Source organism: Phocaeicola sp. RTP21198st1_B8_RTP21198_201120 (assembly GCF_040929485.1).
GTDB lineage: Bacteria > Bacteroidota > Bacteroidia > Bacteroidales > Bacteroidaceae > Phocaeicola > Phocaeicola dorei.
In genome coordinates this window covers 57,672-102,228 of the sequence record NZ_JBCOCI010000008.1, presented here as the reverse complement: position 1 = coordinate 102,228, position 44,557 = coordinate 57,672, and the positions used below count along the sequence as shown (strand labels likewise).

The window sequence follows — 44,557 nt, the reverse complement described above, 5'->3', positions numbered from 1 at the left end:
GACGGAACAGCGGGTTAAATCTTGCAATATACATTGCTGTTTAACAATCAATTACGTGACTTTTCAGGTCACACCCAGGTGCGATTGAGGTTGAGCATTATCGTATAGCTCGCCTCGTACGCATCGGAAATGTCCGTCATAAATTCCGGATTGATAGGATTGCATCGGTGAGACCTGCGCGGATCGTCGAAATTTATGACATAGAACCGGGGCTTGACCTCGTACTTGTCCATATTCTTCAACAAAGAATTATAGGCTATGGTGGACAGGTCATCAAACTTGTAATCGTAGATGTAAATCGCAAAGCCCTTGGCTATAAGCTGGCGTATGTAACTGTTGACTATCGCATAGGACTTGCCGCTACCCGGTGTTCCGATAACCATGCAGGCACGGAAAATATTGACAATATTGACAAATCCGTTATTCCAGCGTTTTTTATAATAGAATCTCGTCGGGAGATTTACCGAATACTCATTCTCCATCAGTCGGGTTTCCTGCATGAAACTCTCATTTTCCATATTGAACACATCTTCCATGAGGTTGTGCCTGTAAAGGCGGCTCATCCATAGCCCCGACATCAGCAGGGCGAGATAGCCTGCCGTAAGAGTAAAAATATAGAATGCGGTATTTGCCGCGTGCGGCAATGGCAGCTCAAGCAACCACCAGTTCAGAAAGAACAGTGCGCATCCTGCCACCAGCGCCGCATAAATTTTAGGCCAGGTTATCTTTTCACCTTTGACCCCGTGCGTACCCAGACAGGAAACGGCCAGCAGAAGCACTGCCAACAGTTTGCTCCAGAGAATACAGTTGAAAATCCCGGTCGTATTATTGAAATTCACCAGAATCCTGTCCATCACCGCAAGGTTCAAGTTCCACGCGGTGATACTCGGATAACAATACACATAGACGTGTACCACCAAAAGAAAAATACTCACGGCCCTGCCAAATTCCATGATTTTGGCAAGCGCCCTCAAATCGTCTTCCTGCTGCATAAGAATTGTATATAAATGGGTTGATACTTGTTTTGTCTAAATGCCACGTTTGCGTCCGGTCTTCTTCTTTTTCTTCATGCGGCGTGCAAAGGCTTCCTCCTCATAGTCACGCGGGTTGGTTTCCATCGAAAGAATGCCCGCCGCCAGTTCGAGCGTGCTGCCGGATTCGTGGCGGTGATGCTGCCGAAGTTCTGTAGCGGAATGTCCGCCCCGTTCCTTTTCGGGTATGTTTTCCAACCATTGGAAATAGTCGTTGAACACATTGGCGGAAAACTCCTTGCCCATGCGTGAACCGTTGAAAACCTCCCGTCGGTTGTGGTCAATGAAGGTGACACCGTAGATACGTCCCCGCTCATTCTCACGGAACACCACATCGATATTTTTTTGCCCCAGCAGTTCCACAAACCGTTTCCGTGAATCCGCCTGCCGCAAGGCACGGGCGATGTCCGCCTGTATGGAGGGTGTCCATTTCCCCTCTTTAAGAGCTTTCAGATTCATCAACATCCGCTTTTCCAACAGCTCATTCCCGAAGCGTTTGCCGAAACGGGAACTCTTGAACGGCGGACTGACCACCTTGCCGGTATCATCCGTGGCAGAATAGACAATGCCGGTGTAGGGTACGCCGTTGTACTCCCCCCTGACCTGTTTCGCCTCGATGTTGAGTGTGGAAAGCAGTGCGCTGTATTCCCCGAAAGTTTGGAAACGGTAGCTTTCCAGTACGGCTTTAAGGGTGTTGCCTACCTGATGGCGGACATCCCCCAAGGAAGCATCCACCTTTTTTAGTTCCGCTTTCGGATTCCGCCTTTCCGTGTCCGCTCCGTTGCGCAAGCCGAAATCCGTTTCCAGTTCCCGACAGGCGGTCATGGAACGGCGGTGCTCGTAGGCGTCACTGATCTTTTTTCCCTGTCCGTCCACACAGACACTGACGATATGAATGTGGGCATTATGGGTATCGGCATGTTTGTAGGCTATGTACGGCTGATTCCCATAGCCCATTTTCTGCATATACCGTTCCGCCAACTCTACCAATTGCCCATCAGTCAGCCAGTCTTCCGGTGCCGGAGAAAGGGAGATATGCAGGACGGGCTTCTCCGTATTGCGGTTTGCCAGCAGGTAGTTCTCAAAAGAGAGCAATGCCAGACGTATGTCCTCACTGGGCAATCCCAATCTGTCGGAAATCATGCGGTTGCCCGAAAGAATCTCGGCGGTACCTGCCGTTACCTTGTCGTAGTTATAGGCAAGTGCTCCGTAAAGGCTTGTTCCGTGACTTATTTTTGCAACCATTTCCGCTCGTATTCCTGGGTTAGCACTATGACTTTTTTACAGACAAGCATCAGTTCGATGCTCAGTTTCTCCAACCTGTAGAGTAATGCCATCGCACGTTTTTCCCCGAAATTGTTCTTCAAAGTCCGGACAACCTGATTGTAGTTGTTTCCGACGGCCTGAAACTGCCTGTGGAATTCGGTCAGTTTGATGTAGTAGTCCATTGTCGCCTTGTCGATTTTCACAACTTTAATGCGACCTCCAAAAATGGATTTCTTGATGAATCCCGCTTTTTCTTTCATGCCGGATTCAGAGAATGCCGCTTCAAAGCGTACGTTTTCTTCATTTGTCAACTTGATGCCGTAACGATGTATGGCCGGATCTGCTTTGGGCTTTCGTCCCATTTTTTTCCTTGAGCTTTCTTTCATGCACTTTAGGGATTTTATGATTTGACTTTTTTCCAGATTTTTCGACTTTGGAGAAAAATCCCCCGGCTTTTGCCGGGCAAGTTGGTTTTGGGATGCCCGAAAAGTTTCGGGCTGCCGAAAACACAACTTGCTCTGTTCGCTTGAACAGAGAATCCTCCTTCGTCGGATTGCTGCGCGACGTTCACGGAACGCTGTGGTCCGACGAAGTCAGTTCTTTTCCATCGTCTGATTCCGATTTTGCAAAATTAGACAGTGATAACCGATTGGTAAACAGCGTTTGATATGACATTTGATGACATCTGACGACATCTGATGTCAGGTAGGGGAAATGTTGGTGGAAGTTTCAAAAATAGCCGCTACTTTTGGCACAGTGCATGAGGGCATACATTGAAACATTGTCCTGTAAGGGGTATTGCTTGCCTGCCACAGGTGGTGCATGATGTGAATGCGGCATCATCCCTATATGTGCAATGCCATATATGCTGCACAACAATTCTGCATGACGGAATACATTGCATCCGTGCAATGCAGTATGGGATACATTGAACCCCATATTGCATGAATGCAATGCACCTTATATGGCAATGCCCATCGGCAACCGGTTTTACACTGGTGCAATATGGTATGCAATGTATTCATGCAAACCGGCAAACAATGCGTCATTGCCATATACCAACGGATGCATTGCCGTGTGATGAAACGAAAAAATCCGGACAGATATGAAACAAATTATACACTCTAAATTCAAGCCTATGAAGAAAGAACCTTTATTTGTCGCTTTGAGCAACCAGAAAGGCGGTGTGGGAAAATCCACGTTCACGGTATTGCTCGCCAGTTACTTCCATTACCTGAAGGGGTATAACGTACTGGTGGTGGATTGTGATTATCCACAGCACAGCATCAGTACCATGCGGAACTGGGAAGTGGGAAACATTGAAAAGAACGTGCATCTGCAAAACCAGCTGGTGGAACAGTTCGGAGCAAGCGGCAGGAAAGCCTACAGCATCCTGAACTCCACTCCGGAAGAAGCCCGGGAAACGGCCGGACGCTTTCTTGAAAAGTCGGAGCTGGATTATGACCTTGTCCTTTTTGACCTTCCGGGCACCGTAAATGTGCCAGGTGTATTCCAGTCCGTAATCAATATGGATTATGTATTCACCCCCATCACGCAGGAAAGAATGGCAATGCGGAGCAGTATGTCTTTTGTCCTTGCCATCCGGGAATACATGCACCGGCATAAGGATGTACCCTTGCGTGGTATCCATATGTTCTGGAACCGGATGGACAAACGTGTTTCCAAAGACCTGTATAACGGCTATACTGAAATTTTCCGTTCGCTGAAATTGCCGGTACTGGAAACCGTCATTCCCAGTGCAGAACGTTACAAAAAAGACTCCGGAATGAAAGGGCCTCTGTTCCGCAGCACTTTGTTCCCTCCATCTTCCTCCGCAATGAAAGGAAGCAGTCTGGACCTGCTGGCAGCGGAAATAGAAACCATACTGAAACTTCAATAAAAACAATTATGACCACCAAAAGAAGAACGGATTACCAAGTGGACGAGGAGGCATTGAAACGCATGATGGCAGGAGATGTGACCGCTTTGGAAAGAACGGTTCCTCCGGAAGAGGAGCCGGAAATAAAAAGTCAGGCTGGACCTTGTCCGGAGAAACAGGAGAAGAAAAACGGTTCTTCCAGACAGCAAATAAAAAAAACACCGGATGGAGCGGCTGATTCAGATGAATACCGGAGCCGGTTTCTGAAAGTGAAACTATCGGGAGCAAGAAGGCAGACCTATATTAACGATACATTGTACAGGACTGTTGCCAAAGTATTGCCGGTCATTGCACCGGAAATGTCTGTCCCCATGTTTTTAGGGAGTGTACTGTCAGACCATCTGGAAAGGTATCAGCATATCATCAATGAAATATATAATCAAGAAGCAACTCAAAAGCCAATAGAATGGAAGAAATAGTTTATTTATCAATACGGTTCGGCTGTACCGCTTATCTGTTATATAAGGTATGGAAACAAAAAGAGAGAATAGGTAAAATCTGTGATCTGCTTTATACTCCCCGCAATCGGCCACAAGCAGAAAAAGACAACGGTGAACCGGGAAATGCACAGGATGTGATGGGAGCTACCCGATTTGTCTATCTGGACGAGAATGCCGGGAAGACCGTCGCTCCTTACATGAGCCAGCAACTGGAAACCGGAAGTGATTTTATCGGAGCGGATAAGGATATTCCGGAAGATGAAGTGGAATGCAAACTGCCTTTGGAGGAGATGAGAATGCTGAAAGAAGAACAGGAGGAACTGGACAGCCGCTCTCCCGAAACGGAAGCCATTGCTCCGATGGTTACTCCTGCTGACCTGCTCAATGTAGGCGACGTGCTGCTTAACCTGAATGGCGCCGGCTCGGACGAGAACAAATCATACAGGGCGGCCATGACACTGCATTCCATCCGGGAAACGGACATGTTTGAACTGTTCTCCTCCCAGGTGGAGAACAAGAAGCTGATTGAGGAACTGATGGGGAAGTATGTGGATAAGGAGGGGAATGCGTTGCCTTTGAAAAGAGAGAGGAAAGAAAGCAAACATGTTACTGACTGGAGGAATCTGGTCTGAAAAGGCAATATTTGTCATGTTCGGAAAATCCTGTATGCGTTAAAGTATATGGGATTTTTTATATGATGTACCCATTTAACGAAAACATGCAACAGGCATTCTTCCAAAGTGGAGGAAACCTGTTTTTTCTTTTTCATCCGTTGTACGGCAAGGACATCTGATGACATTTGATGACATCTGATGACACCTCTGAATCATAGCGCATTATCCCCATTTATCTTTGTTGTCGAATTCAAATTTATGTCTTACCCAAACGATTCGACAATGAAAAGAAGAATCCTTTTTTCTGTGATGTGTGCGGTCATCGCCGCAAACACCTTTGCGCAGGGCCAGGGCCTTGCGGGTATCAACGAGGCAACCAGCCTCATGACCTCGTATTTCGATCCCGCCACCAAACTATGCTATGCCATCGGTGCGGTGCTTGGTCTGGTAGGCGGTATCAAGACCTATGGCAAATTTTCCAGCGGAGATCCTGACACTTCGAAAACCGCCGCAAGCTGGTTCTTTGCCTGTATCTTTCTGATCGTAGCCGCCACCATCTTACGTTCCTTCTTCCTCTAAAGCCTATGGAATATCCGGTAAACAAAGGTGCCGGCAACCCCGTCGAGTTCAAAGGGCTCAAGTCGCAATACCTGTTCGTCTTTGCCGGAGGGCTTGCGATGGTGCTCCTTATGGTAGTCTTTCTTTACCTGACGGGGGTGGACCAATGGATATGCTTATCCTTCGGGATCCTGTCCGGCAGCCTGTTGGTGTGGGTGATATTCCGTTTGAATGCCCGTTACGGTGAACACGGGCTGATGAAGCTGCTGGCTGAAAAACGACATCCACGCTATCTGATTCACCGCAAGAGAGTTTTCAGATTATTCACAAGAAGAAGAAAAAAACAACAATCATGAGAAATGTATTAAAGGCGGAAACGCTGGAACGCAGATTCCCCCTGCTGTCGGTAGAAAACGGCTGTATCGTGAGCAAGGATGCCGACCTGACCGTGGCTTTCGAAGTGGAACTGCCCGAACTGTACACGGTAACGGCAGACGAGTATGAGGCCATGCACTCCTCCTGGATCAAAGCCGTGAAGGTATTGCCGGAACATAGTGTCGTCTGCAAACAGGACTGGTTCGTCAAGGAAACCTACCGTCCGAAGACCGATGACGGAGAACAGAGCTTCCTGACACGCAGCTATGAGCTGCATTTCAATGAAAGACCTTACCTGAATCACAAATGCTACCTGTTCCTGACGAAGACAACCCGCGAACGCAGCCGCCGGAAGAGTGACTTCAATACCCTTTGCCGGGGATTCCTGTTGCCCAAAGAGATAACCGACAAGGATGCTGCCGCCCGCTTTCTTGAGGCGGTGGAACAGTTCGAGCGTATTATGAATGATTCCGGACATATAAGGCTTCGCCGTCTGGAAACAGACGAAATCACCGGTACGAAGGAACGTCCCGGACTGGTGGAAAAATACTTTTCCCTCTCGCTGGAGGATGAGACCGCCGTATTGCAGGACATCTGCCTCAAGCCCGGCAGGATGCGCATCGGCGACAAACGCCTCTGCCTGCATACCCTTTCCGATACGGAAGACCTGCCCGGCAGACTTTCCACGGACATGCGCTACGAGAGGATGTCCACGGACCGCAGCGACTGCCGCCTCTCCTTTGCCGCACCCGTAGGACTGCTGCTGTCATGCAACCACATCTATTCGCAATACGTGTTCATCGACGACGCACAGGAAATCCTGCAGATGATGGAGAAAAACTCGCGCAATATGCTCTCGTTGTCAAAATACAGCCGGAGCAATGCCGTTAACCAGGAGTGGACGGAGATGTATCTTGATGAGGCACATACCAAAGGAGTGCTTCCCGTCAGATGCCACTGCAACGTCATCGCCTGGGCGGAGGATGCGGAAGAGTTCCGCCGCATCAGGAACGACACGGGCAGCCAGCTGGCCATGATGGAATGCACGCCAAGGTATAACACCATTGACACACCGGTCATCTATTGGGCGGGAATCCCCGGAAATGCAGGCGACTTTCCATCCGAAGAATCCTTTTATACCTTCCTGGAACAGGCCGTATGCCTCTTTGCCGGAGAGACCAATTACAGGAGCTCGCCCAGTCCGTTCGGAATCCGGCTGGCAGACCGCCAGAACGGGATACCGGTGCATGTGGATATTTCAGACCTGCCCATGAAGCGAGGAATCATCACCAACAGAAATAAGTTCATCCTCGGGCCTTCGGGCAGCGGAAAATCCTTTTTCACCAACCACCTTGTCCGCCAATACTACGAACAGGGAGCGCATATCCTGCTGGTGGACACTGGAAACAGCTACCAAGGGTTGTGCAGGATGATCCATGACCGTACCAACGGGAAGGACGGGATTTACATCACGTATGAAGAGGACAATCCGATATCCTTCAACCCGTTCTACACCGAATCCGGAAAATTCGATGTGGAGAAGCGTGACAGTATCAACACGCTGATACTGACCTTGTGGAAACGGGAGGACGAGTCGCCGAAACGTTCGGAGGAGGTCGCTCTTTCCGGAGCAGTGAACGCCTATATCCGAAAGATTTCGGAGAACCGGAACATCAGACCGGACTTCAACGGTTTCTATGAGTTTGTCGCCGATGACTACAGAAGAATGATTGAAGAGAAAAAGGTGCGTGAGAAGGATTTTGACATTGACGGTTTTTTGAATGTCCTGGAACCGTTCTACCGAGGCGGAGACTATGACTTCCTGCTGAACTCCGACAAGGAACTGGACCTGACAGGCAAACGGTTCATCGTATTCGAACTGGACAATATCAGCAGCAACAAAGTGCTTCTTCCGGTGGTGACACTGATCATTATGGAAACTTTCATCGCCAAGATGCGCAGGCTCAAAGGTATCCGTAAGATGATACTGATAGAGGAATGCTGGAAAGCCCTGATGTCCGCCAATATGAGCGAATATATCAAGTATCTTTTTAAGACCGTCAGAAAATATTTCGGCGAGGCTGTGGTGGTGACACAGGAGGTGGACGACATCATCAGCTCCCCGATTGTGAAGGAGGCCATCATCAACAACTCAGACTGCAAGATCCTGCTTGACCAGCGGAAATACATGAACAAGTTCGAGCACATCCAGCGGCTGCTCGGTCTGACCGAGAAAGAGAAAGGGCAGATTCTTTCCATCAACCAGGCGAACCATCCCGGACGCTTCTACCGGGAGGTATGGATAGGGCTTGGAGGAACCTGCTCGGCAGTATATGCCACGGAAGTGAGCGAGGAAGAATACTTCACGTTCACGACCGAGGAGTCGGAGAAACTGGAAGTACAACGGATTGCCGGAGGGCCGGAGGGCAGTCTGGAAGGAGCCATCCGCCGTCTGGCGGAGAAAAAGCGAGAGGAACAGAAACAGGTATCAAACCCGAAATGAAAACGATTATGAGAAACAGACCCCTTATGAGGCTGGCGGTATGTCTGATAAGCATGGCCGCCATGATATTGCAGAGCTGTTCGGAAAGCGGTATCGACCGCGACAAGATCTGCGGAACGTGGACCAGCGTGGAAGGCAGACCTGACGTGCTGGTATACAAGGAAGGAGAATGCTATAAGGTGACGGTGTTTTCCCGTAGCGGGAGAACCCGAAAGCTGAAGCCGCAGACTTACCTGCTGGTGGAAGAAAACGGAAACCTGTTTGTCAATACGGGCTACCGTGTCGATGTGTCCTACAATGAGGCAGCCGACGTGCTGACATTCTCACCGGGCGGAGACTATGTAAGGAAGGAGGAACGGGCATGAAGGCAAGAACGCTTCTGATCGGAACGGCATTTGTACTGGGCGTTACCGGAGCACGCGCCCAATGGGTGGTGACAGATCCCGGCAATCTGGCCCAAAGCATCATAAACATGTCGGACAATATCGCCCATACCTCAAAGACGGCAGTCAATACGGCAGAAAGCTTTGCCGAGACAGTAAAGATCTATGAGCAGGCCAAGAAATATTACGACCAGCTGAAATCGGTCAACAACCTGATACAGGATGCCCGCAAGGTGCGTGACATCATCCTGATGGTGGGCGACGTGTCCGACATCTATGTAACCAACTTCGGCAAGATGATGAACGATGAAAACTTCTCACCGCGCGAACTGGACGCCATCGCCTTCGGTTACACCCGCCTGCTGGAAGAGAGCAACGGCGTGTTGCAGGACCTGAAACAGGTTATCAATGTCAGTACCCTGTCCATGACCGACAAGGACCGTATGGACGTGGTGGACAACTGCTATTACGAGATGCGCCGTTACCGCAACCTTGTGAGCTATTATACGAACAAGAACATAGCCGTAAGCTACCTCAGGGCCAGAAAGAAGAACGACCTGGAACGTGTGATGCGGCTCTATGGGAATGAAACCTCCAAATACTGGTAGCCATGATGCCGTTGTCGATAGATTTTGCCAACCTGCACACCATACTGGCAACCCTGTATGACGAGATGCTTCCCCTTTGCGAGGACATGATGGACGTGGGCAAGGGACTTGCCGGACTGGGTGCGTTGTTCTACGTTGCCGTCCGTGTATGGCAGTCGATGGCACGTGCCGAACCGATAGATGTCTATCCCCTGCTGCGTCCCTTTGCCATAGGCATCTGCATCCTGCTCTTTCCCACGCTGGTGCTCGGCACGCTGAACAATATTCTCAGTCCCATCGTGCAGGGCACACACAAGATGCTCGAAGGGCAGACGATGGATATGGAACAGTACCGGATCCAAAAGGAGGAACTGGAAAAGGAGGCCATGCTCCGCAATCCCGAAACAGCATATCTGGTAAGTGACGAGGAGTTTGACCGTCAGCTGGATGAACTGGGCTGGTCAACCATAGATACCGCCTCCCGGCTGGGCATGTATGTGGAAGTCGGGATGTATAATCTGGAAAAGAAAATCCGGGACGCATTCCGCAGCCTGCTGGAGCTGATATTCGCAGCGGCATCGCTGCTGATAGACACCGTGAGGACTTTTTTCCTGGTCGTACTCTCGATACTGGGACCGGTAGCGTTCGCCTTCAGTGTATGGGACGGATTCCAGTCCACGCTCGGACAGTGGTTCACGAGATATATTTCCGTTTACCTGTGGCTTCCGGTCAGCGACCTGTTCAGCACCCTGCTTGCCAAGCTTCAGGTACTGATGCTTCAGAATGACATTCAGGAACTGCAGAACAATCCGGACTACTCGATAGACAACTCGAACAGTGTCTACATCATCTTTATGCTGATCGGGATTATCGGATACTTCACCGTGCCTACGGTAGCAGGCTGGATAGTGCAGGCAGGCGGTGCCGGAAACTTCAGCCGTAACCTGAACCGTACAGCCACCAAGACAGGCGGCCTTGCAGCCGGAGCAGGCGGTGCCGTATTGGGGAATATCGGAGGCAGGCTGAGGGGCAAATAAACCCTGCGGAGCCTCCTTCCCATGAGTCGGGCAACCCAAGATGACGGGTCCGGTGACCTGTCGGAACGGGATGTCCCGTCATACCGGAAATATTTATTCATTCAAACCAGACATCAAAAAAAATGGAATTCAAGTCATTGACAAACATTGAGAGCAGTTTCAAGCGCATCCGCCTGATGCTGGCGGTCTTTGCCTGCTGCTGTGCGCTCGTTACCGGATATGCGCTGTGGAGCTCATACCGCTTTGCCGAGAAGCAACGCGAGAAAATCTATGTGCTTGACGGGGGCAAATCGCTGATGATGGCCCTTTCGCAGGACCTCTCACAGAACAGGCCTGCCGAGGCGCGGGAACATGTAAGGCGCTTTCACGAACTGTTTTTCTCGCTCTCACCCCAGAAGGATGCCATCGAGCACAATATCAACCGTGCCCTGCAACTGGCAGACAAGAGTGCCTATCACTACTATGTGGATTTTGCCGAAAGAGGGTATTACAACCGCCTGATTTCAGGCAACATCAACCAGGTGGTGCATGTGGACAGCGTGGTGTGCGACTTTGCCGCCTACCCTTACAAGGTGCGGACATATGCCCGGCAGCTGATTATCCGTGAAAGCAACGTGACCGAGCGCAGCCTCGTAACTTCCTGCTCGCTTCAAAACACAGGACGTTCGGATGACAATCCCAACGGATTCATTATCGAGCAGTTTACCGTGCTGGAGAATAAGGACATAAGAAGTGCGGAACGATGAGGGGAAAACGCGGATTCTTCGGCCATGCGGACAGCCGGGTACGGCTGTTCTGCCGGCGGCTGACAGGAAAGCAGCGCATCCTTCTGGCAGGCACGGCCTCGCTCCTGCTTGCTGCCTCCTGCCTGTACTCGATTCTCTCCTGTGTATCCCGTTTCGGGGAGCCGGGCCAAAGACCGGCAATGGGACATATCCGTTCCGTCGTGTTCCGGCCGGAAAGAACAAGAAACATTCATTCAAACATCCATAAACATGAAAATGGACTTTCAGAAAATCAGGGAACGGCTCGGAGTGTCAAATGACAAGCCGCTGACTCCCGAAGAGAAGCGCCGGCGCGCAAAGTATATTGTCTATCCGTTTTTCTGTCTGCTGTGCATGGGGTTCCTCCTGCTGGTATTCAGCCCGTCGGAAAAGGAGAAGGCGGAAATGGAAAAAGGCAGGGGTTTCAACGTGGAGATGCCTTCACCGGAAGATTCGGAAATGGAGGGCAACAAGGTAAGCGCCTACGAGCAGGAAGCACTGGCAAAAAAGGAAAAATGGCGCAGGGGAACCTTCCTGGAGATGTCCGAACTGCTCAACAGGAACGGTCAGGATACTGCCGGTCTTACCGCAGGAAAAGCAAACATGGAACTTCCGCCGGAACCGGAAAAGGGGAAAGCCCCCGGCTCCATCCGTTCCTCTGCAGAAGCCTACCGGAATATGAACCGTTCGCTGGGCACTGTATATACCCGGAATGAAAATCAGCCAAATGCCGATCTGCTCCGCCGTATTGAGGATCTGGAAAAAGAAAGGAAGCCGGCGGAAGAACAGGCGGAAGGCCAGACCCTGGAAGAAAAGATGGCTCTGCTGGAAAAGTCCTACGAGCTGGCTGCCCGCTACAACGGGAAAGAGCCGGATGCTTCCTCTACGGCCAATGCCCCAAACAGCCGGAAAGAACGGACGGCTGTCCGGCCTGTAAAACGGGTACAGAACCGGATGGTGTCATCACTCGCCCAGCCTGCAGGCAATGAAGACATTGCTTCCGGATATGCAGGCGAGAGAAATACCGGCTTCCACACCCCGGTAGGCAAAATGCCATCTTCCGGCAGGAACACCATCGCCGCCTGTGTGCATGGCACGCAGACCGTATCTGACGGACAGGCACTGCGTATCCGCCTGCTGGAGCCGATGGCAGTGGACGATCTCCTTATTCCAAAAGGTACGGTACTGGTCGGCGGCACACGTGTCGAGGGGGAACGGATGGGGATCCTGATCGAGACAGTGGAGTACAGGGGCACGCTGTTCCCGGTGGAACTCGAAGTGTATGACGCTGACGGGCAGCAGGGAATCCTTGTACCGAACTCGATGGAGTATGATGCCGCACGTGAGATTGCCGCCGGCATGGGCACCTCTATAGGAAGCAGCATCAATATCTCAACGGATGCCGGAGCGCAGATTGCCTCGGATGTGGGCAAGGGGGTGATACAGGGTATGTCACAATATGTGGGCAAGAAGATGCGCACGGTGAAAATCACCCTGAAGGCCGGGCACCGGCTGTTGCTGCATTCTCCTGAAAAATGAAGGAGGAAAGGAAATCAATCATTTATTCACCAATCAACCAAGAAACACACATGAAGAAGATTCTGATGATGCTTGCCCTGATTGCGGGCACAGTGGCTGCATACGCGCAGCAGAGCAGCGGGGATTATTATGAAGGACTGAGCCGCAAGATAGGATTCAGCCGGATGATTCCCCCACACGGTCTGGAAATCACATATGACAAGACCGTACATATTATTTTTCCCTCTCCCGTGAGATATGTGGACCTGGGTTCGCCCAATCTGATAGCGGGCAAGGCGGACGGTGCGGAAAATGTGATCCGTGTGAAGGCAACCCGGAAACATTTCCGGAGCGAGACAAACATGAGCGTAATTACCGAAGACGGCAACTTCTATACATTCAACGTCAAGTATGCCGACGAGCCTTTGCTGCTGAATGTGGAAATGTGCGACTTCATCCATGACGGAGAGGCCGTGAACCGTCCGAACAATGCGATGGAAATCTACTTGCAGGAACTCGCCGGGGAGTCTCCCCGTCTGGTACGGCTGATCATGAAATCCGTGTATGAACAGAACAAACGCAAGGTCAAGCACATCGGCTGCAAACGGTTCGGAGTGCAATATCTGCTTAAAGGACTTTATGCGCACGGCGAACTGATCTATTTCCATACCGAAGTGAAGAACGCCACGAACGTGCCTTTCGACGTGGACTTCGTGACCTTCAAGATCGTGGACAAGAAAATCATGAAACGTACCGCCATGCAGGAACAGGTCATCTATCCGCTTCGTGCCTTCAACTATGTGACCCGTGTGGACGGGAAGAAGAACGAGCGGACGGTGTTTGCCCTGCCCAGGTTCACCATTCCCGACGACAAGAAGCTGATAGTGGAAATGTATGAGAAGCAAGGCGGCCGGCATCAGTCCTTTGATGTGGAGAATGAGGACCTGGTACGCGCAGAAACCGTCAATGAACTGAAAGTCAGATGAACGCCATGAAAAGAAACTCCCTCTTTATTACCCTCCTGCTTGCCCTCTTTACGGGGCAGGCAGAAGCCCAACGCCGCCTGCCGGGAATGAAAGCCGTCCGCTTCACCACTGAAATGGCCGACGGATTTTACAGCCGGGCAAACCGTCACGATGCAGGCTATGCCTTCTCGCTGGCTGTATCCACCTGTACCGGGAACGGAAACCAGTGGATGTTTGGCGGTGAGATGCTGAAACGTAACATCCCTTACCGGAGTACGCATATACCCTTGTCGCAATATACGGGGGAAGGCGGTTATTACCATACGTTTTTTTCCACCCCCGGCAAGTCCTTCTTCCTGAACCTCGGCGCTTCCGCCCTGTTGGGCTATGAGACCGTGAACGAAGGAGACCGGCTGCTGGATGACGGAGCCGTTTTGCAGCAATGCGAGTCTTTCATCTATGGCGGCGCGGTAACGCTGGAAGCGGAAGGATACCTGTCCGACAGGGTTGTCCTGCTGGTGCGTCTGCGTGAGCGTTTCGTGTGGGGCAGTGCCTCGGGAATCTGCCACTTTCAGTATGGAATCGGAGTAAAATACATTTTCTAACCTTAAAAGAATACATACCCATGAAAAGAAAAATCCTTGATTTTATGCTGACAGCCTGCTGTATGGCATTCTCCTTTCTTGGTCTTGTCGCTTGTGACAATGAGCTGGATATCAGACAGGAATACCCGTTTGCGGTAGAGTCCATGCCGGTAGCGGATGAGATTACCGATGGGGAGACTGTGGAAATCCGGCTGGAAATCAAGCCGGAAGGGAACTTTGCCGGAACCGTCTATACGCTAAGGTATTTCCAGCCGGACGGCAAGGGCAGTCTGAAGATGGAGGACGGCACGGTACTGAAGCCCAATGACCGTTATCTGCTGAACGAATGGAAATTCCGTCTTTACTATACTTCGCAAAGCGGCAAGGAATCCCAGACCATAGACCTCTATCTTGAAGATAATTGGGGGAATCTGCAACAATTGACATATGATTTTAATGGAAAGGATACGGATGAAGAAAATAACAAGGAGGCTGCATGAAAAGAATACCGGCTGTTATGATCTTTCTGTTACTTGTCTTGTACGGCAAGGCGGAAAATCCCCCGTCTGACAAAGATAAGGCGGTAGCCTGCATCAAGCGGTGGGAAGGCCGGCACCGGGGGAAAATGCCTTACATCGGTTACGGACACCGCCTGCTTCCCCACGAGACGCTGACCGAGAACCTGAGTGAGGCACAGGCGGACTCACTTTTGAGATGCGACCTTGAACGGTGTTTGAAGGTATTCCGAAAATATGGGAAAGACTCGCTTCTTTTAAGTCTGTTAGGCTTTAATGTAGGCTGTTACCGTCTGATCGGCAACGGCAAGATACCTAAAAGCAAACTGATTCAGAAACTGGACAGCGGCAACCGGGATATTTACAAGGAATATGTATCGTTCCGCTGTTATCGGGGGAAAGTCATTCCAAGCATAGAGAGAAGAAGAAAAGAGGAGTTTGAACTGTTCTATATACCGTAGATTGCTTGTTGATAAAGGTTTGGTTGTTACGAGACGACTGAACCTTTTTTATTTGTCCGGTATGAACATATCCCTAACAGGTGTTGTATTTTAATGTAACCGAAAGACATAAAATGTGTTATTGAGCATATGGTGCATAAAAAATGCTCTTTGAACATTGTCTTTCTTGATTTTTTGCTAAGTTTGAGATGTAATGTCAAATGCATAAAACAAGTCGTCATGAATTCAGAAATAATATTGGAAATAAATGGCTACAAATGCAATCTACTAAAGTATAAATACTGTTTTTCCCGTAATATAGACCGTAAAGGAAGACCTGTAACAGGAATGTTAGGAGGAAACATATATATAGAAATGGAATCTAATGGCAGCAATTGTATTTTGGATATGATGCTTGCAGGTGCAGACAAGTCTCGTTCCTGTTTTTTCTTTCGTCCCGAAACCACTCCTGTCTGGGGGAAAATACGGCATACCGTAGATGATATGATGTTCAGAGAGCTCGCTTTTGATGAAGCGTATATTTACTATTATGGTGAAACGATGGATGCTACTGAAGGTAGTCCTATGTTTACCCGTTTTCTCATATCTCCTACACGGTTGGATATTAATAGAACCATCAGAATGGACAGGAGAATTAACACTATTTATGGTTCTTGGTGGGAGGAATACAAAGAAGAAAGCAGTAAAGTGATTACTTGTGTTTTAGAAAAGGATTCAATAGGGGAAATTGTTGAAGTTTATTGGAAAGATGAAAACTCTCATCAAAGAATAAATGAATTCCCTCATAATGGTATAGCTACTTTATGTGCCGTCGTAAAACATGCAACTGAAGGCGATAAGGTTAATTTTATACTTAAATTTGAAGATGGAACTTTAGAACGGTTCTCAGGTGTTGTTGATTCAAGAGGTATAGTAGAAGTGAAAAATGTAAAATTGTCATAGATGGAGGATTTTTATATGGTTAAGGTTATAGGGCTTTATAAAAACTCAGAAAAAAGTGCCACTCTAAATAAAGTTCATTTGAAAGCATATTGGGCAGATGAGGATGGCAATAAAATAGATAAAGGGTATTTTGGTTCTACAATAAGATTATATATTGAAGAATATTGGGCATATAATGTATTATTAAAGATATTTTTAAAACAGGAAGACACCGAAGAGGTAATATGCTTAGATATGTTGAGAAATATAATTCCTGCTTATTTTCTCCAACAGCAAAATTATTTAGAAGTTTGTTTAAAGCAATCTTATGATTATAAGATTTTATCTTCAAAAAAAGAAATAAAACTATGTTGTGGTATTTCGAATGGATTTGGGTATTTTCAAGAAACTCCGATAATAGCTTCTATACCGATAACTAATAATATTCCTTGGATGGATGTTGCTATTGGAGAATTAGGCGTTCAAGAAATACGAGGGAAGAAACATAATGAAAGAATTATAGAATATCATAGTACTACTAACTTAAATTTTGATAAAGATGAGATACCTTGGTGTTCTAGTTTTGTTAATTGGTGTTTATATCAAGTTGGAATTGTGGGGACAAATAACGCATTAGCATATTCGTGGTTACATTATGGAATGGAATTAAATAAACCTGCTTATGGAGCAATTGCGATTATGAATTATTCTCATGTTGGATTTGTTGCAGGCATCAATGATGACCATAGAATTATCTTATTGGGAGGGAATCAAGGGGATGCTGTTACTTTATCTCCAAATTCTTCAAAATTAGTGAAGTCATATAGATATCCAATAGGGTTTACACCAGATTATAATCTTCCTAAATATCATCTTAAAGGAAGAAGTTTGGATATTTCATCAACGCGATAACAATCATTTTTATGAGCAAATTTATTTTATACATAAGCATGATAATATTAGGCTTTATATTCATACCATCTTACGCTAATTGCCTGAATATTGATAGTACGAATATAGAATCTAAGACAAAAGACACATTAGTTTTTTGTTATAATTGTGATACATTAAGGCAAACTCTTGTTTTTCAACGGATAGATGATTTTAAAATTGATTTTGAACTAACCTCGTATAATAGGTTAAAAAATGAAATTAAAAGAGTAAATGGTATAGCTGAAAATAAATATTCATCAGATTATGGCTCAGAAATGGATTTTAATGAAGATGGCGAGATGTATCTTGTTGTAGAGTATATATATGAAAGCGAAGAAGTTTTTCTTTCTTTCAGATTTGATAAAGGGTATACTAAGGTTAATGTAGAGGTGGCTGATGAAGTGTCTCCAAATAATTATTGTCCTTTACACTCAATAAAAACCTTGTTAAAATGTAAAAGTTCCTGATAGGGATTGGTAGCTAGGCATATTTTGATTCATTTTAATAAATAAGTACACAAATGTTTTAATAAATCTGTTGCGATTTTTTTTAATTTCTTTATTATTGTCAGTATGATAGTTTGATATTAAAGTTATGACACTGACATTAATTTAATTATATCTATATATGAGCCAATACAATTATATTTTATATGGAATGAATATTCAAAAAGCGATAATAATGTTTGATATTGTAGGACTGGAATGTATAGGCAAATATATTATTTGGCTATGGAGTAAATATGTAAAACGAAAACATATACCTTATATGGACCTTGAGTTTCATTGTTCCAACTATCTCTTTATAGTACTGGGAAGTATTGTATGTGCCATTATATTGGGCATAGCAATTGCCTATTTTTTCAATTAAATAAGGAAATGACCCCAATTGCCATATTAGATGCAGATTCCCAAAGCAGGCAGAATCAAGAATCGGGAAGTGGCTAAAACAGAAACGCCACAGGTATGATGTGATATACATCCCCTTGTGACGTTTCTGTTTTTTAAGATGTAGTTGTCTGCTGTTCTTACTTTTGAAGCAAGTATTCCCCTATTGAATGATACCGGTCTTTGATTGCGGCATTTTCATTGAATCCATTCAGACAATGGAGCAAGGCTTTCTCCAAAGTTGTGTATCTGCGGTTAAAACATTGCGGATTGTCCAGGCAATAGGCATTCAAGGTATATCTGTATGGGGCATATTCAGGATTATCCTCTTTGGTGATTTTCACATGCCAAGGAAAGTGTATCCGCAGAGTGAATGACCGTGTTTCCCCTTTTGTAATCCGTTCCTCTTCCTCCAGCATTTTTTTCACGAGGGACCTGTCCAGCAACGGATATCCATATTCCCTGTAATGTTTGATATGGCAGCAATACTCCGTTGCGTATTGCTTCAATTCTTCCGGTCTTATACCATAGTGCTCCCCATAGAAAAGCAGCACTTCCCTGCCTGTTACGATAACGGGCTTTCCGTCCGCTTCATGTTTAAATACCTGCCGTTCCATCTTTTCCCTGTCTGTCAGCAAGGCAAAACCGAAACATTCCGTAAGGGTGAAACTTTCCCTGCCGGGAACGGACAGCCCAATAAGCCTTTCCAATGTGTGGCAGTAAAAGAAAATACCGTCATCGGCCATACCGGTGTCCGGTGAAAGCATAATTCTTACATCCTTGACCTGACCGCTGTTCCTTTGGACAATCCGGCAATTCGCGTAATGTGGCTCACAAGCATTCTCTTTCTTGAACCTGTGGTATTTCTCCAAAATTTCGTTCCGGATTTCCTCCTTGTCGGTCAAGGCAACTCCCAATCCGCAGTTTTCGCACCACCCGTAATAAAAAGCTTCGTCCGTGAAGTGGTCGAACCCTTTTGTGTTGGGGTTTACCATTGCCTCACACCTTACATTGGCAGATCCGCATCTGCTGCACACTATATTATTTTCCATTGTTCTTCTGCTTTACGGGCGACTCACGGCCGCCCTTGTCATACAATTCGGTTGTTATTCTCTTAATTTATCTTTACCCGGTTCATCAGCTGTCCCGAAATTTCATGCAGTTCCCGGCAGCGTTCCGGCTGCTGTTCCCTTGCAAAGGCGGTGATTCCCTGTGTCAGTTTCCATAGCGTGGCCCCGCCTGTAACTCCGTCGTCAGGATTGTTGTTCATCAGCAGTTTCTCGACCTCACGTCCCTCGTTTTTCAACAAGGCTCCTTTCTGCACCAGATTCTTCAGTTCCTTGTCGAAATCCACGTCTATTTCCGATGCTCCTTGAATTTCGATGGCCTTCTGCATGATGGTGTCTTTGCTGTACAGTCCTTTGGTCAGGTCGGAAACAGCCGATACGGTGGTCTGCGTGTCCAGTTCGTAGGTCTTTTGGGAGAGGGACAGGGATTCCGGCAGTCGGCCTCCAAGGTGTATCTGCCGCATGACGGACTCCCTGACCATCCCGTTCAGGCACGCCCCGTTGAGCAGGAACGACCGCATATCGACCGATCCGTTGCCATAGTCGGATGTGGAGAAGCGTGCTCCTGCGAAGATGATGACCGTTCCGTTCTTACGGGTGGGTATCTCTATCGGAGTGGGCAGGATTGTCTCACACCATACTTTCGTGTCGTTCATATAGGCATCGGACACGACCGCTCCCTGTCCTCCCGCCTCACGGATGAAAGCGGTCAGGATATCCACCGAGTTCAGCCGACGGTAGGAGTCCGACAATACGCCCCGGACTTCCATTCCTACCGCCCGTATCAGTACCCGTGTACGCTCGGTCCATCCCGAATGCTCGTTCAGGATGGTGGCGCACAACTGTTTCTGCCAAACATCCCCGGCGGAAAGCTCGCGCAGGTATTTGGCGGGAATGCCCATCTTCTCCGAAATCTGGCTTATGGCGTTGCCGTGCAGGTTGAAGTTCCCTTCGGGCATTGCCATCTGTACCCTTCCTTCCGCTTTGAAAGAGATAACGGGGCGTTCCTTGCTACGTTGGCTTACCCCGATGGGAGCGATGAAATCCTGCGCGATCCGTCCCTCACTGAGCAGACGGTTAATGGTGTCCATGACACCGCCTTGCCTGCTTTCTATCATCCGCTGTACCTTGTTAATGACTACCTGGTTGAGGCCCTGCTGTTTCTGTACCGATGCAGCTGCCGGCATTACTGTTGTTTCCATAATACTATGTTTTTAATGTTGATGAATCAGAATTTATTCTTAGAGCTTGTCTTGGTTGTTTTAGTATGTCCCATGTATTTTTCTTCTGACAAACGGATATAATCCTCTTCGCTATATCCGGTCAGCCCGAACAGTTCATAATATCCGGGGAAAGTTTTTTTTCCCGCTTCCGGTATATGCATGCTGGTTCCCTTGTGGCAGCAGATGATATGCCGGACAAAGCGGTAACACTTGCAAAGATCAGCCACGACGGTATATTCGTTGTCCGTATGAGGTTCGTAATATCCACAGGAAAGATTGATACAGGATACTTCCAGACCGTTTTTTTTCAAAGCCGCCACATCTGTATTCAGTCCCTGTGCCGGCTTGTAGCCGTACTTCCGGACATCTATAGCTGAAATGAACTCGTTGGAGCAGAGCTTCATCCCATTGATTTGTGTTACCATATCCCCGTTCCCTTTCCGGTCACACTGAATCACGAAACGGCAATCGGAAAAGAAGGACATATCGGCATGGCTGCTGCCTATGCATCCCACCTCCTCCTGTACGAAGAAGGCACATTTCACCGTCTTGCAATCCTCCAGGCATTTCAGGCAGATCCAGATGCCGTTCTTGTCATCCGCACCGATTCCGGTCATCCGTTTACGCTTGTGATCATAGCCGACAATCATCGAGTCCGCCACAAGATGGGCTGCATAAGAGCCTGTCTTGCGCCGGTGTACCTCATCCATGTGCGCCACGACACAGGGGTAGCTTTTCCGGTTGCCTTTGACCGCATAGATGTTTCCGTACCTGTCTTGCCGGAAAGGAATCTCCATCTTTTTGAGTTCCTCTATGATGAATTTAGCCATCTTCCCCTCTCTGCCGGAGGGGGAAGAAATGCCGTAAAGAGCCATTAGTTTTTCCATGATAATGATATTTTAGGAAATGAACAATTTTTCGATTTGCAGGTATCGTCTGAATTCCGGTACGGGACGCCCTTTACGAAAGAGAAAAGACGGATATTTCTTTCCTTTATATTCCACTGATAATCCTTTCAGGACTTTCCCGAATACGGTAGATACATAGTACATATCCTGACAGTTCTTGCAGAATGCCGCATCCGGGAAGATATGTATCTTCCCGCATTTGGGACATACATATTTTTTCCTGTTTGCACATCCTTCCGTGCTCCGGCAGGTGGCTATGCTCGTGTCGCCCTCCGTATTTCTCAGTTCCAGGTTACCGTCCGTCAGATGGAGGCTGTAGAACGTGTCGAGGTAAGGCACCCCTTTCTTGTGCCACCTGCAGGCGGGCACTTTCACCGTCAAAGAAACCTGTATATTATCTCCGGCCGCCCATTCCTGCCCCTCAATGGGATTCAGTACGGTGAAATCCGTCGTATGTGTATAATCGTTGTATCTGCGTCGCAACAGGATACCTGCCTCCTGCGCCTGCTTGCGGATCAGTTCGATGACGAATGCGTGTGAGGAATAGATACGATCCAGCAGGGAGGCGGCAATCGGTGTGTTTATTGATTTCCACAATGTTATCTCGTTCCATACAATGGCCCGTCCGACCACATTGCTGCTGTCATCCCTTGCCACGAGTATTTTGGCTCCTGCGAAATTGGCATAGAAATCCGCTGCATTACGGGCCTTGTCTTCATATCTCATACAGGAGTTGTGCAGGCTGGATTCGCTACCGTCAGATATGGGACTATAGTTGCTTTCCAGATAAGCCTCCATAAAATCGTTCATACTGTCATGCAGTCTGATTGTGACCTTGCTGTCCAGTGAGATGGCGCTGCAGAAATAGTTGATTTCATCGGGCTGGTACGGTCCCAGATTTTTGAACAGCTCGATAAACGTGGACGGTTCCAGATCTGTCCGGTTCTCCGGAAACCAGGGTGCCTGCGGATTGTTCCGGTCCGGGAAATTGGGATGGCCCAAGTCTTTGTTGCATGCCGTGAACACGATCCGGATTTTCTTGAACGTGCCGGCTTCCGTCCGTTTGCGTTTGGTGGAGAAAAAATTGTAGGCCCCCCGTATGACTTCTTCCACCGGTACGTTCTTTTTTACTTCCGAAAGGATATCTTTGGCTATCACACTTCCGTTTTCCGCCGCATGGGTCAGGCGGGATTTCAATTCGTTGCTAACATTCAGTTTCATAATCATTCGGTTTATTGTTTATAAATTCTGTTGTTTATATGGCAATTGTTTCTTGCCAGGCTGCATTTGGCGCAATTTCTCTTTCCGCTTTCTGAGCAGGTCAACGGACATGTTCCTGCTTGTCCGATATTCCTCCTCACTCATCCGGCGAATGGAGGGAATGCCCGTCTGGGTCAGTGTATGGTTTACCATCCAGCCGTCCATGAAGTTTTCGGGGCAGAGGCTGTCATGGTGGATGACCTCACCTATGCAGCCATGTACGAGCATGTTGCAAACGGTCATCAGGCAACAGGTACGGCTGACATCCTCTGCAACCAGATAATTACCCAGGTGACGTACATGATATGCCAGCAGCAGCCTTCCGCTTCCGCATGTCGGGTCACAGATACGTTTTCCTGTCGCTGTCTCCCCCGAATCGGTACATAAGACCATCAGGTCGCAGATATCCGGCGGAGTGAAGAACTGTCCGTTCACCTGCCGACCGCTTTTGGAGGATATTGCCATGAAGAGGTCACCGAACGCATCAAACCATCCGCCGGATTGCAATTCCCGCTGCATGAGCCGTATCCATCCGGTAAGCATTTCCATAAAATGCCTGTTCTGCTGCCGTTTGTATTTCCAGTCCATAAGGGGCGGTGCGCCGGGAGAGAACCCGTGAATGACATAACGCAGGAAATCGTTGAAAACGGATATCGGATCGTAGCCGTTCGAATAGGCGAAATCACAGACCATTTTCTCAAGCGGACGTATCGTCTGCGGTGTGTTGTATGGTACCATATTACTCTGATTTTTTATAGATTGTTACTATATGTCTTTTATGGTCAGTCTGTATCCTGACGGGAGAAATGCCAAGGAAAGAGAGATGGGTGTCCGCTTTCAGCATGTTCCATTCCCATGCGGGAAGTTCCTTCCATTCCATACGGTATGCCCAGAGTATGAACAGACCGGGACGGAATCCGTTGAAAAGCTTTCCGTGCAGAATCCCGACCAGCCGTTCCAGTTCTTCCCGCGAGTAAAGGGTGAATGCCTCATTCCGATAGACAAAGGCATCAGCCGGTTCAATATCCGGCTGACACTCGATGAGGTATCTCGTCCATTCTTTTGTGGTGTACTTTCCGTACAGAGGATCGGGTTCCGTGTATTTCCATGCCCTGACGAATGTGTGGAAGAGGACGGCACCGTTCCTGTGCCTTCCGGTATGCCCCCACATCCGGAACTGTTTGCTGCGTATGCCATCGGGAATCAGCAATTCCGGACCGGTTGTAACCCAAGGGCCTCCTTCCGTATTGTAACCGGTACACTTTTCATTTTCATGGCAAAAAGGTGTCTGTGGGAGAAGGCAGATATGAACTTCCCGGTCATCGCCCCTTTCAATGTGTGCCTGCGGATAATAGTCACCTCCACGGGTGATATAAGTGACAACGTCTCCTGCAGTCGGTAAACCGACTCTTTCCCTGTCCTCCCGCATCCTTGAAATCAGCCGGTTCACCTTCTCCACATCACATTCCTTTATGGAGCAGGCACACCCTTCATGCCTGTTGAGCAGAGTCAGACTTTCCAGGTCATAAAAATTACCGTACTTCATATTGAGATCGTTTTTGTTGATACAATTTGACCTGACGGGCAACCATGTCGCAGAACTTCTGTCCGTTCTCCTTCTCGCTTCTGAAATAGGCAATCATGTCCCAGAGATTCCGATTGAAGTAGCCGGTCCATTTTTCGTAATAGTGACTTCCATAGACCTTTCCGAACGTTTCCTCGAAAAGTGCAGGAGTCAGCCCTTCATCCCCGTGGTGGTTGTATTGCCACAGGGAGACAAGCAGCAGCTGGTTATAATCCAGTGTTTCCATATCTGTTCTTTTTTAAGTAAAACATCGGCCTACATGGGTAGGCATTTTTATTTCTTGATGTCTTTCCAGTCTGTTCTCCGGGGATTGCGGCAAGGCTTGGCGAAAGAAAATACCGCAGCGAAGCGAGGATGATTTTCTTTCAGCCAACCCAGCCCCTGAAAGGGGCCGCCTTGCACAATCAGCCCGGAAAACGGCTATCTTTACAGCAAGAAATGAAAAAGCAGACCTCGGATTCTCTGTTCTGAAATCTGCTTTTCGGTCATTGTTGTCAAGTTTCATGTTTTTCAGGTATGTATCTGCCATCCGTGGAACGGCTGCAATGTCACGGCAAATGATTTGTCCGGTATTCCGTGATAGAGCAGACCTCCTACGATACCTATTCTTCCATCAGCATAATGCTGGGTAAAGCCGAACGAGTATGGGGCATGGTCATAGTAGAGTGAAATCTCACTGGGATAGTCAGGATTCCCTTCCCAACTCTTCAACCGTTCCAAGCACTTTTGAAGTGAGGTGTCACCGATGGATTCGGCATAGCGCTTTACGTTCTCGAAATGTTCTTCATTCAGGATTTTCATAACTTTGGTGTTTTATCTGTTAAACAATGAAAAAGCGAACTCCGGCTTTTCAGCACTGGAGTCCGCTTTTCGGTCATACTTGAATTCCATGTCGTCAAATAAAGGGTAAGTCGGTATCTTCCAGCATGGGCGTGAGCATCCGGCACATTTCGTAAGACGCTTGATTTCGGCTGTCAATCCGGCACGACTCACGTTTTGCCATGGCGATGATACATGCCTTTATTGTTCTGAAAAATGTCTGTTCCAAGGTCTTATGGAAAAACGGGAGTGTCTCTGCAAAACGTTCGGGACTGAATCCCGTATCATTCAGTGCCTGTTCCAGTGCCTTTGCCGCCTTATACTCCCGGCTTTGTTCCAACCGTTCCGGTAAACCTCCGGACTGCGCTATATGGAGCTGGCGTTCCAGTTCGGTAACGGCTGCCGAGAGCAACAGCTTGATGGCATCCGGATTTCCGATGCCGAATTTCCGGTTGTCGGTTGTGTGAAATTCGATCAGGTTTACAGAGCCGTTCTCCTGAAGATTTCTGTAGTGCGTCAGGTTCTCACCCAGCATCTTTGTTCTTTGATTATCCATAGTTTTATTCATTTTCAAGATGTGTAAAAGACTCGTCTGTTTTCAGTCAATCCAAAACGTGCCGCAATGCGGACATTTGGTACCGCATGGGAAGCTGTTTATATAATAGGTATCTCTGTGGCGTTTATGGTTCATATCTCCAAAAGTACATCCGCCTTCCCGAAACCTTTTTTCATAAAGAGCTTCCTGCTTCTGATATTCATTTATGTGACTCTTCTGCAAAGTGACTTCCAGAGGCATCATTCCGGTTTCCCAACGGGTGGAATCACACCAGCTGTTCAACAACCCGCAAATTTCATTCGCATAGGAATAATGTACCTGAGAATCCACAAAAAGATTGTCCCTGTAGAACGGAAGGGTGATGTCAGTCTGAAGACTTACATGATACCCCGCACCATTCCGGCTGTCTACAATAGCAACAATGACACCTCCATAGAATCGGATGCGCTTGAAATCATGTGAAGTATCTCCCGTAATCAGTCTGGAGAATATGGCATTGAAATAGATGCGGAGTTCGCCACCGTACGGAGCATTGACCAGAAGTTCATGGAGTTCATCGGTAAACAGCCCTTCCTTCAGTTGAAGCGCCCGTCTGATTTTACGAAGAGAGACCGTTTCGGATTCTCCGCGCCCACAGCCTCCGTACACATAGCCCTCGATTTCGACTCCAAGGGAGTAGAACATATTGGTTACAGCGGAATTGTCTATCAGTTCTTCTGCAGGATCGGTATTGTTCCGTTCGTAAAGCAGGTCTTTTATCTTCTCCTCATGTCGGATATATTCGGCGGATTTCCCGTCCGCTTCCATCTCATTCCGTATCTCCGAGAGATACCCTTGCAGGTTGCCATGTTCCTGATCGGCATACCACTCCAGGATTTGTTCTTCCAACGGACCGAGACTGTTCCGACGGATGCACTGTTCCTGCAAATCATCATGGCTGTCCAAATTCTCCCGGTAGTCCACGTAATAGAGGCTGACCGAATGAGGAACATAGTCCGTCCAGGATTGTTTTTCCTTCTTCATACCGCTTCCTCCTCTGTCTTTAATGTTGTCACATCATCCACTCCGTTGACGGGCGGCAAACAATCTATGATATATGACAGATGTCCGGCAAAGGCTTCATCCGGCTGGAAGTTTACCTCATTCCCGTATTCATTCTCCACACCATAGAGGCGCAAGTTGCCGTTCTCGATGGCAACCCTGCAAATCAGCACATCAGCCGGAGCCGGTTGTACGCTGCCTGTATTGACAGCAATGACGGGGCATTCCCCATCATTGCTGTTCCATTCATAGGAAGCTCCATGCAGTTCTATGGCTGCATACAATTCCCTGTATTCCATTTCTTTGATAGCCCTTATCCGGGCGTAAAAGTCTGTATGGTTCATATTGCGTTTTTTTGTTGGATTTCTGATACATGTGCAGGATGGAAACCCTGCCGGGAACCCATCCTGCATACTGATTCAAGCCTGCACTTCCTTCTTTTCCATTCTGATGCTCCGCAGCTTGTACAGCAGGTAATGGAACAGTTCCAGGTCGTAGATGCGGTAAAAGAACTTTTCCCCTGTTTCTTTGACCGTTCCGGCGAAAGACACAGACTCTCGGTTGGTGGGATATTGCAGAAAATCCCCGTTTGCTGACAGGGTATGTCTGTTTTGCACCACTCTTTCCAGGAATCTGCCCATATCGTCGTTTCCCTCATAGCCGGAGAAGTAGAGGAAATGATGGCGGCGCAAGCTTTGGAGAACCCTGGCTGTTTCCTGTCTTGCATCCTTGCCGGAGGATTCGTCCGTACCTTTCACCAGGTTGCAGATGAATTTCTTCTCTCCATTTTTGTCAAGGAACAGATATGGGACTATAACTGTGAAACTATGCCGTGTATGGTCAAATATTCCCATTGGTTTTTCTTTGAGGATGCCGCCTTTGAATGTGACCTTCCGGTAATGTCTGTCCATTTGCTGTTCCAAATCCTTTCTTGGTGTGTTCACAGAACGCAGCCCCGTAAAATACCGTCCGTCTATCCGGAAGCAGAACCGGTGAATGCCGGCATGATACGGCTCGCTCATGAAAAAGAAATTCCGGGTGTGCCGGATGGGTGGCTGGGTGTCCATATAGTCAAAATAGTCCTCTTCCGTAATTTCACAGAACGGGGCGCAGAGAGACTGCAGGTGGATCTGCATTTTTTTGCAGATGGCATTTCCGGGCACGGCAATGAGGCTGGGGTTATTTTCCCTTTCCCTCAATTCTTCCAGTGTTTCGTGACCATAATCACTATGTATCCCATCAGACATGACGGTCAGGCAACTGCCGTCAAAGCAACGTGAATCAATGATGAATCTCAAATTGTCGTTTTTCATGGCTCAGATGTTTTGAAGGTCCAACAATCTTTTTGCGGCACCGAGAGCATTGGAGGTAAGCTGCCGTTGCCATGCCTTGTTTTTGGGTGACCAGCGGAATCCGGAGGATTTCAGTTCCTTTCGTCTGCTGTCTTCGGGAATCCTGTCAAACAGGATCTGAAGGCGGTCTTCCCCATAGTTCCATACAAGTGTCCCACCCTCGAACGGCACTTCCTTGTTTTCCCGGCTTTGCATCGCTTTCAGCTTTTCGCACATCCGTTCCGCCAGTTCCGGCAATTGGAAGAATTTGTTTCTCGGTGTGATGACGGGTTTCTTCACCCTTGCGTTATATTCGGAAATGAAGTCCACGGCCCTACGGACGATTTCCACTTCCCCGTGATTGGCCAGGGTGGATACCTTGTTCAGGATGCTGCTGACAAACAGGGCACGGCTATAGCCCCGGCATTGTCCGGTATCAATCCCGTGGATGGTATCGGCGCTGCTCTTGATGTCGCGTTTGAGCGTCTGCCATGCCTTTTCCTGTTTCTCTTCCTCCGGTCGTGCGGCTTCCTTTTTCCGTCTGACGGTTTCAAGAACTTTTTTCCGCCAATTGCGGAATTCTTCGTAACGGTTCTGATAGCTTCTGTTCGCTTTTTCCTGCCTGTAGTAATCAAATCCGCTCCGTCCCGTCACCATCGGGTTGGCACAGCGGGAGAGGGCCGAGAGCTGGGCGGACAACTTCTGCCGGTAGGCGGCGATGTATGTATCCCGTTCCTCTTCCGGCATGAGTTGCAGGTCGTTGTGCAGCTCCTCTCCGTAGATCATGATGTCCGTCTCGCCGCGAATCTCCGGATTAAAGGAACTCCAGGCGTATGCGTCGCAAGCCTGTTTCCACATATCATCCAAATAGGCAGGATGTTTGAATGCTACGGCTTGCCAGTCTTTGAAATCCCTGGAATGCAATTCATTCCGTTCTTCCGGATTCCCATACAGGTGTGTGTAATTGGACATTCCATGATGCTCTTTTCTGAAAAGGAACGGTACGGGGGGATAGTCCGTACCTTTTTTCCGGATCATCGTGACCCTGTGTGCATTCTCTATGGTTAGGTCTGCTACTTGTTCCTCGCAGATCTTTGCTGTTGTTTCATTCATAATCATTACTTTTTTAAATGTCAGCCGTAAATCATTTCTTCCAGTTCATCGTCCGTCAACAGGCGGATCTCTTCGTCCGAACAATAGTAAGCGATTTCTTCGTCCAAATCGAATGCTGCCGGATCAAGGCTTCTGATGCCATCCAGCAGTTCCTGTTCCAGTCTTTCTACGGAAACCAGATAGTTTCCATCTTTGCCTTGCACTTCCCGTGCAGGATAGCTCATTTCCCGATAAACCAACATCGTCATTTCCGGATTGGCTTCCTGCTGTCCTTTGCTTGTTGTCTTTCTGTTCATACCTTTATTTTTTTAAGTTTGACATGATCGGCTCCATGGAGCCGGATTTTCGTTTTCTTACTTGCCGGGCTGTCTTTTGTCGGGGATTGAGCAAGGCTTGGCAAAAGAAAATACCGCAGCGAAGCGAGGATGATTTTCTTTTAGCCAACCAGCCCCTGAAAGGGGCCGCCTTGCGCAATCAACCCGACAAATGGCTATATTTGCAGGTAAGAAATTGAAAGGACGGCAGGATATTGTGAATTATAGATTACAAAAAAAGCCATCCCCAGGGGGACGGCTTAATGACTGAATTTGTATACTTATTGTGCAAGACGCTCCTTCACGTTGTTCATTGCTTCTTTCAGGCTGCTGTTCATGACCCGTGCATAATGCTGTGTCATACGTGTGGAGGCATGGCCGAGCATGACGGAAACATCTTGAAGAGGCACATTGTTGGCAAGCGTGACCGTAGTCCCGAAAGTGTGACGGGCAACGTGCGTGGTCAGATTCTTCTTAATGCCGCAGAAATCGGCTATTTCCTTGAGGTAGCTGTTCATCTTCTGGTTGCACATGACGGGCAAACAGCATCCTTTCTTAATGCAGGTCGGATGTTCCTTGTATTTCTCCAATATGGCCAGGGGTACGGGCAGCAATGGAATATTGCTGATGGAAGAGGCCTTCCTACGGTGTTCCAATTTGACCCTTCCTTTTCTTATCCACCAGTCTCCGAGATTGTCCTGTACCAGATTCTCTTTGTTCAGACTGGCAACATCGGAGAATGCCAGACCGGTGAAGCACGCGAAGACAAAGACATCCCTGACCAGTTCAAGCCGTGGAATGGTGAATTTCTTTTTCATTACGGTCTGCAACTCGTCATAGGTCAGGAATACCGGATCGGTCTCGTCCTGCTCCATCTTGTAACCGTAAAAGGGATTCTTGCGCATCCATTCCTTTGCCAATGCCATATTGGTAAATTTCTTGAAGCATTTCATATAACGGACTATCGTGTTCCGGCACAGTCCCGCCTCCGTTTTCAGGTAGATGTCAAACGCACGGATGAACTCCGGTGTCAGCTCATGGAAAGTGACATCCTCCTTTCCGTAATAAGAGGGGATGAGCAGCTGTAATTTCTTCACCACGTTCTTATACCGGTTGATTGTGACGGGAGAGTAGTCTATACCCGCCAGTGTTTCCATTTCCTTGATGCCTTCCCTCATGGTGCCGAGCAGTGTACGCATTTCGGTGTCTTTCCCGAAAACACGTTTAAGAATCAGTTTTGGGGTAATCAGGGCCTGTTCCAATACCAGTTCCTTGTGTTTTTCCAAGGCGCGTGCGTGCAGTTCGGCAATATAGGCGTTCAGTGCCACTGATGCCCTGTCCCTGCCTTTACTGCATCCTTTGGCGGCGTTCCATAAGTTCAGGGGTACGCTTCTTTGGATACGTACATCGTCATAGTCTCCATTGATGGTTATCCGCATCAATACCGGTGCCTCACCGTTTTTCAACAATTTCGTTTTAAGCACGAAAAACAGAATGTTCATTGTTCCTTGTTTCATCACTTTTGTTTTTTTGAGGTGTTACATTCAATTGTTTCGTCAAAACCGGATGGCATGAGGATATGGAGCGAAATGTTAAATTCGGTGGCTTTTTTGAGGGACTTGTGGAAAAGCCATAAAAATCCCATTTTTCTCAGGTTCGAATTGCCTTTTGTATCCCGGGTTCGATTCCTTTTTTTTATCCCGATGGGAAATACCGAATTTTTAAATTTCTTTCACTTTTTCGACTTCATCCGGTCATGTGTGCAAAATTACTTTTTCACACCGGAGATTGGAATTGTCAAACAATTGAAAAACAATGAAGTATGGTACATATTTATGGCTTTTTCAAAAGCCTTAAAAAAAGCCACTGAATTGGCGAAATCCAACTTCACAAATATGTAGCGGAATGCGTAGTGAGGGTAAAAAAAAGAACCCTTGAACTATCTCTAATTCAAGGGTTTTCATGTGTGAAAAGCATTTATGTACTTTCTTTGGTGGTGCCACCAGGAATCGAACCGGGGACACAAGGATTTTCAGTCCTTTGCTCTACCAACTGAGCTATGGCACCAAGTCAGTGGTTAAGCACATAGGAACTTACTTCTCAGCACATTCAATAAAAAACCTTAGCTTCTCGTTTGTGGTTGCAAAGGTAGACATATTTTTTGATTCTACAAATTTTCTACAAATTTTCTGTGAAATTCTTTTTGATTTCAAAAAAAATGCCTTACCTTTGCACTCGCAAAACAGAAACGGAATGTAGCGCAGTTGGTAGCGCACTACGTTCGGGACGTAGGGGTCGGGCGTTCGAGTCGCCTCATTCCGACACTGTAAAGGATAAGAGGGTGTATCGTAATGAACGATGCACTCCTTTTTTTCATCATGCCCTATAGTAACCAGTTAACTGAAATGAAGACTTATCCAAGAATTATGAGAAAAGATTATTCGAGAATTCTTGCCCGATTTCAAAAAGTTACATTTTTCCCTACCATAGTAGTTGGAATCCTGATACAAGTTCTGCCGGATCCTGCACCAAGTTCTGTGAAATCTTGTGCCAAGTTCTGCCTCACGACCTCACTCTTCCAGTGAAAAGACTAAATATTTACTTTTAGAAATAATAAAGAAAAATATAGATAGCGCTCCAGTTCTGCCACAACCGCCAATCGGGAGGGAACGGCAAACCAATGTCCTAAAGCATAAAACCTCTGCGGTTAATAAAAGGCCGGTTACCCCATTACATGAAGTAACCAGCCATCCATTATCCTGTTACCTAGTTAATTATCAAAACTTATAAGCTGCTTTACGTAACTCTTTCACTGAACCGAATGGTTTATTGGGCTTCAGGTAACGACCCATGAACTTATAAATGTCCAGACGAATCTTGCTTGACTCATAAGTGTCTAACCGATCAAAACTATGCGCACCGGGAGCACGCTCAAATATCTTATATTCAAACTTTTTGCCTTCTGCTTTCAAAGCTCGAATCATTGATTCCACTTCGATCACATTTACATCATCATCACTGGTATTGGTGTAGATAAGTAACGGGTCTTTCAACTTCTCCGCATGCCACACAGGAGAGCGCCGTTTGTATTCCGCAATATTATCCTTGGCAGTCTGCCCGATATGATTCTTGGCCGAAAAGATTTTGCGATAACTGTCGCTGGCATATCCCATACGCATGATTACATCCGAAACCGGTACACCGGCGAAACCACATTTATATTGTCCCGGATAATTGAAAAGATTCATCAGCGTAATCATACCACCATGACTCCATCCCATGATACCCACACGGTTACCATCCACAATATCAAAATTGTCCACCATATAGTTACGGCTGATATATACATCCTCATTCTCCAATCCACCATAATCAATATTATTGTATGTACCCGAACCATATCCTGTACTTCCCCGGTAATCCGCTGCTACCACAATATATTCCTGCGCTATCAACTCGCGGATGATATGAGCATAATAGGTGTCCATATCGGCATGTACCCCACTATGAGGAAATACGATTAACGGATATTTCTTGTTTTCATCCACGCTTTTGGGAATAAAAATGTATGCTCTGAATTTAAGTTCGTTACCGGCACTCATCGAAGTAGGGTTGAACTCCTTCCAACGCGGTGGTCCACATAATATTACCTTATCTACATGGGCGATATCACCCACTTTCTCGTACCACAGGACATCATCAATTTTTTTCATTAACTGGTCAAACTGATGAACGGACAACTGTGCCCGTACTACTCCGGGCATACTACATAGGCAGCACACCAATACCACAAATTTTACTATTCTGTTTTTCATAAGCATATATTTAAATAATAATTATATAGAATATCAACTCTTGGGGTATCCCGGATTTTGTTCCATTTCAGGACTAAAGATAAACTGGTCCTCAGGAATCGGCAACACACATTTATAAAAATCCCAATCCACTTCTTCGTCCACACTGGGCAAATGATATCCTCCCTTCCGAATAATAGTCTTACCATTCCGCAGCAAATCAAAGAAACGATGTCCTTCACCTACCAGTTCCTTACTTCGCTCGTCCAAAACACGATCCAAAGTATAGTCAGCCATTGTCACTTCGTTCTCAGGATTACCCCGTTTCACAATATCGTTCAAATAGCCAAGTCCTTGAACCGCAGCATCACCACCCAACTTACAACCAGCCTCAGCAGCAATCAGGTACACTTCGGACAAGCGAAGGACCACATTATTACATTCCAGCGGTGCAGTCTTCATGTCCGTCCCTCTCAGTTTGTACAACCACCATACCGTTTTTCCCGCATATTTATTCTCCTCCAGCAACTGCCCACGCACATCTCCCGGATCAGCCAACATCTGCTCCGCATATTTCTGAGTGACAAATCCCTTCTGATAGCCATACCAGTTCAATAAATACCCCCATGAATCCCGTCCCGGAGTATCATCCACACTATTGGCTATCTCAAAAAACGATTCTGAGCCAAACTTGGTTTCCACCGACCAGGCAGCCACATATTTCTCATGCGGATAAAGTGCATAGCTTCCCGATGCATCCACATCCTTTATCAGTTGCTCCGCCATATCAAACGCTTTCCGGTTATCATTATGATACAGATAAACACGAGCCAGCAATGCACGGGCCGCATACTTGTTCATACGTCCGTTATTTTTCTCTTCGGACATCAATGTAACCGCCTCTTCCAGCGTTTCTATAATAAAATCGTACGCTTGAGCAACAGTAGAACGAGAAGGATTTTCGTATGTTCCCACCAAATGATCTATCAACGGAGCACCCAGTGACGCACCATTATCTTTCGTATAAGGATATCCAAAGCAACGGGTCAAATCAAACTGGCAAAGCGCAATCACCGCCATCGTTTCACCTTTCAAAGCATTCAGTTTCTTTTCATCCCCACTTTCAATTTTTCCTTCGGCAATAGCATTCAGAATATTCCACGCCTCACGAAGAATATAAAAAGGTCGTCCCCACAATGAACCGGCATTCAAACTATTAGGACGATGATTGAACATATAGCATGTATTGCATACTCCACTTTCCTCAGAACTCTGCATATCATCCCCCTTCATATCTCCATAGGCAAACATAGCAGCCCCATAATATCCGGAACCCGACATCAGATCATACAATCCATTCACCGCATTATCCACATCGGTTACTGTACGGAAAGCTATAGCAGTAGGAATCTTATTGCTAGGAGCTGTATCGAAGAAATCACCACAACCGGTAACAAGTAGTGAAGCTAATCCTAAAATAAAAAGTATTTTTTTCATAATGGTTCTGTTTTTAGTGCAATTGATGATTAAAATTTAAGTTCCAACCCGAAAGCATAAGTTTTCAATGGAGGGGTGTAAAATCCTACCACGCCACTCATCTCAGGATCATATTGGCCGTAAGCTGCCCATGTCAACAAATTCGTACCCGAGAAATAAATACGGGCATTCCCTATTCCTAATTTCTGCAACCATGCTTTAGGAGCATTCAATCCCAATATCAGACTTTTCAGACGAATATGATCCGTAGAATGGATGGCACGCGAAGAATTATAGTTACCCCCTTTTTTATTCCCATATACAAAACGGGGGACATCCGTTATATCACCCGGTTTCTGCCAACGGCGGCGTTGCTCGGTACTTTTATTGCTTATCACTGAATAACCATCATCTTGCAGAATATAGGATGCATTATCATACGAATAACCACCGAAACTATAAGATAAATTGAATGACAAGTCAATGAATTTATAATTAAAGGTATTCATAAAGCCTCCCGAGATAGTAGGCGTAATATCTTTCAACGGAATAGGACTTGCCTGCCCCGGATCGGTCACTTTATTTTTTGTATAATTGCCATTCTCATCCTGTTGGTTATCATAATACAAGGCACTTCCAGTCTCAGGATCCACCCCCGCATACTCACGCAGATAAATAGTATTAAATGGATAACCTTCCTTACGTACATACCTGCCATCCACAAACCAAGGCAGATCTGCCAGTTTCAGAATCTTATTTTTATTATGGCTCAAATTGAAGGCGGTAGTCCAGCTAAAATCTTTCGTCTTGATGTTATTGGAACGAACTTCAAGTTCCACACCGGTATTCCGCATCTGTCCCACATTGGTCAGCAGAGAAGAAAAACCGCTGATGGAATTCAATTGCTTGCTCATCAATAAATCTTTCGTTGTACGCGTGTACCAATCCAAAGAAACATTCACACGACTGAACAAGCCGATATCCAGCCCCAAATTCAGTGCATAATTCTTCTCCCAAGTCAGTTCCTCATTCCCCAATGTACTTTCCCACGGAGAAGGTTTTCCATTATAAAACGCCCCTGTGGTATAAGTACTCTGATAACCATAATATGAAGAGGGAAGATTCCCATTCACCCCATAGGAAGCACGAAGTTTTAAATCACTTAATACTGATTTCAACGACTGCATGAACTTTTCCTGAGAAAGTCTCCATGAAGCGGACAAGGACCAGAAATTCCCCCAACGAGTATCGGGAGACAAGCGGGATGATCCATCCCTGCGAAAACTGAAACTGGCATAATATTTATCACCATAAGAATAGTTCACACTAGCCACATAGGACATTAATGCATCTTCCTGCAATTTCTGGTCAGCATCTATCGGATCGGCTGCATTTCCCAATGAAGTGTTGATATCCTGCCCGTAAGTTTTCTTTGCAGCATACAAATCCTCATAATCATACTTCATCACCTCGAAGGCAGCGACCGCACTAACAGAATGTTTACCGAAAGTTTTAGAATAAGTCAGATTATTCTGTGAAGTATACCGCATACGGTCAGTCATCTGCATACGTCCCCGTCCCTGATAAGTAGCTCCATCACGTCCTTCAGGAGACTGAAAGAAAAAGTCCTTTGTCAACGAATAATCTACCGTAAACACACTGGATATCTTCAAATTGTCCCACACATTATAAGCTATTTTAGCCGTACCCATCGCACGTACCGTCCGAGCATAATAATCATTCACCTCGGCCTCCAATACCGGATTATATCCATTGTTTTCACGATACCCGCTGGCATACGTTCCATCCTCATTATAAATGGGAGTAGAAGGCGTCAGATTCACTTTTGATGCATAAATGGCACTTCCATAAAATTTACCCTCAGGTAAATGAACGTTCTTTGTCCACGAAAAAGAAGCGTTCATTCCAAATTCCACCTTTTTATACTTGTTACTTGCATCCACACGCCCCGTAAAGCGCTCCATTTCTGAATTCAGGGAAACACCCGTCTGCTTGGTATATCCCAAAGAACCGATAAAACTGGAATTTTGGTTGCCAGCACTAGCAGACAGGTTATAATCCTGTTGATAACCTTTCTTGAACAGAGCGCTTTCCCAATCCGAATACCCCTGAGGCAGGCGTTTGGCATACTGGTCGATATTCGCATCAGCATACTGCTGTGCCTCTTGTTCACTTACTCCCTTATCCAGTTGAAAATTAACCAGTCCTTCATGAATCAATTCCCTCCTTTCCTCACCTCCCATCAGCGGACGATATGTATAAGCGAAATCAGTGATTCCATATTTTGCCGCCATATTGACACGAAGTTTACCTTCTTTTCCTTTTTTAGTAGTGATAAGCACTACTCCATTAGCACCTTTCGCACCATACAATGAAGCCGAGGCTGCATCCTTCAAAACAGTGATACTTTCAATATCTGCCGGATTCAACGTTTCAATAACTCCCATTCCTCCCGCTTCGGACATACTGGTAAAGTTACTCAAGTCATAAGATGGAATAGGCACTCCATCTAATACATACAGAGGCTCGGTGGAAGCATTCATAGAAGCGATTCCCCGTACCCGTAAAGTTGTTTTCGCACCGGGTTGCGAAGAAGTACCGGCAACTACACTGATGCCCGGTATATTCGATTCAATCATCTGCCCTACGGATACAACAGGTAATGCCTCCAGTTTTTCTGTAGTCAGAACAGAAGCAGATCCCGTATAAGTTGCCTTCTTAAAATCTCCATATCCGGTAACGACCACTTCGTCCAACGTATTGGCATCTTCTTTCAATACAATATGAAAGTCTCCCTTCCCTTTTGTCGGAATATCCTGTGCCAGATATCCTATATAGCTCACAACCAACGAAGCGGATTCGTCCACTTCCAACGTAAACTTTCCATTAAAGTCGGTGATAACCCCATTGGTGCTTCTACCTTTTTCCACCACATTGGCACCAATCAGAGGTTCTCCCATTACATCTTTCACCACTCCCGTCACTCTTTTCTTTTTAGAACCAGGCCGCGAAACAGCTTTCTTCTCGATGAAATAGATTTTGTTGTTTCTGATCTCAAAAGTAAGATCAGTGCCTGAAAGGAGTCTTGTCAATGCCTCCTTCAGTGTAACATCTTTGAGTTGCATGGTTACCTTACGATTCACATCGACCAACTGGTCACTGAAAACCAAGCTCATACCAGTCTGGCTTTTAATAGATGCCAGTACTTTTTCCACCCTCTCATTCTTAAAGTCTAAAGAGACTTTTTGCGACTGTGCTGAAACAGTAAAGCCAAATAAAAGGACTCCCAACAGCAGTAATGTCTTCATTTTGGTTCTTGCTTTCATTTTCATCAATAGTATTAGTTTGAAACAAAAGAATTTCTTATATAGGCTAACACATCACTCCAAAGAAGGTATGAGTCCATTTTTCATTTTTTAGAAAAAAAATAGATGCAAGTGTATTCACTCACATCTATTCCACTTTTCTTCTATAACCCTCGTTATTTAGAAGTTACTTCAAATACACCTTCTTCTATTTCCGTAAAAACAATATTCGAAACGGCTTCCAAATCATAGAGCACATCTGATGCATTGACTTTTCCTGTTGACAGAGTAAACCTGTTCTTCAATACCGCAGAATCTTTCACTATGAAATGAACATCATAATGTCTTTCCATTACCTTTATAATTTCACCGAGTGGAGTCAGGTAAAAATTAAGGCTGTTGACACGCCATGCCGAAATCTGTTCCATATTATCCGGACGGGAGATCAGGCATTTCCCCGACTGACGGTTATATTCCGCACTCTCCCCCGGAACAAGTCTGTACTCCTTCGCATTATGATCTCTGAAAAGAATTCCTCCTTCATCCAAGGTTATCCAAATATTGGGTTCGGCGGAATATGCCTTTACATTGAATTTTGTTCCAGTTACTCTCACTTCCACCCCTTGCAAATCCACCTTAAAAGGGCGGTTCTCATCTTTGGCAACATTGAAATACCCTTCTCCCCAAAGCTCCACCGTACGATTGAACAATCCAAACTGCTTGGGATACCTCAAGCGAGAATCCGAGTTCAAATGTACAATACTGCCATCCTGTAAAATCACCCGGATCTGTTCACCATAAGGAACATTTATGTCAGCATATTCCGGTTCAGAGAAAATGCCCGTCCGGTTTGCCAAAAAGAACAAAGAAACACTTAAAAAAACAAACGGTAACAGCACAGCCGCCACCCACATCCATCTGCGACCAACCGGGCGTTGTCCGCGCTCACATTTTATCTCATTCATAAAACGCGCTTTCATCTTTACTTCAGGTATGGAATGCGAGTCAACACTTTCCGGCATTTCTTCCGACAACATCCCGATTTCCCAGTCAAAGCGTTCCGACAAATACTTATTACCTTCTTCCGTAGCAAACCAACCAGCTACTTTCCGAGCTTCTTCAGGAGAAGCTTTGTTGTCAAGCACTTTAGCTATCACCGACTCATCTATCTTCATAATCTATTTTTTTTGTATATTTATAATAACACCTCATCACAACAAAAGTATGAGTACATTTCAGACTATTAAATTAATCCATATCACAGGAAACCATATAATTAAAGACTCTATCTCGTTACGGAGGGCTTTTATAGCCTGTGTGTAATGGGATTTCACAGTAGGAACAGTTATCCCCATCCTGTCGGCTATTTCCTGATTGGATAATCCATATTCTATTTTCAACAAGCAGATTTTTTGTTTCTGAGGAGGAAGTTTATCTATAGCAACCCGCAGGAATTTTCCGAGTTCACCATTTTCAAATTGTGTCAAAAAGTCGTCTTCATCTTCATCATTCACTTGTTGGGCCATTTCGTATAGTTTCTCGAAAACCAAACTACGATGCCTCAATTCATTCAGTATATAATTCTTTAAAATAGTAAATAGCAAACTACGGATACCCGACTCAAAGCTAAAATTTGTCCGCTGCTCCCACAATTTCATAAAAAGATACTGAGTCGCATCTTCCGCCTCTTCTTCTGATTTCAAAAAACGATAGGCTATGGTATATAATAACCGGTTATAGCGTTCAAAAACAGCGGCAAAGGCATATTCTTTCCCACGGCGAAGATCGTCATATAGTTTCTGATCAAAATCCGGATATTGATTCATAATAAATGCTTTTCCTAGTTTTATTAAAAGGCCGACTTAACACAAAGATAGTATAATTGAACCTATCTTGTCTCAGAATACTCAAAAAATATACATCATTTCGTTTTTTAGTTCTAGAATTCTTTACACAAAATAGGTTATAAAAATCACTTTTTGATACGGAAGAAAAGTGAATAAGACACCGTGATATCTTTTATCTCGGCGTCTTATTAATCACATGCCGGTGTATTATCCCGGATTTGAGATATAAATCCGAATCCCTGCAATGACCCTACTTGAACAAACATTTTACTCCCCAACTCCAGACTCCGAAAGTTACGAATATCCCTTCTTATAAATAACAGTTATCTCTGATATAAAACTTGGACCCGAAAGATTATACATCTTACAAGTGCAACATATATAATGATAACACCTGAAGATTTATAATGTGTCACGGCATCTTCTATCAATTAAAATCATAATTAAACCAATCAAAATAACATTTACCGCCTATTCCCAACGTATTATATGAATACAAGCCCACACGCGCACCTTTCCAATCGCCGAACTTTAACGAATAAGCATCTCCACATAAAATAAAATTACAGTTATCAAAACTATAGAACAACTGGCAGCGATTCTTCTTTGCATCCAACATAACACGTAAATAGATTTTTTTACCGGAAACCATCTTTACTTGCTGAACGTCACCATTTTTTTCTAAATACAGATAATTTTTACCTTCCTCACGACTAATGCCAATTCCGTTATAAAGACTGCCTGTGCAGAACAATCCACCTCTTTGTCCATCAGCCAGCGCTGAAAAATCAAGCAACACAGTGGCTGTGCTTAGATACCCCATACATTTTTGAGTTAACATATTGCGAGATTCTCTTAATGTTGCAGCCTTCAAGGCTTTCAAAGCAAGCCAGCCCCTACGCTCATTTAAACTCCAATGAGTATTCACTGGATTATGATTAAACTGCCATTGCAGCCCTAAAGTGTAAGAATTGAAATCATCAGTCGTTTGAGGGTGAGAAACAAGAACACTTTTGCTTACACCAGGCTTTGTCCAAACCTTTACCGGCTCACCTATCCCATTCATATCCATATCCACCCCTATCACGGGCCAATTCTCCATCCAACAAACAGGCTGCAAATGCACGACACGTCCCAAAGGTTCTGTCAATTGGAAATGAAAAAACCACCATTCTCCTTCAGGCGTATCTACTAAAGCCCCTTGATGAGGACCATTTACAGTAGTGTTTCCCTGTTCCAAGACTACTTTCTTTTCGTATGGTCCATAGATATTTTTTGAACGTAAAATAGTCTGCCATCCTTCGCCTACTCCCCCTTCAGGAATGCTTAGATAATAATAACCATGCCGTTTATAAAATTTAGTTCCCTCAGCTACAGGACCTGTATAAATAATTTTCCCATCATCCAACAAAGTTTTACCATCCGGAGTCATACGATGTAGATAAATAGGACCTGCCCCTAACTGGCTACGCCCCATGTAGGCCTGTCCATCCTCATCCCAAAAAGGACAGGGGTCCTCCCAGCCGCCTATATTCTTCACACAATGCAACGGCGTCCACGGGCCATGAGGATCAGTAGCAGTACTCATCATCAGTCCTTCTCTAGGTGTACAAAAATAAATCCAAAATTTACCATCATGAAAACGGATAGCAGGCGCCCAAGATCCTCCTCCATAATTTTCATTATTATCCCATCCGGGAAAATCAAACCGATTATACACTTGACTGATGATTCTCCAGTTCACCATATCATCTGATTCTAACACCGGCATCCCGATATAATGAAAATCAGAGCAAACCATATAATATTTATCTCCCACTCTAATCACATCAGGATCAGAATAATCTGCATTTAAAATAGGATTTATATAAGTTCCATTACCTTGGTCACCCCAAGAAACAGCTTGTCCTTGTACCTTTTCCGACAAAAACAGCAAAACAAACAGAAAAGCCAAAAAGAAAAATCTCATAGTATCATTCATCATTAAAAAAGAAAATTGCCTTCATCATTCCTAAAGATAAATGATAAAGGCAATACACTAAATTATATACAATCAATCCCAAATCATTCAGCTACAACTTCAATTACGCGACTGTTAAGTTGCTGTGCAGTAAACAAATTCAATCCTACATTCATCAAAAATTCTCCTGAGAAAACCTCACCATTACCTGATAAAGAAGAGTTGGCTCCGGGCATTAAGTTAATTTCTTTCACACGATACATTTTGTCTGCATCAAGCCCCTGCAAACGCACCGGCAATATTTTTTCCGCATAACGAGGATGAATATCGAAAGCAAATACCGCTGCTTTATCCTTATCTTTGCCCACATACATAGTAGAGGTATGATTACTGCCATAAGGAGAAACTAAACGATACATATCACCTTCCAGAACTACCGGCTTCAAACGGTTATAATTCTGCACAGCAGTACGGCAATAAGTTTCATCATCCTTACTCATATCCGCTAATTTGATATCAAAACCAAGTTTGCACATCATAGCCACATCCGTACGGAATTTCACACTGCTATTCTTATTCCATGTAGTAACATGAGCGCACATTGTCTTGACTGGGAACACCTGTGAGAATCCCCACTGAATAAATAAACGTTCAATAGGGTCAGTATTATCACTAGGCCAGAATTCTGTAAAATATTTCAAAGCCTCATAGTCTGAGCGTCCACCACCACCGGAACAAAGCATCATCGGCAGGTTAGGATATTTTGCTTTCACACGCTCCAATACATTATACAGGCCACGCACATAATCAATATATAAATGTGACTGTTTATTTTTCAAATAAACAGAGTAAATATTCGTAATAGGACTATTGCAATCCCATTTGAAGAAAGCGATATCAGGATATTTAGTCATCAAATTGTCCACAACTCCGAATACATAATCCTGTACTTTCGGATTGCTCAAATCCAGAACCAATTGGTTACGGAAATAATACTCGTCACGATTCGGAAGATGAATCACCCAATCTTTATGCTTTTCATATAATTCACTTTTAGGATTCACCATTTCCGGTTCAATCCAAATACCAAACTTTATACCTTTTTTCTTAGCCGCTTCCGTCAGATAACCTACGCCGTGAGGAAGTTTATCAGCCGTTTCATCCCAGTCACCTAATCCTTGATGGTCACCACTGCGCGGATACTTGTTGGCAAACCAACCATCATCCAACAAAAACATATCCACACCCAGTTCTACTGCATCATCCATCAGCTTCACCAATTTCGCTTCATCAAAATCAAAATAGGTGGCTTCCCAGTTATTCAACAAAGTCATACGAGTCTGGTTCCCATCCTTCACCTGATACTTACGGGCCCAATCATGGAAATTACGGCTAGCCTGTCCTTTACCTGTAAAACTGTAAGTAAAATAGAAATCGGGAGTACGAAAGATTTCATTCGGTTTCAGACTATATTCCGAAGCATACGGATTAATTCCTGATATAACACGGAGTTCATTCTTATTATCCACCTCGAATACAAAACTGAAATTACCCGTCCATCCTAATGTTCCGACCAACACTTCACCTTGGTTCTCTTCTGATTTTCCATCCAATGAAAGTTGGAAGAAAGGAGAGCAGAACATATTGGCACGTGCTCCCAATTTAGTATCAATCGTTTTTTTACCAAATTCCAAAGGTTGTTCCTTCACATGCGCCTCACTAGCCCAGTCTCCCGAGAATTCAGTCAGGAAATAGTTGTCACGATTCAAGTGCAACATGGAAGACGCGTACTTATGAAGCTGCACAGGTTTCTTTTCCTGGTGGCTGATTTCAGTGAAAGTCTTTATCAAATTTTCTTTCTGATAAGCCACATAATGAAGTTTTACAGTTACAGGATATTTATCATCCTGCATAGTAATCACCACTTCATCTACCCCCGGCGACACTTGATTCCGAGTATGAGAAACATATTTTAATAAAGTAGAAGGATTGCCATCATTATGTACTATATGAATAGCCGGTTCAAAATAATCTTCCATGCCATGAGTAAGGTATGCTTCGCTACCCTGTGGCAAATGGGCAATATCTGTAGCATAATTCAACTTCTTTCCCAAATAACTTTGATATAGACGTCCGTTATTACCAACCCGGTAAATAAGGTCTACATTTTCTGTACTAATTTTAATTACTGTCTTATCTGCCGCTTTTAACATAAATGATATGCATAAAAAACATATCAAGAAGAATAATCTTTCTTTCATGGTATTATTTATCGATTAAAATTATAGTGCAAAAATAGGGAGAGAAGCTCAAAAATCCCTACTCAAATGCGCCATAAAATAAGAATTTTGACGCTTATACCCTCAAAATCATCGAAATCAAGCCTGTATTGTAGGTAAAATCAAGGAAGTCTGCTATCTTTGTTATCCAATTCTAATACATGGATATATGCCACGAATTAAAGAGGGATTTAAAGGAGAACGCGCCATCGTACTTCCTGCTTTTCTGATTGAAGAATTAAAGCAAGATCCGTTAGGCAGCGAACTTTACATTACAGATATAGGATATTATCCTCATGCCTGTTTTCATTACCGGAAACGCAACACCGAGGAAGCAACCGAGTTTATCCTTATTTATTGTATGGAGGGAGAAGGGT

46 protein-coding genes, 2 tRNA genes and 1 pseudogene (1 of these 49 running past the window's edge) are annotated in these 44,557 nt (G+C 45.7%); 23 read left to right on the top strand and 26 right to left on the bottom strand.

The genetic code is table 11. The annotated features are described in order from the left end of the window. Nucleotides 1-71: 71 nt before the first annotated feature. The 3 genes and pseudogenes from AB5935_RS06265 to mobA all read right to left on the bottom strand — a co-directional run. Nucleotides 72-992: pseudogene (locus AB5935_RS06265) on the bottom strand (YWFCY domain-containing protein); the annotation flags it as partial. A 36-nt stretch (nt 993-1,028) separates the two neighbouring features. After that, complete coding sequence (gene mobB, locus AB5935_RS06260) at nt 1,029-2,276, bottom strand: conjugal transfer protein MobB (protein WP_146265089.1); 1,248 nt, start codon at nt 2,274-2,276, stop codon at nt 1,029-1,031. Beyond that, entirely contained in the window at nt 2,261-2,683 is a 423-nt protein-coding gene (gene mobA, locus AB5935_RS06255; RefSeq protein WP_117589807.1) for a conjugal transfer protein MobA, read from the bottom strand. Before mobA ends, mobB begins: the two co-directional genes overlap by 16 nt. 719 nt (nt 2,684-3,402) lie before the next feature. On the opposite strand from mobA, the gene AB5935_RS06250 reads away from it, so the two are divergent. From AB5935_RS06250 to AB5935_RS06155, 20 genes are all read left to right on the top strand, one after another. Beyond that, the gene (locus AB5935_RS06250; RefSeq protein WP_005802628.1) at nt 3,403-4,197 is read left to right on the top strand and encodes a ParA family protein; all 795 of its coding nucleotides are present in this window, start codon (nt 3,403-3,405) and stop codon (nt 4,195-4,197) included. A gap of 8 nt (nt 4,198-4,205) precedes the next feature. Next, nucleotides 4,206-4,655 (top strand): DUF3408 domain-containing protein, encoded by a 450-nt coding sequence (locus AB5935_RS06245; protein ID WP_134771218.1) that lies wholly within the window; start codon nt 4,206-4,208, stop codon nt 4,653-4,655. Beyond that, entirely contained in the window at nt 4,643-5,308 is a 666-nt protein-coding gene (locus AB5935_RS06240) for a DUF4122 domain-containing protein (protein WP_005802631.1), read from the top strand. Before AB5935_RS06245 ends, AB5935_RS06240 begins: the two co-directional genes overlap by 13 nt. A gap of 180 nt (nt 5,309-5,488) precedes the next feature. Then, nucleotides 5,489-5,869: a DUF4134 domain-containing protein gene (locus AB5935_RS06235; protein WP_007838794.1), complete on the top strand. Its 381-nt coding sequence runs from the start codon at nt 5,489-5,491 to the stop codon at nt 5,867-5,869. 5 nt (nt 5,870-5,874) lie between these two features. Then, nucleotides 5,875-6,204 (top strand): DUF4133 domain-containing protein, encoded by a 330-nt coding sequence (locus AB5935_RS06230; RefSeq protein ID WP_004288754.1) that lies wholly within the window; start codon nt 5,875-5,877, stop codon nt 6,202-6,204. Next, nucleotides 6,201-8,726 carry a TraG family conjugative transposon ATPase gene (locus AB5935_RS06225; RefSeq protein WP_117893807.1) on the top strand — a complete coding sequence of 842 codons (2,526 nt, stop codon included), beginning with the start codon at nt 6,201-6,203 and terminating at the stop codon, nt 8,724-8,726. Before AB5935_RS06230 ends, AB5935_RS06225 begins: the two co-directional genes overlap by 4 nt. A gap of 8 nt (nt 8,727-8,734) precedes the next feature. After that, a complete protein-coding gene (locus AB5935_RS06220; RefSeq protein WP_036632189.1) occupies nt 8,735-9,091 on the top strand; it encodes a DUF3876 domain-containing protein in 357 nt (118 codons plus the stop codon). Next, nucleotides 9,088-9,717, top strand: a complete 630-nt coding sequence (locus AB5935_RS06215) for a DUF4141 domain-containing protein (RefSeq protein ID WP_004288758.1) — start codon at nt 9,088-9,090, stop codon at nt 9,715-9,717. Before AB5935_RS06220 ends, AB5935_RS06215 begins: the two co-directional genes overlap by 4 nt. Nucleotides 9,718-9,719: 2 nt before the next feature. Beyond that, nucleotides 9,720-10,733: a conjugative transposon protein TraJ gene (gene traJ / locus AB5935_RS06210; protein WP_005802642.1), complete on the top strand. Its 1,014-nt coding sequence runs from the start codon at nt 9,720-9,722 to the stop codon at nt 10,731-10,733. Between the two features lie 122 nt (nt 10,734-10,855). Then, entirely contained in the window at nt 10,856-11,479 is a 624-nt protein-coding gene (traK, locus tag AB5935_RS06205; RefSeq protein WP_004288760.1) for a conjugative transposon protein TraK, read from the top strand. Continuing rightward, on the top strand, nt 11,476-11,778 hold the full coding sequence (locus AB5935_RS06200; protein ID WP_134771219.1) for a hypothetical protein: 303 nt from the start codon (nt 11,476-11,478) through the stop codon (nt 11,776-11,778). The genes traK and AB5935_RS06200 overlap by 4 nt, the downstream gene beginning before the upstream one ends. Continuing rightward, entirely contained in the window at nt 11,729-13,036 is a 1,308-nt protein-coding gene (gene traM, locus AB5935_RS06195) for a conjugative transposon protein TraM (RefSeq protein ID WP_134771341.1), read from the top strand. Before AB5935_RS06200 ends, traM begins: the two co-directional genes overlap by 50 nt. A 50-nt stretch (nt 13,037-13,086) precedes the next feature. Continuing rightward, a complete protein-coding gene (gene traN, locus AB5935_RS06190) occupies nt 13,087-14,001 on the top strand; it encodes a conjugative transposon protein TraN (protein WP_029327294.1) in 915 nt (304 codons plus the stop codon). Further along, a complete protein-coding gene (locus tag AB5935_RS06185) occupies nt 13,998-14,585 on the top strand; it encodes a conjugal transfer protein TraO (protein WP_134771220.1) in 588 nt (195 codons plus the stop codon). Before traN ends, AB5935_RS06185 begins: the two co-directional genes overlap by 4 nt. A gap of 20 nt (nt 14,586-14,605) precedes the next feature. Then, entirely contained in the window at nt 14,606-15,064 is a 459-nt protein-coding gene (locus AB5935_RS06180; RefSeq protein ID WP_005802648.1) for a DUF3872 domain-containing protein, read from the top strand. Further along, nucleotides 15,061-15,540, top strand: a complete 480-nt coding sequence (locus tag AB5935_RS06175) for a glycoside hydrolase family protein (RefSeq protein ID WP_134771222.1) — start codon at nt 15,061-15,063, stop codon at nt 15,538-15,540. The genes AB5935_RS06180 and AB5935_RS06175 overlap by 4 nt, the downstream gene beginning before the upstream one ends. Before the next feature lie 219 nt (nt 15,541-15,759). Beyond that, complete coding sequence (tssD, locus tag AB5935_RS06170) at nt 15,760-16,482, top strand: type VI secretion system tube protein TssD (protein WP_227201949.1); 723 nt, start codon at nt 15,760-15,762, stop codon at nt 16,480-16,482. After that, the gene (locus tag AB5935_RS06165; protein ID WP_204888307.1) at nt 16,483-17,373 is read left to right on the top strand and encodes a TIGR02594 family protein; all 891 of its coding nucleotides are present in this window, start codon (nt 16,483-16,485) and stop codon (nt 17,371-17,373) included. It abuts the gene before it with no gap. Nucleotides 17,374-17,384: 11 nt separating this feature from the next. Then, a complete protein-coding gene (locus AB5935_RS06160; RefSeq protein ID WP_134771224.1) occupies nt 17,385-17,861 on the top strand; it encodes a hypothetical protein in 477 nt (158 codons plus the stop codon). A 214-nt stretch (nt 17,862-18,075) separates the two neighbouring features. Next, nucleotides 18,076-18,264: a hypothetical protein gene (locus AB5935_RS06155; RefSeq protein WP_134771225.1), complete on the top strand. Its 189-nt coding sequence runs from the start codon at nt 18,076-18,078 to the stop codon at nt 18,262-18,264. Nucleotides 18,265-18,421: 157 nt separating this feature from the next. Here AB5935_RS06155 and AB5935_RS06150 read toward each other — a convergent pair whose 3' ends face one another. The 14 genes from AB5935_RS06150 to AB5935_RS06085 all read right to left on the bottom strand — a co-directional run bounded on the left by AB5935_RS06150 (nt 18,422) and on the right by AB5935_RS06085 (nt 29,480). Next, nucleotides 18,422-19,276 carry a hypothetical protein gene (locus tag AB5935_RS06150; protein ID WP_134771343.1) on the bottom strand — a complete coding sequence of 285 codons (855 nt, stop codon included), beginning with the start codon at nt 19,274-19,276 and terminating at the stop codon, nt 18,422-18,424. 119 nt (nt 19,277-19,395) lie between these two features. Then, the gene (locus AB5935_RS06145; protein ID WP_134771226.1) at nt 19,396-20,550 is read right to left on the bottom strand and encodes a hypothetical protein; all 1,155 of its coding nucleotides are present in this window, start codon (nt 20,548-20,550) and stop codon (nt 19,396-19,398) included. Between the two features lie 26 nt (nt 20,551-20,576). Beyond that, on the bottom strand, nt 20,577-21,458 hold the full coding sequence (locus AB5935_RS06140) for a hypothetical protein (protein ID WP_134771227.1): 882 nt from the start codon (nt 21,456-21,458) through the stop codon (nt 20,577-20,579). A gap of 12 nt (nt 21,459-21,470) precedes the next feature. Next, a complete protein-coding gene (locus AB5935_RS06135; protein ID WP_134771228.1) occupies nt 21,471-22,706 on the bottom strand; it encodes a hypothetical protein in 1,236 nt (411 codons plus the stop codon). Nucleotides 22,707-22,718: 12 nt separating this feature from the next. After that, nucleotides 22,719-23,477 (bottom strand): N-6 DNA methylase, encoded by a 759-nt coding sequence (locus tag AB5935_RS06130; protein WP_011964852.1) that lies wholly within the window; start codon nt 23,475-23,477, stop codon nt 22,719-22,721. A 1-nt stretch (nt 23,478) separates the two neighbouring features. Next, a complete protein-coding gene (locus AB5935_RS06125) occupies nt 23,479-24,285 on the bottom strand; it encodes a DUF4121 family protein (RefSeq protein WP_008777971.1) in 807 nt (268 codons plus the stop codon). Beyond that, nucleotides 24,272-24,550 carry a hypothetical protein gene (locus AB5935_RS06120; RefSeq protein ID WP_005802666.1) on the bottom strand — a complete coding sequence of 93 codons (279 nt, stop codon included), beginning with the start codon at nt 24,548-24,550 and terminating at the stop codon, nt 24,272-24,274. The genes AB5935_RS06125 and AB5935_RS06120 overlap by 14 nt, the downstream gene beginning before the upstream one ends. Nucleotides 24,551-24,834: 284 nt before the next feature. Next, the gene (locus AB5935_RS06115) at nt 24,835-25,125 is read right to left on the bottom strand and encodes a DUF4120 family protein (RefSeq protein ID WP_008777969.1); all 291 of its coding nucleotides are present in this window, start codon (nt 25,123-25,125) and stop codon (nt 24,835-24,837) included. A 94-nt stretch (nt 25,126-25,219) separates the two neighbouring features. Next, the gene (locus AB5935_RS06110) at nt 25,220-25,699 is read right to left on the bottom strand and encodes a hypothetical protein (RefSeq protein WP_134771229.1); all 480 of its coding nucleotides are present in this window, start codon (nt 25,697-25,699) and stop codon (nt 25,220-25,222) included. A gap of 42 nt (nt 25,700-25,741) precedes the next feature. Continuing rightward, on the bottom strand, nt 25,742-26,722 hold the full coding sequence (locus AB5935_RS06105) for a hypothetical protein (RefSeq protein ID WP_134771230.1): 981 nt from the start codon (nt 26,720-26,722) through the stop codon (nt 25,742-25,744). Continuing rightward, nucleotides 26,719-27,084, bottom strand: a complete 366-nt coding sequence (locus AB5935_RS06100; protein WP_227202018.1) for a hypothetical protein — start codon at nt 27,082-27,084, stop codon at nt 26,719-26,721. Before AB5935_RS06100 ends, AB5935_RS06105 begins: the two co-directional genes overlap by 4 nt. A gap of 75 nt (nt 27,085-27,159) precedes the next feature. After that, nucleotides 27,160-28,053, bottom strand: a complete 894-nt coding sequence (locus AB5935_RS06095; RefSeq protein WP_165861743.1) for a hypothetical protein — start codon at nt 28,051-28,053, stop codon at nt 27,160-27,162. Nucleotides 28,054-28,056: 3 nt separating this feature from the next. Next, nucleotides 28,057-29,184, bottom strand: coding sequence for a hypothetical protein (locus tag AB5935_RS06090; RefSeq protein WP_185150551.1), 1,128 nt, complete (start codon nt 29,182-29,184; stop codon nt 28,057-28,059). Nucleotides 29,185-29,204: 20 nt separating this feature from the next. Further along, nucleotides 29,205-29,480 carry a hypothetical protein gene (locus AB5935_RS06085; RefSeq protein ID WP_007838828.1) on the bottom strand — a complete coding sequence of 92 codons (276 nt, stop codon included), beginning with the start codon at nt 29,478-29,480 and terminating at the stop codon, nt 29,205-29,207. A gap of 35 nt (nt 29,481-29,515) precedes the next feature. On the opposite strand from AB5935_RS06085, the gene AB5935_RS06080 reads away from it, so the two are divergent. Beyond that, nucleotides 29,516-29,698: a hypothetical protein gene (locus AB5935_RS06080; protein ID WP_230325576.1), complete on the top strand. Its 183-nt coding sequence runs from the start codon at nt 29,516-29,518 to the stop codon at nt 29,696-29,698. Nucleotides 29,699-29,779: 81 nt separating this feature from the next. Here AB5935_RS06080 and AB5935_RS06075 read toward each other — a convergent pair whose 3' ends face one another. Next, entirely contained in the window at nt 29,780-31,015 is a 1,236-nt protein-coding gene (locus AB5935_RS06075; protein ID WP_033572552.1) for a site-specific integrase, read from the bottom strand. Between the two features lie 474 nt (nt 31,016-31,489). Further along, nucleotides 31,490-31,565, bottom strand: a tRNA-Phe gene (locus AB5935_RS06070). Between the two features lie 182 nt (nt 31,566-31,747). On the opposite strand from AB5935_RS06070, the gene AB5935_RS06065 reads away from it, so the two are divergent. Then, nucleotides 31,748-31,820 (top strand) — tRNA-Pro (locus AB5935_RS06065). 455 nt (nt 31,821-32,275) lie between these two features. On the opposite strand, the gene AB5935_RS06060 is transcribed toward AB5935_RS06065, so the two are convergent. The 7 genes from AB5935_RS06060 to AB5935_RS06030 all read right to left on the bottom strand — a co-directional run bounded on the left by AB5935_RS06060 (nt 32,276) and on the right by AB5935_RS06030 (nt 44,162). After that, the gene (locus AB5935_RS06060) at nt 32,276-33,313 is read right to left on the bottom strand and encodes an alpha/beta hydrolase family protein (protein WP_038612652.1); all 1,038 of its coding nucleotides are present in this window, start codon (nt 33,311-33,313) and stop codon (nt 32,276-32,278) included. Nucleotides 33,314-33,346: 33 nt separating this feature from the next. Then, nucleotides 33,347-34,789, bottom strand: coding sequence for a RagB/SusD family nutrient uptake outer membrane protein (locus tag AB5935_RS06055; RefSeq protein ID WP_007841112.1), 1,443 nt, complete (start codon nt 34,787-34,789; stop codon nt 33,347-33,349). A 29-nt stretch (nt 34,790-34,818) separates the two neighbouring features. After that, nucleotides 34,819-38,115 (bottom strand): TonB-dependent receptor, encoded by a 3,297-nt coding sequence (locus AB5935_RS06050; RefSeq protein WP_007855345.1) that lies wholly within the window; start codon nt 38,113-38,115, stop codon nt 34,819-34,821. Between the two features lie 155 nt (nt 38,116-38,270). Then, nucleotides 38,271-39,269 (bottom strand): FecR family protein, encoded by a 999-nt coding sequence (locus AB5935_RS06045; protein ID WP_038611808.1) that lies wholly within the window; start codon nt 39,267-39,269, stop codon nt 38,271-38,273. A 60-nt stretch (nt 39,270-39,329) separates the two neighbouring features. After that, a complete protein-coding gene (locus AB5935_RS06040) occupies nt 39,330-39,920 on the bottom strand; it encodes an RNA polymerase sigma-70 factor (RefSeq protein WP_038611811.1) in 591 nt (196 codons plus the stop codon). Between the two features lie 448 nt (nt 39,921-40,368). Continuing rightward, on the bottom strand, nt 40,369-41,910 hold the full coding sequence (locus tag AB5935_RS06035; RefSeq protein WP_007848349.1) for a glycoside hydrolase 43 family protein: 1,542 nt from the start codon (nt 41,908-41,910) through the stop codon (nt 40,369-40,371). Nucleotides 41,911-42,005: 95 nt separating this feature from the next. Further along, nucleotides 42,006-44,162, bottom strand: coding sequence for an alpha-galactosidase (locus AB5935_RS06030; RefSeq protein ID WP_008672642.1), 2,157 nt, complete (start codon nt 44,160-44,162; stop codon nt 42,006-42,008). Between the two features lie 187 nt (nt 44,163-44,349). Between AB5935_RS06030 and AB5935_RS06025 the strand changes: the two genes are divergently transcribed. Further along, nucleotides 44,350-44,557: the beginning of an AraC family transcriptional regulator gene (locus AB5935_RS06025; RefSeq protein ID WP_007838852.1), read on the top strand. Its footprint extends 689 nt past the window's final position; only the first 208 of its 897 coding nucleotides appear in the window; it begins with the start codon at nt 44,350-44,352; the stop codon falls past the right edge of the window.

What these genes read in the sequence shown, in the direction of transcription:
- AB5935_RS06160 (WP_134771224.1), top strand. Translation starts at nt 17,385, where the DNA reads ATGAGCAAATTTATTTTATACATAAGCATGATAATATTAGGCTTTATA.
- AB5935_RS06105 (WP_134771230.1), bottom strand. Translation starts at nt 26,722, where the DNA reads ATGAAGAAGGAAAAACAATCCTGGACGGACTATGTTCCTCATTCGGTC.
- AB5935_RS06235 (WP_007838794.1), top strand. Translation starts at nt 5,489, where the DNA reads ATGACACCTCTGAATCATAGCGCATTATCCCCATTTATCTTTGTTGTC.
- AB5935_RS06185 (WP_134771220.1), top strand. Translation starts at nt 13,998, where the DNA reads ATGAACGCCATGAAAAGAAACTCCCTCTTTATTACCCTCCTGCTTGCC.
- AB5935_RS06085 (WP_007838828.1), bottom strand. Translation starts at nt 29,480, where the DNA reads ATGAACAGAAAGACAACAAGCAAAGGACAGCAGGAAGCCAATCCGGAA.
- AB5935_RS06215 (WP_004288758.1), top strand. Translation starts at nt 9,088, where the DNA reads ATGAAGGCAAGAACGCTTCTGATCGGAACGGCATTTGTACTGGGCGTT.
- AB5935_RS06055 (WP_007841112.1), bottom strand. Translation starts at nt 34,789, where the DNA reads ATGAAAAAAATACTTTTTATTTTAGGATTAGCTTCACTACTTGTTACC.
- AB5935_RS06230 (WP_004288754.1), top strand. Translation starts at nt 5,875, where the DNA reads ATGGAATATCCGGTAAACAAAGGTGCCGGCAACCCCGTCGAGTTCAAA.
- AB5935_RS06115 (WP_008777969.1), bottom strand. Translation starts at nt 25,125, where the DNA reads ATGAAAATCCTGAATGAAGAACATTTCGAGAACGTAAAGCGCTATGCC.
- traM (WP_134771341.1), top strand. Translation starts at nt 11,729, where the DNA reads ATGAAAATGGACTTTCAGAAAATCAGGGAACGGCTCGGAGTGTCAAAT.
- AB5935_RS06110 (WP_134771229.1), bottom strand. Translation starts at nt 25,699, where the DNA reads ATGGATAATCAAAGAACAAAGATGCTGGGTGAGAACCTGACGCACTAC.
- AB5935_RS06155 (WP_134771225.1), top strand. Translation starts at nt 18,076, where the DNA reads ATGTTTGATATTGTAGGACTGGAATGTATAGGCAAATATATTATTTGG.
- AB5935_RS06075 (WP_033572552.1), bottom strand. Translation starts at nt 31,015, where the DNA reads ATGAAACAAGGAACAATGAACATTCTGTTTTTCGTGCTTAAAACGAAA.
- traJ (WP_005802642.1), top strand. Translation starts at nt 9,720, where the DNA reads ATGATGCCGTTGTCGATAGATTTTGCCAACCTGCACACCATACTGGCA.
- AB5935_RS06120 (WP_005802666.1), bottom strand. Translation starts at nt 24,550, where the DNA reads ATGGAAACACTGGATTATAACCAGCTGCTGCTTGTCTCCCTGTGGCAA.
- AB5935_RS06080 (WP_230325576.1), top strand. Translation starts at nt 29,516, where the DNA reads ATGGAGCCGGATTTTCGTTTTCTTACTTGCCGGGCTGTCTTTTGTCGG.
- traK (WP_004288760.1), top strand. Translation starts at nt 10,856, where the DNA reads ATGGAATTCAAGTCATTGACAAACATTGAGAGCAGTTTCAAGCGCATC.
- AB5935_RS06050 (WP_007855345.1), bottom strand. Translation starts at nt 38,115, where the DNA reads ATGAAAGCAAGAACCAAAATGAAGACATTACTGCTGTTGGGAGTCCTT.
- AB5935_RS06130 (WP_011964852.1), bottom strand. Translation starts at nt 23,477, where the DNA reads ATGGTACCATACAACACACCGCAGACGATACGTCCGCTTGAGAAAATG.
- AB5935_RS06100 (WP_227202018.1), bottom strand. Translation starts at nt 27,084, where the DNA reads ATGAACCATACAGACTTTTACGCCCGGATAAGGGCTATCAAAGAAATG.
- AB5935_RS06145 (WP_134771226.1), bottom strand. Translation starts at nt 20,550, where the DNA reads ATGGAAACAACAGTAATGCCGGCAGCTGCATCGGTACAGAAACAGCAG.
- AB5935_RS06045 (WP_038611808.1), bottom strand. Translation starts at nt 39,269, where the DNA reads ATGAAGATAGATGAGTCGGTGATAGCTAAAGTGCTTGACAACAAAGCT.
- AB5935_RS06135 (WP_134771228.1), bottom strand. Translation starts at nt 22,706, where the DNA reads ATGATTATGAAACTGAATGTTAGCAACGAATTGAAATCCCGCCTGACC.
- AB5935_RS06035 (WP_007848349.1), bottom strand. Translation starts at nt 41,910, where the DNA reads ATGAGATTTTTCTTTTTGGCTTTTCTGTTTGTTTTGCTGTTTTTGTCG.
- AB5935_RS06250 (WP_005802628.1), top strand. Translation starts at nt 3,403, where the DNA reads ATGAAACAAATTATACACTCTAAATTCAAGCCTATGAAGAAAGAACCT.
- AB5935_RS06150 (WP_134771343.1), bottom strand. Translation starts at nt 19,276, where the DNA reads ATGGTAAACCCCAACACAAAAGGGTTCGACCACTTCACGGACGAAGCT.
- AB5935_RS06240 (WP_005802631.1), top strand. Translation starts at nt 4,643, where the DNA reads ATGGAAGAAATAGTTTATTTATCAATACGGTTCGGCTGTACCGCTTAT.
- AB5935_RS06060 (WP_038612652.1), bottom strand. Translation starts at nt 33,313, where the DNA reads ATGAAAAACAGAATAGTAAAATTTGTGGTATTGGTGTGCTGCCTATGT.
- AB5935_RS06040 (WP_038611811.1), bottom strand. Translation starts at nt 39,920, where the DNA reads ATGAATCAATATCCGGATTTTGATCAGAAACTATATGACGATCTTCGC.
- AB5935_RS06030 (WP_008672642.1), bottom strand. Translation starts at nt 44,162, where the DNA reads ATGAAAGAAAGATTATTCTTCTTGATATGTTTTTTATGCATATCATTT.
- AB5935_RS06095 (WP_165861743.1), bottom strand. Translation starts at nt 28,053, where the DNA reads ATGAAAAACGACAATTTGAGATTCATCATTGATTCACGTTGCTTTGAC.
- tssD (WP_227201949.1), top strand. Translation starts at nt 15,760, where the DNA reads ATGAATTCAGAAATAATATTGGAAATAAATGGCTACAAATGCAATCTA.
- AB5935_RS06125 (WP_008777971.1), bottom strand. Translation starts at nt 24,285, where the DNA reads ATGAAGTACGGTAATTTTTATGACCTGGAAAGTCTGACTCTGCTCAAC.
- mobB (WP_146265089.1), bottom strand. Translation starts at nt 2,276, where the DNA reads ATGGTTGCAAAAATAAGTCACGGAACAAGCCTTTACGGAGCACTTGCC.
- AB5935_RS06140 (WP_134771227.1), bottom strand. Translation starts at nt 21,458, where the DNA reads ATGGAAAAACTAATGGCTCTTTACGGCATTTCTTCCCCCTCCGGCAGA.
- AB5935_RS06090 (WP_185150551.1), bottom strand. Translation starts at nt 29,184, where the DNA reads ATGAATGAAACAACAGCAAAGATCTGCGAGGAACAAGTAGCAGACCTA.
- AB5935_RS06200 (WP_134771219.1), top strand. Translation starts at nt 11,476, where the DNA reads ATGAGGGGAAAACGCGGATTCTTCGGCCATGCGGACAGCCGGGTACGG.
- AB5935_RS06245 (WP_134771218.1), top strand. Translation starts at nt 4,206, where the DNA reads ATGACCACCAAAAGAAGAACGGATTACCAAGTGGACGAGGAGGCATTG.
- mobA (WP_117589807.1), bottom strand. Translation starts at nt 2,683, where the DNA reads ATGAAAGAAAGCTCAAGGAAAAAAATGGGACGAAAGCCCAAAGCAGAT.
- AB5935_RS06180 (WP_005802648.1), top strand. Translation starts at nt 14,606, where the DNA reads ATGAAAAGAAAAATCCTTGATTTTATGCTGACAGCCTGCTGTATGGCA.
- AB5935_RS06225 (WP_117893807.1), top strand. Translation starts at nt 6,201, where the DNA reads ATGAGAAATGTATTAAAGGCGGAAACGCTGGAACGCAGATTCCCCCTG.
- AB5935_RS06165 (WP_204888307.1), top strand. Translation starts at nt 16,483, where the DNA reads ATGGAGGATTTTTATATGGTTAAGGTTATAGGGCTTTATAAAAACTCA.
- traN (WP_029327294.1), top strand. Translation starts at nt 13,087, where the DNA reads ATGAAGAAGATTCTGATGATGCTTGCCCTGATTGCGGGCACAGTGGCT.
- AB5935_RS06220 (WP_036632189.1), top strand. Translation starts at nt 8,735, where the DNA reads ATGAGAAACAGACCCCTTATGAGGCTGGCGGTATGTCTGATAAGCATG.
- AB5935_RS06175 (WP_134771222.1), top strand. Translation starts at nt 15,061, where the DNA reads ATGAAAAGAATACCGGCTGTTATGATCTTTCTGTTACTTGTCTTGTAC.